58 protein-coding genes (1 of these 58 running past the window's edge) are annotated in these 56,726 nt (G+C 73.4%); 15 read left to right on the top strand and 43 right to left on the bottom strand.

Features of this window, described 5'->3' with window-relative positions; genetic code table 11:
* A protein-coding gene (locus AB1673_09935) for a hypothetical protein (GenBank protein MEW6154291.1) crosses the window boundary here: on the top strand, positions 1-260 show its 3' portion. The gene continues 874 nt to the left of window position 1, outside the view; only the last 260 of its 1,134 coding nucleotides appear in the window; its start codon lies off the left edge, out of view; the stop codon is at positions 258-260.
* A 23-nt stretch (positions 261-283) separates the two neighbouring features.
* Here the strand turns inward: AB1673_09935 and AB1673_09930 are convergent, their stop codons facing one another.
* The 6 genes from AB1673_09930 to AB1673_09905 are packed head-to-tail and all read right to left on the bottom strand — an operon-like array spanning position 284 to position 5,080.
* The gene (locus tag AB1673_09930) at positions 284-1,522 is read right to left on the bottom strand and encodes an ABC transporter substrate-binding protein (protein MEW6154290.1); all 1,239 of its coding nucleotides are present in this window, start codon (positions 1,520-1,522) and stop codon (positions 284-286) included.
* On the bottom strand, positions 1,519-2,499 hold the full coding sequence (locus AB1673_09925; protein ID MEW6154289.1) for a branched-chain amino acid ABC transporter permease: 981 nt from the start codon (positions 2,497-2,499) through the stop codon (positions 1,519-1,521). Before AB1673_09925 ends, AB1673_09930 begins: the two co-directional genes overlap by 4 nt.
* Entirely contained in the window at positions 2,496-3,368 is an 873-nt protein-coding gene (locus tag AB1673_09920; GenBank protein MEW6154288.1) for a branched-chain amino acid ABC transporter permease, read from the bottom strand. The genes AB1673_09925 and AB1673_09920 overlap by 4 nt, the downstream gene beginning before the upstream one ends.
* A complete protein-coding gene (locus AB1673_09915; GenBank protein MEW6154287.1) occupies positions 3,365-4,090 on the bottom strand; it encodes an ATP-binding cassette domain-containing protein in 726 nt (241 codons plus the stop codon). Before AB1673_09915 ends, AB1673_09920 begins: the two co-directional genes overlap by 4 nt.
* A gap of 28 nt (positions 4,091-4,118) precedes the next feature.
* Entirely contained in the window at positions 4,119-4,808 is a 690-nt protein-coding gene (locus AB1673_09910; GenBank protein ID MEW6154286.1) for an ATP-binding cassette domain-containing protein, read from the bottom strand.
* Positions 4,809-4,816: 8 nt separating this feature from the next.
* A complete protein-coding gene (locus AB1673_09905; protein MEW6154285.1) occupies positions 4,817-5,080 on the bottom strand; it encodes a hypothetical protein in 264 nt (87 codons plus the stop codon).
* Positions 5,081-5,182: 102 nt separating this feature from the next.
* Here AB1673_09905 and hrcA point away from each other — a divergent pair, with 102 nt between their 5' ends.
* The 6 genes from hrcA (at position 5,183) to AB1673_09875 (ending at position 11,882) form a co-directional block, all read left to right on the top strand.
* On the top strand, positions 5,183-6,187 hold the full coding sequence (gene hrcA / locus AB1673_09900; GenBank protein MEW6154284.1) for a heat-inducible transcriptional repressor HrcA: 1,005 nt from the start codon (positions 5,183-5,185) through the stop codon (positions 6,185-6,187).
* A 9-nt stretch (positions 6,188-6,196) separates the two neighbouring features.
* The gene (gene dnaJ, locus AB1673_09895; GenBank protein MEW6154283.1) at positions 6,197-7,342 is read left to right on the top strand and encodes a molecular chaperone DnaJ; all 1,146 of its coding nucleotides are present in this window, start codon (positions 6,197-6,199) and stop codon (positions 7,340-7,342) included.
* Positions 7,343-7,348: 6 nt separating this feature from the next.
* The gene (locus AB1673_09890) at positions 7,349-8,092 is read left to right on the top strand and encodes an RsmE family RNA methyltransferase (protein ID MEW6154282.1); all 744 of its coding nucleotides are present in this window, start codon (positions 7,349-7,351) and stop codon (positions 8,090-8,092) included.
* A gap of 102 nt (positions 8,093-8,194) precedes the next feature.
* The gene (locus AB1673_09885) at positions 8,195-8,740 is read left to right on the top strand and encodes a transcriptional regulator (GenBank protein ID MEW6154281.1); all 546 of its coding nucleotides are present in this window, start codon (positions 8,195-8,197) and stop codon (positions 8,738-8,740) included.
* Between the two features lie 65 nt (positions 8,741-8,805).
* The gene (locus tag AB1673_09880) at positions 8,806-10,053 is read left to right on the top strand and encodes an ABC transporter substrate-binding protein (GenBank protein ID MEW6154280.1); all 1,248 of its coding nucleotides are present in this window, start codon (positions 8,806-8,808) and stop codon (positions 10,051-10,053) included.
* Positions 10,050-11,882: an ATP-binding protein gene (locus AB1673_09875; protein MEW6154279.1), complete on the top strand. Its 1,833-nt coding sequence runs from the start codon at positions 10,050-10,052 to the stop codon at positions 11,880-11,882. The genes AB1673_09880 and AB1673_09875 overlap by 4 nt, the downstream gene beginning before the upstream one ends.
* 39 nt (positions 11,883-11,921) lie before the next feature.
* Here the strand turns inward: AB1673_09875 and AB1673_09870 are convergent, their stop codons facing one another.
* On the bottom strand, positions 11,922-12,752 hold the full coding sequence (locus AB1673_09870) for a response regulator transcription factor (GenBank protein MEW6154278.1): 831 nt from the start codon (positions 12,750-12,752) through the stop codon (positions 11,922-11,924).
* A gap of 221 nt (positions 12,753-12,973) precedes the next feature.
* Here AB1673_09870 and AB1673_09865 point away from each other — a divergent pair, with 221 nt between their 5' ends.
* Positions 12,974-13,492, top strand: a complete 519-nt coding sequence (locus AB1673_09865) for a hypothetical protein (protein MEW6154277.1) — start codon at positions 12,974-12,976, stop codon at positions 13,490-13,492.
* 333 nt (positions 13,493-13,825) lie between these two features.
* On the opposite strand, the gene AB1673_09860 is transcribed toward AB1673_09865, so the two are convergent.
* The 14 genes from AB1673_09860 to AB1673_09795 form a co-directional block, all read right to left on the bottom strand.
* Complete coding sequence (locus tag AB1673_09860; GenBank protein ID MEW6154276.1) at positions 13,826-14,584, bottom strand: LysM domain-containing protein; 759 nt, start codon at positions 14,582-14,584, stop codon at positions 13,826-13,828.
* Positions 14,581-16,713, bottom strand: coding sequence for a hypothetical protein (locus AB1673_09855; protein MEW6154275.1), 2,133 nt, complete (start codon positions 16,711-16,713; stop codon positions 14,581-14,583). The genes AB1673_09860 and AB1673_09855 overlap by 4 nt, the downstream gene beginning before the upstream one ends.
* A gap of 55 nt (positions 16,714-16,768) precedes the next feature.
* Complete coding sequence (locus AB1673_09850) at positions 16,769-17,920, bottom strand: hypothetical protein (protein MEW6154274.1); 1,152 nt, start codon at positions 17,918-17,920, stop codon at positions 16,769-16,771.
* 115 nt (positions 17,921-18,035) lie between these two features.
* On the bottom strand, positions 18,036-18,443 hold the full coding sequence (locus AB1673_09845) for a hypothetical protein (GenBank protein ID MEW6154273.1): 408 nt from the start codon (positions 18,441-18,443) through the stop codon (positions 18,036-18,038).
* A gap of 32 nt (positions 18,444-18,475) precedes the next feature.
* Positions 18,476-18,718, bottom strand: coding sequence for an AbrB/MazE/SpoVT family DNA-binding domain-containing protein (locus AB1673_09840; GenBank protein ID MEW6154272.1), 243 nt, complete (start codon positions 18,716-18,718; stop codon positions 18,476-18,478).
* Between the two features lie 222 nt (positions 18,719-18,940).
* Positions 18,941-19,396 carry a hypothetical protein gene (locus AB1673_09835; GenBank protein MEW6154271.1) on the bottom strand — a complete coding sequence of 152 codons (456 nt, stop codon included), beginning with the start codon at positions 19,394-19,396 and terminating at the stop codon, positions 18,941-18,943.
* Positions 19,396-19,959 carry a hypothetical protein gene (locus tag AB1673_09830; protein MEW6154270.1) on the bottom strand — a complete coding sequence of 188 codons (564 nt, stop codon included), beginning with the start codon at positions 19,957-19,959 and terminating at the stop codon, positions 19,396-19,398. Before AB1673_09830 ends, AB1673_09835 begins: the two co-directional genes overlap by 1 nt.
* A complete protein-coding gene (locus tag AB1673_09825) occupies positions 19,956-20,372 on the bottom strand; it encodes a hypothetical protein (GenBank protein ID MEW6154269.1) in 417 nt (138 codons plus the stop codon). The genes AB1673_09830 and AB1673_09825 overlap by 4 nt, the downstream gene beginning before the upstream one ends.
* Before the next feature lie 3 nt (positions 20,373-20,375).
* The gene (locus AB1673_09820; GenBank protein ID MEW6154268.1) at positions 20,376-20,585 is read right to left on the bottom strand and encodes a DUF6133 family protein; all 210 of its coding nucleotides are present in this window, start codon (positions 20,583-20,585) and stop codon (positions 20,376-20,378) included.
* 38 nt (positions 20,586-20,623) lie between these two features.
* Positions 20,624-21,529, bottom strand: coding sequence for a type II secretion system F family protein (locus tag AB1673_09815; GenBank protein MEW6154267.1), 906 nt, complete (start codon positions 21,527-21,529; stop codon positions 20,624-20,626).
* Complete coding sequence (locus tag AB1673_09810; GenBank protein MEW6154266.1) at positions 21,526-22,407, bottom strand: hypothetical protein; 882 nt, start codon at positions 22,405-22,407, stop codon at positions 21,526-21,528. The genes AB1673_09815 and AB1673_09810 overlap by 4 nt, the downstream gene beginning before the upstream one ends.
* Entirely contained in the window at positions 22,404-23,756 is a 1,353-nt protein-coding gene (locus AB1673_09805; GenBank protein MEW6154265.1) for an ATPase, T2SS/T4P/T4SS family, read from the bottom strand. The genes AB1673_09810 and AB1673_09805 overlap by 4 nt, the downstream gene beginning before the upstream one ends.
* Positions 23,753-25,063 carry a hypothetical protein gene (locus AB1673_09800; protein MEW6154264.1) on the bottom strand — a complete coding sequence of 437 codons (1,311 nt, stop codon included), beginning with the start codon at positions 25,061-25,063 and terminating at the stop codon, positions 23,753-23,755. The genes AB1673_09805 and AB1673_09800 overlap by 4 nt, the downstream gene beginning before the upstream one ends.
* Positions 25,063-25,881, bottom strand: a complete 819-nt coding sequence (locus AB1673_09795; GenBank protein MEW6154263.1) for an SAF domain-containing protein — start codon at positions 25,879-25,881, stop codon at positions 25,063-25,065. The genes AB1673_09800 and AB1673_09795 overlap by 1 nt, the downstream gene beginning before the upstream one ends.
* Positions 25,882-26,055: 174 nt before the next feature.
* On the opposite strand from AB1673_09795, the gene AB1673_09790 reads away from it, so the two are divergent.
* Positions 26,056-26,916 (top strand): hypothetical protein, encoded by an 861-nt coding sequence (locus AB1673_09790; protein MEW6154262.1) that lies wholly within the window; start codon positions 26,056-26,058, stop codon positions 26,914-26,916.
* Positions 26,917-27,050: 134 nt separating this feature from the next.
* On the opposite strand, the gene rsfS is transcribed toward AB1673_09790, so the two are convergent.
* Together rsfS and nadD are read right to left on the bottom strand one after the other, a co-directional pair.
* Positions 27,051-27,398 carry a ribosome silencing factor gene (gene rsfS / locus AB1673_09785; protein MEW6154261.1) on the bottom strand — a complete coding sequence of 116 codons (348 nt, stop codon included), beginning with the start codon at positions 27,396-27,398 and terminating at the stop codon, positions 27,051-27,053.
* A gap of 134 nt (positions 27,399-27,532) precedes the next feature.
* Positions 27,533-28,129 (bottom strand): nicotinate-nucleotide adenylyltransferase, encoded by a 597-nt coding sequence (gene nadD / locus AB1673_09780; protein MEW6154260.1) that lies wholly within the window; start codon positions 28,127-28,129, stop codon positions 27,533-27,535.
* Between the two features lie 66 nt (positions 28,130-28,195).
* Between nadD and AB1673_09775 the strand changes: the two genes are divergently transcribed.
* Both AB1673_09775 and AB1673_09770 read left to right on the top strand, forming a co-directional pair.
* On the top strand, positions 28,196-29,566 hold the full coding sequence (locus AB1673_09775) for a class II 3-deoxy-7-phosphoheptulonate synthase (protein MEW6154259.1): 1,371 nt from the start codon (positions 28,196-28,198) through the stop codon (positions 29,564-29,566).
* Between the two features lie 213 nt (positions 29,567-29,779).
* On the top strand, positions 29,780-31,609 hold the full coding sequence (locus AB1673_09770) for a hypothetical protein (GenBank protein MEW6154258.1): 1,830 nt from the start codon (positions 29,780-29,782) through the stop codon (positions 31,607-31,609).
* Positions 31,610-32,399: 790 nt separating this feature from the next.
* Here AB1673_09770 and AB1673_09765 read toward each other — a convergent pair.
* From AB1673_09765 to AB1673_09755, 3 genes are read right to left on the bottom strand one after another with little or no spacing between them, the layout of a single operon-like run.
* Positions 32,400-32,939 (bottom strand): hypothetical protein, encoded by a 540-nt coding sequence (locus tag AB1673_09765; GenBank protein MEW6154257.1) that lies wholly within the window; start codon positions 32,937-32,939, stop codon positions 32,400-32,402.
* Position 32,940: 1 nt separating this feature from the next.
* The gene (locus AB1673_09760) at positions 32,941-34,188 is read right to left on the bottom strand and encodes a glutamate-5-semialdehyde dehydrogenase (GenBank protein ID MEW6154256.1); all 1,248 of its coding nucleotides are present in this window, start codon (positions 34,186-34,188) and stop codon (positions 32,941-32,943) included.
* Positions 34,185-34,988, bottom strand: coding sequence for a GNAT family N-acetyltransferase (locus tag AB1673_09755; protein MEW6154255.1), 804 nt, complete (start codon positions 34,986-34,988; stop codon positions 34,185-34,187). Before AB1673_09755 ends, AB1673_09760 begins: the two co-directional genes overlap by 4 nt.
* Positions 34,989-35,058: 70 nt before the next feature.
* Here AB1673_09755 and AB1673_09750 point away from each other — a divergent pair, with 70 nt between their 5' ends.
* A complete protein-coding gene (locus AB1673_09750; protein MEW6154254.1) occupies positions 35,059-36,264 on the top strand; it encodes an MFS transporter in 1,206 nt (401 codons plus the stop codon).
* 77 nt (positions 36,265-36,341) lie between these two features.
* Positions 36,342-37,052: a hypothetical protein gene (locus AB1673_09745; GenBank protein ID MEW6154253.1), complete on the top strand. Its 711-nt coding sequence runs from the start codon at positions 36,342-36,344 to the stop codon at positions 37,050-37,052.
* 35 nt (positions 37,053-37,087) lie between these two features.
* On the opposite strand, the gene AB1673_09740 is transcribed toward AB1673_09745, so the two are convergent.
* Complete coding sequence (locus AB1673_09740) at positions 37,088-38,281, bottom strand: glutamate--cysteine ligase (GenBank protein ID MEW6154252.1); 1,194 nt, start codon at positions 38,279-38,281, stop codon at positions 37,088-37,090.
* Positions 38,282-38,288: 7 nt separating this feature from the next.
* Between AB1673_09740 and AB1673_09735 the strand changes: the two genes are divergently transcribed.
* Entirely contained in the window at positions 38,289-39,095 is an 807-nt protein-coding gene (locus AB1673_09735) for a PspA/IM30 family protein (protein MEW6154251.1), read from the top strand.
* An 80-nt stretch (positions 39,096-39,175) separates the two neighbouring features.
* Here the strand turns inward: AB1673_09735 and proB are convergent, their stop codons facing one another.
* From proB to rplU, 4 genes are read right to left on the bottom strand one after another with little or no spacing between them, the layout of a single operon-like run.
* Complete coding sequence (proB, locus tag AB1673_09730; GenBank protein MEW6154250.1) at positions 39,176-40,267, bottom strand: glutamate 5-kinase; 1,092 nt, start codon at positions 40,265-40,267, stop codon at positions 39,176-39,178.
* Positions 40,264-41,508, bottom strand: a complete 1,245-nt coding sequence (gene obgE, locus AB1673_09725; protein MEW6154249.1) for a GTPase ObgE — start codon at positions 41,506-41,508, stop codon at positions 40,264-40,266. The genes proB and obgE overlap by 4 nt, the downstream gene beginning before the upstream one ends.
* Before the next feature lie 53 nt (positions 41,509-41,561).
* Positions 41,562-41,813 (bottom strand): 50S ribosomal protein L27, encoded by a 252-nt coding sequence (rpmA, locus tag AB1673_09720; protein MEW6154248.1) that lies wholly within the window; start codon positions 41,811-41,813, stop codon positions 41,562-41,564.
* Between the two features lie 2 nt (positions 41,814-41,815).
* Positions 41,816-42,163, bottom strand: coding sequence for a 50S ribosomal protein L21 (gene rplU, locus AB1673_09715; GenBank protein MEW6154247.1), 348 nt, complete (start codon positions 42,161-42,163; stop codon positions 41,816-41,818).
* A gap of 114 nt (positions 42,164-42,277) precedes the next feature.
* Here rplU and AB1673_09710 point away from each other — a divergent pair, with 114 nt between their 5' ends.
* Positions 42,278-42,760 carry a hypothetical protein gene (locus tag AB1673_09710; protein ID MEW6154246.1) on the top strand — a complete coding sequence of 161 codons (483 nt, stop codon included), beginning with the start codon at positions 42,278-42,280 and terminating at the stop codon, positions 42,758-42,760.
* A gap of 73 nt (positions 42,761-42,833) precedes the next feature.
* Here AB1673_09710 and AB1673_09705 read toward each other — a convergent pair whose 3' ends face one another.
* The 12 genes from AB1673_09705 to clpX form a co-directional block, all read right to left on the bottom strand.
* On the bottom strand, positions 42,834-44,609 hold the full coding sequence (locus AB1673_09705) for an Rne/Rng family ribonuclease (GenBank protein MEW6154245.1): 1,776 nt from the start codon (positions 44,607-44,609) through the stop codon (positions 42,834-42,836).
* A 1,096-nt stretch (positions 44,610-45,705) separates the two neighbouring features.
* Positions 45,706-46,425 (bottom strand): SOS response-associated peptidase, encoded by a 720-nt coding sequence (locus tag AB1673_09700; protein MEW6154244.1) that lies wholly within the window; start codon positions 46,423-46,425, stop codon positions 45,706-45,708.
* Positions 46,425-47,579 (bottom strand): rod shape-determining protein RodA, encoded by a 1,155-nt coding sequence (gene rodA, locus AB1673_09695; protein MEW6154243.1) that lies wholly within the window; start codon positions 47,577-47,579, stop codon positions 46,425-46,427. The genes AB1673_09700 and rodA overlap by 1 nt, the downstream gene beginning before the upstream one ends.
* 2 nt (positions 47,580-47,581) lie before the next feature.
* A complete protein-coding gene (gene mrdA / locus AB1673_09690; GenBank protein ID MEW6154242.1) occupies positions 47,582-49,486 on the bottom strand; it encodes a penicillin-binding protein 2 in 1,905 nt (634 codons plus the stop codon).
* An 8-nt stretch (positions 49,487-49,494) separates the two neighbouring features.
* Entirely contained in the window at positions 49,495-50,007 is a 513-nt protein-coding gene (mreD, locus tag AB1673_09685; protein ID MEW6154241.1) for a rod shape-determining protein MreD, read from the bottom strand.
* A gap of 19 nt (positions 50,008-50,026) precedes the next feature.
* A complete protein-coding gene (gene mreC / locus AB1673_09680) occupies positions 50,027-50,863 on the bottom strand; it encodes a rod shape-determining protein MreC (GenBank protein MEW6154240.1) in 837 nt (278 codons plus the stop codon).
* Between the two features lie 73 nt (positions 50,864-50,936).
* On the bottom strand, positions 50,937-51,974 hold the full coding sequence (locus AB1673_09675; GenBank protein ID MEW6154239.1) for a rod shape-determining protein: 1,038 nt from the start codon (positions 51,972-51,974) through the stop codon (positions 50,937-50,939).
* Positions 51,975-52,080: 106 nt separating this feature from the next.
* Complete coding sequence (gene ndk / locus AB1673_09670; protein ID MEW6154238.1) at positions 52,081-52,491, bottom strand: nucleoside-diphosphate kinase; 411 nt, start codon at positions 52,489-52,491, stop codon at positions 52,081-52,083.
* 225 nt (positions 52,492-52,716) lie between these two features.
* Positions 52,717-54,027, bottom strand: coding sequence for a Mur ligase family protein (locus tag AB1673_09665; GenBank protein ID MEW6154237.1), 1,311 nt, complete (start codon positions 54,025-54,027; stop codon positions 52,717-52,719).
* 95 nt (positions 54,028-54,122) lie between these two features.
* Positions 54,123-54,653, bottom strand: coding sequence for a hypothetical protein (locus tag AB1673_09660; protein MEW6154236.1), 531 nt, complete (start codon positions 54,651-54,653; stop codon positions 54,123-54,125).
* Between the two features lie 204 nt (positions 54,654-54,857).
* Positions 54,858-55,736 (bottom strand): hypothetical protein, encoded by an 879-nt coding sequence (locus AB1673_09655; GenBank protein MEW6154235.1) that lies wholly within the window; start codon positions 55,734-55,736, stop codon positions 54,858-54,860.
* 171 nt (positions 55,737-55,907) lie between these two features.
* The coding region (gene clpX / locus AB1673_09650; protein MEW6154234.1) for an ATP-dependent Clp protease ATP-binding subunit ClpX at positions 55,908-56,726 on the bottom strand (819 nt) is incomplete at its 5' end.

Below are 56,726 nucleotides of genomic sequence, written 5' to 3'. Positions count from 1 at the left end.
CGGCCAACCAGATGCGTTCGTTGATGGGGACGTCCGAGCTCGTGCTGGCCACCACGCCGGCGGGCGTGTGGGCAGCCGACACCGTCTCACGGGCCCAGGTGCTGGCCGTGCGCGACTGCATCGACGCGGCCACCACCGGCCTGCAGGTGGACGAGGCCCTGGCCTGGCTGCGCCAGAGCGGCGAGGACGCCGAGCTGGCCGCCCGGGCACACCGCCGCCGGGCCATCATCGAGCAGGTGGCCGCGCCCGACCACCCCTGACGGCACTCGCTCGGGCCCGCGGCCTACGGGAACGGGTAGGCCGCGGCTGTGCGGGTCTCGAGGTTGACGACCAGCGCAGCCAGGCCCAGCGGGCGGGTGGGGTCGACGGAGAAGATCGTGCTGGCCCGGGGGGGCACCCGCTCGGTGGCCGGGCCGTACACGTAGTCGCCCGACAGGCCCTCGAAGCGCAGGACGTCGACCGCCTCCATGGCCGACACGATGCCGGCCCGGGACAGGTCACCACGCTCGGCCGCCAGTTCGAGGACCTGGGCCGCGGCCCAGGCCTGGTAGTACCCGAACACGAAGTAGTAGTCGGGCGCCTGTGACGGGCGGTAGCGGGCCAGGCGTTGGAGCATCTCGGCCTGGCCCTTGACGGACCGGTCTCCCCACTCGGTGCCCTCCCCCATGACCCACACCGACCGGGCCATGACCGCGCCGAGCGGACCGGTGGCCAGCGAGGGGTCCCAACCGGTGGCCTGCACGGCGAACTGCGGGCGGAACTCCAGGGCCTCGGCCTCGCCCACGATGCGCGACGTGTCTCCCGCGAAGGTGGCCATGAACACGGCGTCGCAACCCGCGTCGCGCAGCTGGGTTACCGGCCCGGTGAACGACGTGTCCCCGGCGTTGTAGCGGGCGCGAGCGGCCACTGTTACCCCCAGCTCGGCGGCCGCCGCCTCCAGGCCTTGCAGGCCGGCGTCCCCATAAGGCGAGGCCACTCCCGCGAAGCACGCCTTCTGGCCCCGGCCCCCGGCCTCGTTCACCCAGTAGTCCAAGGTGTTGGCGAACTGCACCTGGTAGGGCGCGCCCAGGGCCAGGAGGTGGCGCTCGCGGGCCCATTCGGCGTCGAGGGAGGCGGGTGAGGCGACGATCCCGTCCCGGTTGAACTGGGGCAGGAGCGCCTTGACGATGGGCGTCCCCAGGACCTGTTCGAACATGACCACGCTGTTCTTGATCTTCTGGTACTTGGCGATGGCCGTGTCGGCGTTGTAGCCCGTGTCCTCCACGACCAGCTCGACCCGGTAGCGCCCGGCGATGCCGCCCCGCTCGGCGTTCAGCCACTCGAAGTAGAGCTCGCCCCCGGCCGTCAGGGGGCGACCGATGGCGGCCACCGGGCCCTGCAGCGGCGTCAGCACCCCGAGGCGGATGGTCTGGCCGTCGAACCCGGGGGCGGCGGCCACCGCGTCGCGCCCACACCCGGAGAGGCCGAGGGCCACGAGGGCGAGGGCGAGCAGCGGTTGTAGAACGCGTCGAGGCAGTTTCACCCCGTGTTGACCTCCGGGGCCGCGGGCCCCGTTACATGAGGACCAGCGGGCCCGCTCAGAACTGCGGCCCGAGGGCGGCGCCGGGCCCGCACGAGCACGACGGCCACGATCGACACCCCGAACAGCAACTGGGTGACCTGGGCCTCGGTGACCAAGGCGGAAGGACCGGCGTCGAGCACCGCGTCCACGGCGTGGGGCAGGGCGGTCACGAACAACGCACCCAGCACCGGGCCCCGCAGCGTCCCCAGGCCGCCGATCAGGACCATGGCCAGGTACTGCACCGAGACCAGCAGGCCCCACTCCTGCGGCCCGACATAACCCCGGTAGGAGCCGTACAGGGCACCCGCGGCCCCCGCCAGAGCACCGGACGCTACGAAGGCCGCCACCTTGGTGCGGGCCACGTCCACCCCCATCACCGCGGCCGCCCGCTCGCTGGTGCGTACCGCGGCCATGGCCCGGCCCGAGCGCGAGCGCATGACATTGGCCACCAGCCAGGCCACCACCGCCACCAGGGCCCAGGCCAGCCAGAACCAACCCTGGTCGTGGGTGCCGGGCAGGGCCGGCGACGGCAGGTCGGAGCGGCCGGCGTTGCCGCCCGTGAACCACGTCCATCGCCGGAACACGTGCTGGCCCACGAACACCAGGGCCAGGGTGACGATGGCCACCGTGTGGCCCTTGACCCGCACGGCCAGCGGGCCGGCGGCCAGCCCGACCAGCGCGCCCACGAGGGCCGCCGCCCCCAGCCATACCGGCAGCGGCCCGCCCACGACCGCGGCCGTGTAGGCGCCCGCCCCCAGGAAGGCGGCGTGGCCCAGCGAGAGCTGCCCGCAGGTGCCCGTGAGCAGGTTGAGCCCGTAGGCGCCGACGGCGGCGATGGCCGCCAGGTTGAGCACCGACAGCCAATGGTCGGACACCCGCAGGGGAAGCACGACATAGATGACCGCCGCGGCCAGCACCAGGGCGCGGTTGCGGGTCACAGGCGCCGGGCCTCACGAGCGGTGAACAGGCCGTCGGGACGGGCCAGCAGCACAGCCAGCATCACGAGATAGGGGACGACCAGCTCCTGGCCGGGCGCGTAGCCGGCGGTCAGCACCTCCACGACCCCGATGATCACCCCTCCGGCCAGCGCCCCGGCCAGGGACGTGAACCCCCCCAGCAGCACGGCCGGGAAGGCCCGCAGGGCGTGCTCGCCGAGGTTGGGGACAGCCGCGGCCGGGCCCGAGGCCAGCAGTACCCCGGCTACGGTGGCCACCACCGCGGCCATGGCCCACGCCACCCGCGACACCAGCCGGGGGCTGATCCCCAGGGCGGCCGCGGCCTCCGCATCGGCCGCCGCGGCCCGCAGGGCCAGGCCCAGCCGGGTGCGGAGGAAGAAGGCCGACAGGCCCCCGACGAGGGTGGCCACGATCACCAGCGTGGCCACGTCGACCTGCGACAGGACCAGCCCCGCGAACCGCACACTGCCGGCCCCCCAAGGGTCGCCGATGTGGTGGGGCCGGAACCCCCACACCACCGTGATGAGCTGCTCGACGACTATGGCCACCCCCAGCGTGGCCAGCACCACCGAGATGGCGGGCTGGCCGGCCAGCGGCCGCACCACCACCCGCTCGACGGCCAGGGCCAGCACGACCGCACCCGCGGTGGCCGCGGCGACCGCCACCGGGAAAGGCAGGCCCCACAACACCGAGGTCGTGTAGGTGAGGTAGGCGCCCACGGCCAGCAACGAACCCTGGGCGAAGTTCACCACCCCGGTGGCCTTGAACACGACCACGAAGCCCAGGGCCACCAGGGCGTACACCCCACCCAGGGCCACCCCCTTGACCACGAACTGGGCGAGATCGGTCACCGGGCCAACTCGCTGCCCTGCAGTCCGGTCCGGCCCCCGTCGAGGGTCACCAACCGGTCGGCCAGGGCCGAGACGGTGCCCAAGGCGTGGTCGACGACCACCGCGGCTGCCCGTCCCGGGCCGGTGGCCGCCTCGATGGCAGCCACCATCAGCTCGACGTCGCCCGGCCCGGCCCCGGCGAAGGGCTCGTCCAGCAGCAACAGCACGGCGTCGCCGGCCAGCACCCGGCCCAGCTCCAGCCGCTTGCGCGCCCCGGCATCGAGGGACCGGACGGGGGCCCGCGGTTCGAGACCGAGCGTCCGGGCCACCTGCTGGCAACGTTCCCGGTGGGTTGACTCCTCGGCCCGGGCACTGCGCAGGCGCAGGGCGCCGGCCACCAGCCCCGACCTCATGAGGTGGTGGCGCCCGAGCAGGAGGTTGGCGGTCACGTCCAGGCCCTCGACCAGGCCCAGGCCCTGGAGGGAGCGCGACACCCCGAGGGCAACCCGCGGGGCCGGCCCCAGCCCGGCCAGGTCCCGCCCGGCCAGCACCACCCGGCCGGCGTCGGGACGCTCGTCGCCGCTGATGCAGTTGAGCACGGTGGTCTTGCCGGCCCCGTTGGGCCCCACCAGGGCGACCCGCTCACCCGCCCCCACCGAGAAGCTGGCCCCGTCGAGAGCGGCCACCCCCCCGAACCGCCGCACCAGCCCCTCGACGGCCAGCAACGGCCCAGGCGCGCTCACGTCCCCACAACCGGTGTGGGGAGCCCGATCATGCCGGGGCCGGGGCCGGGGCCGGGACCCCGGCCCGGCGGCCCCGGTCGAGACGCACCACGTCCGAGGACGGCATCAGGCGGAGCTCCTGTTCGGCCACCACCACCGCGCCCCCGGCGGCCGCCACCTCGGCGACGGCCGCGGCCACCAGCTCCACCGAGGCGTCGGCCAGGCCGACGGTGGGTTCGTCGAGAAGGAGCAGGCGGGGCTCGGCCACCATGGCCCGGGCGATGACCAGGAGCTGCTGCTCGCCGCCCGAGAGGTGTCCGGCGGGAGTCGAACACCGGGCGGCCAGGGCCGGGAACCGGTCCAACGCCCAGCCCACCCGCTGGGCCGCCCGGCCCGCGGTCAGCACGAACCCCCCGGCCGCCAGGTTGTCCCCCACCGACAGGTCGCGGAACACCCGCCGTCCCTCCAGGGCGTGGCCGACACCCCGCCTGACGGCCGCCGCCGGGTCGTCGGGGTCGATGGCAACGCCGTCCACCTCGGCCGAGCCACCCACCACCCGGCCGCCGGCCAAGCCCAGCAGCCCGGACACGGCCCGCAGCAGCGAGGACTTGCCGGCCCCGTTGGGACCAGTCACGGTCAGCACCTGGCCGGCCCCGAGAGCGAGATCGAGCCCTTCGAGAGCCACGGCCGACCGGTAGACCACCCGCAGGCCGGCCACTCGCAGCCGCGCCGGGGCCACGGCCCCAGTCAGCGGGCCTTCTTGGCCGCCGCCTTGCTCGCCGCCGCCTTGCTCGCCGCCGCCTTGCCGGCGGCCGCCTTGGCCGTCCGGGGCGCGGGAGCCACCTCCCGGCGGAACAGCACGACGGTCGCGAACCCGTTGTGGATAGCCGTCATGTTCACCGGCTCCCACCCTTCGGCCGCGATGGCGTTGAGCTCGTCGTGGTCGTAGTCGGAGAACCCCTCGAGGCCAACACCGAAAACGGCGGTCCAATACTCGAACTTGGCGGCCACTGTGCGCCTCCTGGCGGACGTCTCGGCGAGGGGCGTACCTTACCGGGCCGGCCCGCGGCCACCGGGGTTGGTGCCCGCCAGTCGGTATCATCGGGTGCCACGATGCTGGACGAACGCAAGGCCGCCATCCTCAAGGCGGTCGTCGAGGAGTACATCCAGACGGCGCAGCCAGTGGGCTCGGCCTCGGTCGTGAGGGCGACCAGCCTGCCCGTTTCGACCGCGACCGTCCGCAACGAGCTGTCGGTTCTCGAGCGCGACGGCTTCCTCGACCATCCCCACACCAGCGCTGGGCGGGTCCCGACCGACAAGGGCTACCGGTTCTTCGTCGACCACCTCACACCTGCCTTGCCGTCGACGCAGCGCCAGCAGGTCAAGGACTTCTTCGCCCGTGCCCACGGTGAGATCGAGAAGATGCTCGACGACACCACCCGGTTGCTCTCCGACCTCACGAACTACGCGGCGGTCGTGGTCGCCCCCCAACGCGAGGCGGCCACCGTACGGTCGGTCCAGATCGTGAGCCTCGGCGCCCATGTGGCGCTGGTCGTGGCCGTCCTGTCCGACGGTTCGGTGAAAAAGGCCGTCCTCGACATCGGCTCGCGCACAGGCGACGACCGCCTAGCGGTGGCCGGCGCCCACCTGGCCGCCCACCTCGGGGGCCATCCCCTCGAAGCCGAGGTGACCATCCCGCCCACAGGCGACGACGTGACCGACCGGGCTGCCGCTCTGGCCCACGCCGCCCTGGGGCGTACGGTCTCGGGCGCGGGTGGGGGTGAGCAGCTGTTCGTGGGTGGCGCGGCCCAGATGGCCAGCACGTTCGACGCCATCGACACCGTCCGCCGGGTCTTGGCCATGCTCGAGCAGCAGTACCTGCTCGTCACCCTGCTGCGCGAGGCCATCCACGACGACGGCCTCACGGTGTCCATCGGCACCGAGCACGGGGTCGAACCGCTGGCCCAGTGCTCGATCGTCGTCGCCCCCTACGAGGTCGACGGCACCACCGTGGGCACCATCGGGGTGCTCGGGCCCACCCGTATGAACTACCCCCAGGCCATGGCGGCCGTGGGGGTCGTCAGCCAGCGCCTCGGCAAGGCCCTGCGCGAGGGCTGACCGCACCCCGTGGACGACGACTTCTACGGCCTGCTGGGGGTGGGCCGCACCGCCACCGAGGACGAGCTCAAGCGCGCCTACCGGCGCCTGGCCCGCGAGCTGCACCCTGACACCAACAGCGACCCCGAGGCCGAGGAACGCTTCAAGAAGGTGACCGTCGCCTACGAGACCCTGCGCGACCCCGAGCGGCGCCGGCGCTATGACATGTTCGGGCCCGAGGCCGTCCGCGGGGCGGGCGGGGGCGGCGGGGGCGCGGGCGGGTTCGGCGCCGACTCGTTCGCGGCCAACCTCGGCGACCTCTTCGAGACCGTCTTCGGCGGCAACCCCTTCGGTGGGGGCGGCGGGGGGGGCCGGCGGCGGGCAGGGCCCACTCCCGGGCCCGACATCGAAGTCGCCCTGGAGCTCGGGTTCCGAGACGCCGTGTTCGGCGGCACCCGGGAGGTCAAGGCCCGCGTCGCCCTGCCCTGCGAGACGTGTGAGGCCACCGGGGCCAAGCCGGGCACCCGGCCCGAGACATGCCCCACATGCAGCGGGACGGGCCAGGTGCGCCAGGTGCGCCAGTCGATCCTGGGCCAGATGATGACGACCACCCGCTGCAACCGGTGCTCGGGCCTGGGCGAGGTCGTCGCCGACCCCTGCGCCGACTGCCGGGGAGAGGGACGGCGCACGGCCGAGCAGGTCTACCCCGTCGAGGTCCCGGCCGGGGTCGACCACGGCAACGTGCTTCGGGTCCCGGGCCGGGGCGGGGCCGGGCCCCGAGGCGGTCCCCGGGGCGACCTCTACGTCCACCTGCGGGTCCGGCCCGACGACCGGTTCACCCGCCAAGGCGCCGACCTCGTGCACAACCTGACCGTGCCCATGACCCAGGCCGCCCTGGGCGCCCACCTGCGCTTCGAGACCCTCGACGGCACCGAGGACCTGGTGATACCCAGGGGCACCCAGACCGGGCGGGTCTTCCACCTCCGGGGCCGGGGTGTGCCCCATGTCGACGGCCGGGGCCGGGGCGACCTGCTCGTGCAGGTCACGGTGGAGACGCCCGACAAGCTCAGCAAGGAGCAGGACAACCTCCTGCGCCTGCTGGCCGCCGAGCGGGGCGAAGAAGTTGCCCCTGCTGGCACCGGCTTCTTCGACAAGATCCGCTCGGCCTTCAAGTAGCCGCTCGTGCCGGCGCCGGGGCCGGGGCCGGCCACCGATGCCCGGGCCCTCGTTTTCGTGGAGGACCTCGACGGCCCCCGGCTGTCGGCCGCCGACGACCACCACCTGCGCCGGGTCCTGCGCCTGCACCCCGGTGACCTGGTGGCCGCCTCGGACGGGGCCGGGCGCTGGCGGCCGTGCCGGTTCGGCCCCGGGCCCGGTCTGGCCCTCGACGGCGAGGTCCTCACCGTGGCCCGGCCCGCGCCCGCGGTCACCGTGGCCTTCGCCCTGACCAAGGGCGAGCGCCCGGAGTGGGCCGTGCAGAAGCTGTGCGAACTAGGCGTCGACCGCATCGTGGCCTTCGCGGCCGAGCGATCGGTCGTGCGCTGGGACAACCGGCGGGCCGAGGCGGCCGTAGAACGGTGGCGGCGCATCGCCCGGGAGGCGGCCGCGCAGTCGAGGCGGGTGTGGCTGCCGGTCGTGGACGAAGTGTCCACCTTCGCGGCGGTGGCCGCCGGGGCACCGCCCCCGCTGATCGCGGTACCCGGGGGCCCCCCGCTCCCGGCGGGGGCCAGCGCCGTCCTCATAGGCCCCGAAGGGGGGTGGTCGGCGGCCGAGTTGGACCTGGCGGCCGGCCGCGGCCTAGGTCGGGTGGGCCTCGGGCCGCACGTGCTGCGGGCCGAGACGGCCGCCCTGGCCGCCGGGGCCCTGCTGTGTGGGCTGCGGGCCGGCCTCGTCTCCCCCACCGGTGGGGCCGGCGGGCCCCCCTGAGCGTCCGGGCCCGGCTAAGAAACCCCCATTTCGTCACTTTCCGTCGTTGTCGCGGCCCTCACCGCGGCGGTAGTCTGTAGAAGGCACAAAAAAGGGGACTGGGTGAGCGATGAAGGTGGGGGCGTAACCCCCAGCCCCCTGCAGACGTATGCCCAGAAGGTGGGCCAGCGGTTGCGGGGGATCCGGCGTCAGAAGGGCCTTTCACTCCAGGACGTGGAGGCCGCGTCCGGCCACGAGTTCAAGGCGTCGGTCCTGGGCGCCTACGAGCGGGGCGAGCGCATAATCTCGGTGCCCCGCCTCCAGCGGTTGGCCAGCTACTACAGCGTCCCCGTCGACCAGTTGCTGCCGCCCACCGGCGAGCTCGACCGTGCCCTGGCCTCTCCCCAGGGCGACGGCGGCGGCCGGGCGCGGAGCGGGGCCAGCGAGAAGATCACCTTCGACCTCGCTCGCTTCCGCGACGTCGAAGACCCCGAGCTGGAGATGGTCCGCCAGTACCTGAACAGCATCCAGGTCATGCGCCAGGACTTCAACGGGCGGATGCTGACCATCCGGCGCGACGACATCCGGGCCATCGCCGGGATGTTCGGCACCGAACCGGGCGCCCTGGTCGAGCGCCTCGAGGACCTGGAGCTCAGGCTCAGCCACTGACCCCCATACGGCCGGGAGGTTAGGGCTGGGCAGCCGGCGTCGACCGCTCGTACTATGTACGGCCGATGAGGCGGTTCCTGCCGGTCCTGGTTGTGGCAGCCGCCGTCTCGGCTGCCTGCGGCGGGGAGACGGGGGCCCGGGCCGGACCGACGACGGTCCTCAGGGTGGTCATGACCGACGACTGGGTAACGGCCCCCTTCACCGACGCCGTCCGGGAGTTCGAGCGCACCCACCCGCGGGTGCGGGTGGACATCGACCGGGGCCCGATCGGCAGGATGGCCGACGTCGTCCGGGCCGGCATCGCCGGCGGCTCCCCGCCCGACGTGATCCAGGGCCACGCTCACACGGGAGCCGGCCAGGACCTGGCCGAACCGCTCGACGACCTGTGGGACCACCACGGCCTCACGGCCGACGAGTTCTTGCCCGGCGCGGTGGCCGACGTCACCTGGGCCGGCCGCCGCTACGGCGTGCCCCTCGACAGCAACGCCATGGCCGTGCTCTACAACACCACCCGCTTCCGGGAACTGGGCCTGTCCCCGCCCACCGGGCCGCTGTCGTTCGTGGACTTCGAGCGCCTGGCCGGCCAGCTCACGAGCCCCGACGGGGCCCGGCGGGGGCTGGTCGTGCCGGTCGACACCTGGGTCACGTTCGGCTGGGTACGGGCCAACGGCGGGGACCTGCTCCGGGTCGAGCCCGGGGGGACGCCGGTGTTCACCTTCGACAGCCCGGCCGTGGTGGGCACGCTCGACTACCTGGGCAGGCTGATCGACTCGGGCGTGGCCTTCGGTCCCCTCGGGCCCGATGCCCGCTCCACCGACGCCTACGCCCTCTTCCGCTCCGGCCAGGTGGCCATGTACACCAGCGGCTCGTGGGACCTGGTCAGGGTGACCAGGGAGGTGCCCGACGGCGACTTCGGGGTGGCCCTCATGCCCCGGGGCCTGACCGGGGCCACCGCCGGGTCGTCGATGGGCGGCAGCAGCCTGTGGGTGCCCAAGGGTTCGCCCAACCGCGAGCTGGCCTTCGAGTTCATGCTGCTGCTCACGTCCGACCCCTACGCCCTGCGGTTCGCCAAGGAGGAAGGCCGCCTGCCGGTCCGCCCCCGGGTGCTGTCCGACCCTCACTTCGCCGATCCCCAGCTCAGGGTCTTCGTCGAACAGCTGGCCACCGCTCACCCCCCGATCCTGGGGGCGCTGCACGAGGCGTCCCAGGCCTTCGGCGACGCCCTGTCCCGCGTCCTCAGGGAGCGGGCCGACGCCCGCACCGCCCTGGCCGAGGCCCAGTCCCGGGCCGTGTCCTCGCTGGCCCCGCCGTGAGCCGCGGGCCTGCGGGCGGTGGTGTGGCCGGGCCTGGGGGCGGGGGTGGCCGTGAGCCAGGCGACCAGTGCCTTCTGTCGCGGGCCACCCCCCGGCCCCTGCGGTCCTCGGTCCTGGGTAAGGTCCTGGCGGCGCTGGTGCTGGTCCTGGTGGTGTCCACCGCGGTCACGGCCGTGGTCGACGCCCGCCTGACACGGGCCGCGGTGGCCGGCCAGACGCGCGACGTGGCCGACAGCAACCTGCGGGTCCTCCAGGAGGCGTTCACCGAACGTCAGCGGGAGCTGGTGCTGGCCCTTCGCAACCTCGGCAGCCGCCTGGACAGCGACGGCCTCACCGACCCCGCCCGCCGCCCGGAACTGATCGCCCGGCTGGGCGTGGAGGTCACCAACCTCGAGCTCGACCAGCTCGACGTCGTCGACGGCACGGGCGCGGCCCTCGACCCGCCGGTCAGCGTGGGCGCCCTGTCGCCCGTCCTCCCCTTCGGGCGGGGCGCGGGTTTCACCACCGAACCGACCAGCCGGCTGGTGGCCACGGTGAACGGCGTGTTCGTCCAGGCCGTCCCGGTCACCGTGGGGACCGGGCCAGACGCCCTGGTCCTGGTCGGGGGCCGGGAGTTCGGCGACAACCTGGCCTTCCGCCTGCGGCGCCAGCTGGGCGGCCTGGCCGGGGTCATCCTGGTCGTGGGCGACGCCGTGGCCGGCAGCACCCTGAGCCACCCGGTGACCGAGCCCCCGGGGCGCGACGACCGCACGGGCGAGCTGCCTGACCGGCCCCGGGTGACCCGGCTGGCGGGCGAGGACAGCCTCGTGGCCTACGTGCCCGTGGGGCGGTCCGCGGCCAGCCCCGTGGGTGGCGCCCTGGGGATCGCCCTGCCCGACCCGGCCGCCGACCTGGCCCGGGCGCTGGCCGTGCGCCGGGTGGTGGCCGGGTCGGTGATGGCCGCGCTGGCGGTGGCCCTGGGCTGGCTGCTGTTCAGGGCCATGGTCAGGCCGCTGGTCGAGCTGGCGGGCACGGCCGAGCGCATCGCCTCCGGAGAGCGGGGCCGGCCCTTCGTGGCCCGCAGCAGCGACGAGATCGGGCGGCTGGCCGTCGCCCTGGACCGCATGCGGACCGAGCTGGAGGCCAAGCTGGCTCTCGTCGAACGCCAAGCCGCCCAGTTACGCGAGAGCTCCCAGCGGGTGGTCACGGCCCAGGACGAGGAACGGCGCCGCCTGGCCCGCGACCTGCACGACGGGATCCAGCAGCAACTGTTGGTGCTGCGCATGACGGTCAACCTGGGCATCGAGGACGGGGCGGGGGCCGACGCTCTGGCCGCCGAGCTGGACCGGACGATCGAGCAGTTGCGGGAGGTCAGCCACAACCTCTACCCGGCCATCCTGCGGGACCGAGGCCTGACTGCCGCCCTGCGCAGCTACGCCAGCCGCCTTCCCCTTCCTAGCTCTCTCGACCTGTCGCCCGACCCCCTGCCGGCCCTGCCCGCCGACGTCGAGACGGCCGCCTACTTCCTGATGTTCGAGGCGGTCACCAACGCCCTGAAGCACTCGGGTGCCACTGAGCTGGCCTTGGCCCTGGACGTGTCCGAGGGCCGCCTGCGGGTATCGGTCACCGACGACGGCCGCGGCTTCGACGCCAAGAGCACCGGGCGGAACGGGGGCCTGCTCCACATGGAGGACAGGGCCCGCTCCTTCGGTGGGGACCTGCGCATCGAGTCCCGGCCCGGGCACGGGACGTCGGTGGTCGCCACGTTCCCGGTCCCGCCAGCCCCCGGGACCGAAACCTGCGCGGGAACCGTGGGCGAAACGCCCACGGTTCCCGCGCAGGTTTCGTGACGTGGGGCTGGGGCCGGGGCTTGGGGCCGGGGCCGGCCGTCAACTCGTCTGGCGCTGGAGGAAGATCAGCACGGCCGCCACCCGGTGGTTCATGTCCAGCTCCTCGTTGAGCCCCAGCTTGCGGAAGATGGCGTTGATGTGCTTTTCGACGGCCCGCTCGGTCAGCACCAGCGCCCGGGCGATGGCCGCGTTGGTGCGCCCGCCGGCCATGAGGGCCAGCACCTCGTGCTCGCGATCGGTCAGGCCGTGAAGCTTCGACCGGCTGCGCCGGCGCTGGGCCTCGAGCAGGCCGTCGACCACCTTGGGATCGAGGATGGAGCCTCCGGCAGCCACCTCCCGCAACGCCTCGGCCAGCTGCATGGGCGCCCCCAGGCGCTCCTTGAGCATGTAGGCCCGGCCGTTGGAGCCACCCTTGAGCAGTTCGAGGGCGTACTCGGGGTCGTCGAACTGCGAAAGGATCACCACTCCCATGGACGGCCACCGCTCCCGGATGGCATGGGCGGCGTCGATCCCCTCGGTCCGGTGCGTGGGCGGCATCCGCACGTCCAACAGCACGGCATCGGGCTGGGTGGCCTCCAGCACACCCATTAGCTCGTCGGCGTCGGCCGCCACACCCACCACCTCGACGCCCGGCACCGTCGACAGGGCGCTGCGGGCGCCCTCTCGCACCAGGTACCAGTCGTCGGCCACGACCACGCGCAGGGCCGGCCCGCCGTCTCCGGGGTGGGCGGCCGGTGAGCCACCGGCCTGGTCGGTAGTGGGTTCTGGGCCCGTCCCGCCATCGTAGGCCCCGGTGGTGCTAGCACCCCGGGCAGAAGACGCCGGCTGGCACCCTGTCGTTCGGGACGGCTCCACGACCAAGATGGCCACGGAGCGAGGCCCCGCGTGGAGGGGAACCGCTCCAGCCGGGGGGTTGGGAGTGGTGAGCAGTCCGTACGATCGGTCCGGACGCTCGTACCACCGACCCTGCACCGCATGCGCCGTCCATCCCCCGGGACGGCGCGCGCCTGCCGCCGCTGCGGGGTTGCCGGCCGGCGGGCGGGCGGGCGGGGTCTCCGACGGTAGGGTGGCCCCGAGGGAGAGGGGACGCTGTGAGATCTCGAGTTTTCGCGGTTGTCGTGGCCTGCGTGGCCCTGGTCCTGGGTGCGTGCGGCGGGGGCGACGGCGGGGGGAGCTCGTCGGGAGCTCCGGTTACCGACCCGGCAAGCCAGGGCTCGGGTACAGCGGGCGGGACGGGCGCTGGTGGTCAAGACGCCCTGAGCACGGCCCGCTGCGTGGAGATAGCCGTGGCCATGTCCCAGGCGGCGGCCGCGGCCGGGGCGGCCATCACGGGGGCGGACGCGGACTACACCCGCACGATCGCCCAGCTCGAGGCGTTCGCAGCGGCCGCGCCCAGCTCCATCCGCGGCGATCTCAACGTGGTCGTCGAGGGCTACTCCCGCGTGGCCCGGGTGTTCGCCGGCTCGGGCTACAACCCCGCATCTGGCCAGCCACCGTCGTCGGCCCTGCTGCGCGACCTCGAGCAGGCCACCTCGTCGCTCGACGAGCCCGCCTACCGGGCCGCGGCCGAGCGGGTCGAGAAGTGGTTCGAAGCCGGGTGCCGAGGCTGACGCGGGCTCGGTGGGCAGACGCGTCGCCGCCGCCCTCGTCGCAGTAGCGGCCGTCGAGGCGGCCCTCGTGCGCCTCGGACGGACCTACGGGTCCACCGCGGCGGAACGTACGGAGCCACTTCCAGGCGACGGGCTGGTCGGCCGACCGACGGGGGTAACAGGCCCTCGACGGCGGCCGGCGGTCACGGTTCCACTTCCGATCGCGCTGGTCGACTGCCCCGTGGTGGGTGACGGCGGCTGCCTGGCTTCTCATCGTGCCTGCCGACTTCGTGATGGCGCGGGACATGCTGGCCGGCGTTCGCCGCCGGGCCGAGGCGCTGGCCGCGGGTACGCCTATGGCGGCGGGACCGGCGGGAGCGTGAACACCTGGCCCGGGAAGATCAGGTCGGCGTTGGAACGGTCGGCCAGCAGGTGGCGGTTGACCTCGATGAGGTCGCGCCAGTAGGGGATGATCTCGGCGTCGCTCGGCGGCGTACCCCAGGCCTGGGCCAGCACTTCGTCGGCGATCGACCAGAAGCAGTCCCCCGGCCTTACCGTCCACGTCCGCTCCTGAGCGGCGGTGCCCGACGGGGCGGCGACCACCGGGCCGGCCGGGGCCGGGGACGGGACGGGGCCGGCCTCGGGGCCGGGCAGCAGGCGCATGGTGATCGTGGGCCCAGGGGTACCACCCGGGACCACCGTTGACGGTGGGCTGGTCGAGACCGTGACCTGGGCGGCAGCCGGCGGCGTGAGCAACATCGACGGGTTCACCCCCGAAGCGAGGCTTATCCCGGCCACTCCAACCAGCATCCTCCGCAGCGGGGCGACCGTGAACAGGTCGGCCAGGCCCACGAGACGCTCGGCCCGCAGGGCGCGCAGCACGAGGCCCACGGCTGCCGCCACCAGCAGGTACCAGACGGCCGCGAGGGCCAGTAGCCGTAGGAGGGCAACGGCGGCCACGACCGGATCGCGCCCCGCCACCCACTCCCCCCACCCTCGGGGGTCGAGCACCGGGGGAGGCGCCAGCTCGCCCGCACCCGCCCGCCGGAGCGCTGTCGCGCAGGCGCCGACAACGACCGTCCAGCCGAGCAGCGCCAGGCGGGGCCGGCTCATCGCCCGCTCCCGGGGGCCCTCAGGACGACCGGGACGGCACCCACACGCTCGACCACGATCTCGTTGCACCCGTCGGCATCGAGGTCGGCGGCCCGGATCGTGCTGGCCCCATCGACCCGGCCCAGCAGCGGCGCCACGCGGTCGTCACCTTCGGCCGCCCACCCGTCGAAGACGAAGACCTCGCCCGTGCTGGGCCGCAGGACGGCCAGAGACCTTGCCCCCGAACAGTTCCAGTCGCCCAGGGCGAGCAGGTCACCGGGAGCACCGACCACCCACCGCCGCTCACCGGACTCCACGAAACCGTCGCCCACCCTCAGAGCCTCCGGGCACCCGTCGCCGTCCACGTCGGCCGCCAGCGACCCCTGGACCGGCGGGCACCCGGCCGGCACACGCACCTGCTGACCCCCGGGGACGGCGCCCGCTTCTCCTGGCGACCGAGCTTCGCCGGCCGCCGGCCCCGGCCCGGCATGGCTGCCCGTACCACCGCTCCCGCCCACCGGCCCGGCTGCGACTGCCCCACCGTCGCCCGGAGCACCGGCTCCGGCGGCTCCCGCCCCCGGTGCGTCCCCGGCCGCTCCGTTCCGGGCGGCTCCGTTCCCGTGCCCCCCGGGCGTGCCACCGCTGGGCCCGGCGCCACCGGGCCCGGCGCCACCGCCGTCACTGGGCCGGGCTCCAGAGCCGTCTGGCCCCGGGGCGGCCGGGCCCTGGCCGTCGCGAGAGGAGGGGCCGGCGGCTGCCGCCGTGCCGAGCCCGCTCGCCGAGTTGGGGCTGGCCCCGCCGGTGGCGACCAACGCCCCGGCTCCGACACCCGCGGCCACCACCACTGCAGCGATTACCGGCAGGTGACGGCGTGACGGCGCTTTCCGGCGCGATTGCACCTGGTCGCGCCGCCACATCTCGAGCGGGCGCTGGCGCTGGCGGCGCTCCCGACGGCTCGAAGGCGGTGGCCCCGGTGGGCCGGACGGGCTGTCGCGGGGCAACCGTGCCCCGGGGACGGCGTCGTGCACGGCATCGGCCACGTCTCGGGCCGACGGACGGTCTTCGACCGGGGCGGCCATGGCCCGGTCGGCGATCCGGTGCAGAGCGTCGGCGTTCCCCCCGTGGGCCCGCCCCCCGGCCGCCAAGAGGGCCACGAGTACCCTGCCCAGCCCGACGACGTCGGCTGCCGGAGCAAGCACGTCGACCGGCTCCTCCGGTGTGCCGCTCCAGTGGTCGACGCCCCCGCCCCCAGCCGACCCGGCGTTCCCCAAGGCCGCCCCGCCCGCGCCCGGTCCGGCGGTGCCCGGTCCGGCGGTGCCCGGTCCGGCGGTGCCCGGGTAGGCGGTGCCCGGGTAGGCGATGCCCGGTCCGGCGGTGCCCGGGTAGGCGGTGCCCGGGTAGGCGGTGCCCGGGTAGGCGGTGCCCGGGGCGGCGCTCCCCGACCCGGCGTTCCCGAGCGCTGCGCCGCCCGTGCCCGTGCCCGTGCCGCCCGTTCCCGGGCCGCCTGTTCCCGAGCCGCCGGTGCCCGAGCCAGCGTTTCCCGGGCCGCCCGTTCCCGGGCCGCCTGTTCCCGAGCCGCCGGTGCCCGAGCCAGCGTTCCCCGAGCCGCCGGTGCCCGAGCCGCCTGTGCCCGGGCCGCCTGTTCCCGTGCCGCCCGTGCCCGAGCCAGCGTTCCCCGAGCCAGCGTTCCCTGGGCCGCCCGTGCCCGGGTAGGCAGTCCCCGGGGCGGCGGTGCCTTCGACCACGGCCGTTGGGCGGGGCGCGAGCCGTTCGCCGGTCAGGCCGCCGCGGCCCAGGCTGCACAGGACGGGGCGGCCGCCCTCGTCGAGCAGCACGTGATCGGGCTCGACCGCCCCGTGAACGATCCCCATGGCGTGGAGGTCGGCCAGGGTCGAGGCCAAGGCGGCCACCACCCCGGCCACCTCCTCCACTTCCAGGGGCCGTTCGTCCAGTCTCCGGCCCGCGACCCAGGCGGTGTGCATCACCGCCGGCGGCCCGTCGTCGAACTCCAAGAGCTCGACCAGAGCGGGGTGGCCGGCCACGTCGAGCAGGTCGGCCTCCCGCCGCAGACGAGCAGAGTCGTCGGCCGACTCCGCCCGCTTGACCGCCACCGGTCGGCCCCGACCGTCCACGCCATGCTCTACCTTCACAGTAGAGCCAGTATAGTGCTATTTCATGCTTCACACAACATTTTGTGCCTATCCGCTAATCGAACGGTGGGAGGTCACGGGGCGCGGGTGCCAGGCTGGCCACGATGTCGAGCAGGGCCCGGCGCTCGACCTCGCCGCTGGCCCGCACGTGGGTGCCGGCCACCTCGGCCCGGGCCTCGACCAGGCTCGACGACAGCCCGCCCGGTGTCTCGACCACCTCGATGGCCCGGCCCCGGTGTTCCACCGCCTCCCAGGCCAGGTTGTCGGCGATGGGCTCGGCCGTCTCATGGAGGCGCACCCGGGGCGCCCGTCCGTCCTCGCCCAGATGGACCATGACCGTGTCGCCCCGAGGTGGGCGGTCGGCGGCGGGAACGTAGAGCACGGCCATCGTCCACCCCCGGGGCACCAAGGCGGGGATGACGACCGTGAACGAGGCCCGCCGGGCTGCCTCCTCGACCGACAGGGGCCGGGGCCGGGCGAAGACCCCGCCGGGCGAGCGGGCGACCGAGCCGTCGGGCGCCTCGAACCGGAAGAGGCCGTCGTCCAAGGGCACGTCGAAGGCCGCTTCGACCGCCTCCCACAAGGCGAATACCTCCCCTGACGAGCGAGCCTCGCCCCGCAGGACCACCCCGGTGGCCCGGTCGACGGCCAGCGCCAGCTCGTCGGCGCCAAATGCGGGCTCGGCCACCAGCAGGCGGCCCGGCGCGGTCTCCGGCCGGCGTACGGCCCGCGCCCCCACGGCCGGTCGCCCGGCCACCTCCCGCGGACCGGTCACGGAGAACCGGTAGCCCCCCAGCAGGTACGAGGGGTCGAGCATCCAGTCCACCTCGTGGAGCCCTCCCCCACCACGCACCTCGGGCTCGTCCTCGTTGGTGATGGCCCCGCTCAGCTCGGTGTACGACCACCACAGCTCGCCCCGGGTCACATGCAGGCTGGCCCCGTGGGGACCGTCGGCCTCGGCCCTCGACCGCCGGCCGGGCTTGTCGACCCAGGCCCGCACCAACGACTCCCACACCGGGCTGTCGTCGCCGTGGCTCCGGCGGGAGCTCACCACCGTGGCGCCGGCGGCTCGAGACCGCTCAGCCGCCCGCTCCATGGCCCGCCCGGTGGCCTCGCTGTCGGTCCACCGCCTGACAGCCAGGCGAACCGTCGCCCATCGGTCGGGCGGCCCGTGCAACAGTTCGAGCAGGTCCCTGAGATCGCTCATACGTCCTCCCGTCCGGTCACCCCCACTACCACTGTGGCAAACCTCAGCACGACGCGGAGGGCGCTGATCTGCCGGCGCCACGCGCGTCCGGCGTCGGCCACCAGGGCGAGGCTGGTCATCGGGCGATCGTGCGGACTGGGACCCCGAGGGCACTGGCCGCGGATCGAAGGGGTGGGTTGTCGTCAGCCGCGGCAAGGCAGACCTCGGCCTCGAGGTGATGTGCTGCCGCGAGCGCCTCCAGCGACAGAAGGTTGAGGCGTGCTCGCTCGCCGACGAGTTGTCCCATCGGCCAGCCGAGGGTACGAAATGACAGCAGTTCGATCGTGGCCGGAAGCTCGATGACCGCGGCAACGGCCTGCGCAGCGAGATCCTCGTTGACCGCACCAAGCCGGCGCGACATCGAACCCACCACTGCTGGGCCCGTGAGCGCTCGGCACAGACGGTGGTACCAGAGGCCGGTCGTGGCGATGATGGCTCCGGCTGGCCGCAGGGTCTGAGGCTCGTCGTCGAGGAGGACCCGCAAGAGAAGGTGGTCGTCGACGAGAACCGTGACCATCAAGCGAGCTCGGGCTCGTCAGCAGCGATACGTGAAGCCAGCTCGGGATATCCCCCGGCGTCTTCGATCGCCGCTCTTAGGAGTGCCCTTAGCCCGCCCCGACCGGCGGGGACGATGACGAGGGCGGCACCCAGGTCCGCTATCTCGACATCGCCGCCTTCGGTCAGGTTCCATCGCCGACGCGCCTCGGCGGGGAGCGCCATCTGGCCTCGCTCTGAGACGCGGTAGTTCGACACGGTCATGGACAGATGCTCTCACAAGGCGAACGGGACGATGCACAAGGTCACCTTGTCACTGGGCGGGAGGGGCCCGCCGCCAGCCGCGAGCGTTGCTGCCAGCGGGCAATCCGACAGGAGGCGATGTCCGCCAGGGAGGGCACCCCATTGGCCGTTCCCCTCGGGGGGCACGCCCGGTGGCCGTTCCTGCTGCGGGAGCCCGGCCGTCGGTCGCCACTGGGGCCGGCCTCAGCACGACGCGCCCTCCTGCACGGGTCGCGAGGTCGTGGCCGCGTCGACGAGGGCGTCGTCGGGCCCGCCCGGCAGGGCGGGAGCGAACAGGTAGCGCACCCAGGCCGAGGCCTCGACCCGCAGCGACCACGTGCACCCGCCCGGGGGGCGCACGACCTCGGCCCGCACCTGCAGCGACCGGTAGCGCCCGGGGTCGAGGCTGGCCCGCACCCGGGCCTCGGCCACCCGTGCCACCTCGTCGTCGTGAAGCTCGACGGTCCCCCGCCCGTAGAACGCGTCGTCGGCCAACGCCTCGGTGGCCGCGTCGTTGGCCGCCGCGGCCACGGCAGCCGCCACCTCCCGTTCGCCCAGGAACGCGATCGACGAGTCGACGGCCACCGCGGCCAGCACGATCACGATCATCACCCCGGCGGGGAACAACAGCAGCACACTGCCCCGCTCCCGCCGGCGCATCAGCACCCGCCTCGTGGGACGCCGCTGCGGTAGGGGTCGACGATCTCGCCGTGGCGGGCCACCGCCCAAAAGCCGGTGCCGAACCGTCCCACGAACGGGATGGTCAGCGCGGGCACCGGGTAGCGGGCCTCGAAGCGGACCTGGGCGCAGCGGGAGAAGTCGGCCTCCAAGCTCACAAGCTGGAGCTTGTCCGGGTCGCGGCCCATACCCCGCACGGCTTCGCGCCCGGCGGCGTCGGCCCGGGCCCGGGGGTCCGAGCTCACGGGCGACTCGACGTAGGCGCGCGTCGCCTCCCGGGCGGCCGACGAGGCGGCTGCCTTGGCGTCGACCACCGCCCATGCGTTGGCCACCAGCAACGTGCCGGCCACGAAGACCAGCAGGGCGAAGGGCAGGGCCTCAGCCCCCGCCAGCTGGCCCGCCTCGTCCCGCCTCGGCCGCCGACGGCCGCTGCACGACGAGGCCGGCCCGGCCACGCCGGGCCGGCCCTGCCGGTTGCGAGCCCGGCCCCCGGCCCTGCGGCCCCAGAGCCCCGCCCGCCCGCCTGCGGGCCACAACCGGGTCACCGGAACCTCTCGACCCGCAGGCGGACGGTGCGGTCGATGTCCCCGAAGGGCAACTGGCCGCCGCCCATCGAAGGCAGGACCACCCTGGGCACCTGGCCCCGCACGCGCAGGACCACGTCGTCGTCGTTGCTGGCCGACCAGTCGAAGGTCACCTCCTGGCCGAAGCGCCCCAGGAGCTGGCGGGCGTGGTCCTCGGCCCCCGCGAAGTCGGCCGTGGCCCGGTCAGACCCGGCCACCATCCGGGCCGCGTCGTAGGCGACCGACGTCAGGACGGTCGTGGTGTAGAGGTTGAACAGCGCCTGGACCGTGAACAGCAGCGTGCCCAGGAAGACCACGAAGCCGATCCACGTCGAGATGGCCCCGCTACCGCGTTCCGATCGGCACGAGACTGCCCGGCGGCACCGAGCCGCCACCGGTCAGTTGCCGATCTTGGCGATCTGGTCGCTGGTCTGGCTGCTGGCGTCGCCCCACAGCTGCTGGATGCCGACCCACATGATGGCCCCCAGCGCGGCCATGATGAGCACGGCGATGGCCGCCGATATGACGCCCTCACCCCGCTCGTCGCGCACGGCCCGGCCGGCCTGGGCCCGCAGCCACACATAAGTGAACAGGACGGTGTCTGCCATTGCTCGCTCCTTGTTTGGTTGTTTGCGAGGACTTGGGGTCATGACTGGGAGTAGAGGCGCAGCGCCTCCATGAACGGGACGACCAGGAACAGCACACCGGGCACCAGGGCGGCCACCGTCACGGGGATCCAGACCTGCTGCGAGCGCCGTTCGATGGTCGCCACCAGGGCCCGGTGGGCGTCGCGGCGGATGGCCCGGGCCTCCTCGGACACCAGGCGCCCGAGGTCGCTGGCCTCGCGGTTGAGGGCGAGCACCGGCACCAGCCGGGCCAAGGCCTCCACGTCGGCCACCGCCGCCCACTCCCGCAGGGCCTCGACCTCCGTAAGGCCTTGGCGGATGCGCCCGCACACCCGGGCCAGGTCACGGGCCGCGACGCCGTTGCCGCGGGCGGCCAGGCGGTTGAGGGCCGCCCCCAGGGAGTAGCCAGCGGCCAGCAGCATGGCCATCTGCTCGGCCACCACCGGCAGTTCGAGGAAGAGCCGCCGCTTCCACGTCTCCGACGCCGCCGCCAGGCGCTGCTCGAGGACGAGAAAGGCCAGCAGCGGGCCGGCCAGCACCACGATGAGCCCGGCCGCCGGCGGCGGGCGCAGCACGAGGGCCAGCCCGGCGGCCGCCCCGAACCCGGCCAGGCTCCACCCCACCTGGCGCAGGCGGAAGGCGGTCACGTCCAGGGGGGAGTGAAGGCGCTCGAGGCGCACCGACAGTTCCTCGGTGACGCCCAGGGCGCGGGCCGCCCGCTCGCCGATCCCCCGGCACAGCGGGCCGATCACGTCCCGGAACGAGTCGACCGAGAGAACATGGCGACGGCCCACCGTCCGCTGGCCCCCGGGGACGTAGGGCCGTAGGCGGTCGGCCAGGCGGGGCCGGACGAACCAGCGCACCTGCGACAGCACAAGTGTCATCCCCGCCCACAGCGTGAGGCCCGAGGCCACGGCCAGCCTCACCCGAACACCCGCTCCTCGTCGGGCAGGCGCATGATCCGCCCCGACCACAGCCAGCAGCCGATGACCACCGACACCGCCAGCAGGGCGGCCATCTGGCCGGCCGGGCTACGGAAGGCGGCTCGGCCGTCGCCGATCGAGAGGCCGGCCAGGGCCATGCCTACGGGCACGATCAGCACGAACCGGCGGGCGAAGCGCACGCCCGCCTGCTGGGCCTGGGCGTCCTTGCGGCCTTGGATGTCGGCCGCCCGGTCGTCGACGAGCGCAGCCAGCCGCTTCTCCAGGTCGGTGCCACCGATCTCGTGAGCCACGAGGAGCGTCTCGCAGGCGGCGTCGGCGGTGGCGTCGGCCAGGCGGGCCTTGAGCACCTCGACGGTCCGCTCGAAGTCGGTCGTCAGCAGCCACTCGCGGTGGGCGGCTGCGAAGGCCGGCCGCATCTCCTGCGGGCCCCGCAGGCCCACCTCGAACAGGGCCTGGGGCACCGAACGCCCGAGAGACCCGGTCAGCAGGGCCATCTCCTCGATCATCCGGGGCCAGGCCTCGGCCGTCGCCTGGCGCCGCCGGCGCCGCCGGGCCCGGTAGGAGACCGCTGGGTAGGTGGCCGCGAAGCCCCCGATGGCCAGTGCCGGGAGTGCCCCGCCCAGCAGGGCGTAACCGAGGGCGGTGGCCACGACGAAGATGAGGACCACCGCCGCGAAGAACTGCGAGGGCCGCACCCCGTCGAGCCCGGCCTGGGCCAGCCACTGCTGGACGTCGGCCCGCCGCCGGGAGCGCCGCCCCAACCCCGGGGACACGCCCGCCCCTCGCCAGCCGAAGGCCACGGCCGTGTAGAGGAGGAAGACCCCGTAGGCGCCGGCCACGGCGAGGAGAAGTCGGGTCACGGCACGACCTTGCGGGGCCGGCGGCCGGCCCCCGCCCCAGGGGTCAGCGTTCGGGGCCGCTTGGCCTCGGTGTCGAGCAGCGCCCGGACCTCGTAGCCCGCGTCCTCCAGCAGGCGCCCGGCCCGGACCGGGAGGTACCCCGTCCACCGTAGGGGCTCGCCCTGGCGGGCCCGGGTGAACAGCTCGGTGGTCGTGAAGGCCACCGACTCCCGCCCGGTCTGGAGCTCCTCGACGGCCAGGATCTCGTGGACCTTCACCTCGGCCCCGGACCGGCTGCAGTGGACGACCAGGTCGACGGCCTCGCTCACCAGCGCGCTCAGGGCCGAGAGGGGTAGCTCGGTGGACGTGTCGGCCAGCTGGCATATGAACCGCAGGCGGGTGAGAGCCTGGCGGGCCGACCCGGCGTGGATGGTCGTGAACCCCTTGACCCCCGACGACAGGGTCAGAAGTAGGGGGAGGGCCTCTCGGTCTCGGACCTCGCCCACGATGGCCACGTCGGGGGCCATACGCAGGAACCCGGCCACCAGCCGGCGCAGGTCGACCTCCCGGCGGTCGGCCCGGGGCGGACGGGTCTGCATCGAAGCCACGTTGGGCAGGGGCACGTCGGCCTCGAAGACCTCCTCGGCCACCACCACCCGCAGCCCGGGGTCGAGCTCGGCCGCGCAGCACGACAGCAGGGTGGTCTTGCCCGCCCCGGGCGCCCCCGAGAACACCATCGACAGCCGGGCGCGCACGCACGCCCGCAGGAAGGCGGCCACGTGGCGGTCGAACATGCCCCGGGCCACGAGCTCGTCGAGGCTCCGGAAGGCCACGCCCGTGAACTTGCGGATGTTGACCAGCAGGTGGCCGTCGCGTCCCACGTCGCCGTGGACGATGTGCAACCGGGCCCCGGTGTCGAGCTGGGCGTCCTGGAGGCCCTCGGCCGGGTCGAGCTTGCGGTGCGAGACGGTGGCGTCGTCGAGGATCTTGGTGAGGGTGCGCACGACGTGCTCGTCGTCGTTGAAGACCTCGTCGTGGTAGCCGCTGGGCCCGACGTGGCGGCGCACGAAGATCAGGTCGGGGGCGTTGATCATGATCTCCCACACGTCGTCGTCGGCCAGGAGGGGTTCGAGGGGGCCGTAGCCGGCCAGGTTGCGGAAGGCCCGTTCGGCCACGACCTCGGGGTCGGCGAGGTCGAAGGTGTGCAGGCCCCGCTGGTAATCCGAAGACCAGCGTCGGACCTCGTCGTCGATCAGCGCCCGCAGCTTGGCCTTGCCGGCGTCGCCGGCCATCTCCAGGGAGATCTCCTTGGCCCGGGCCTGGACCCGGCGCTCGATCTCCTGGAGGGGGCTGGCCTCGCCGCCGTTCACGACCCCGCGGCCTCCGCCGTCCAGTGGCCCAGGGAGCCGGGCCTGACGGGCTCGGGCACGGTCTCGTCCGTCGCCGGCTGGGCGGCCCGGTCGACCACCGCCCGCACGGCCCCGGCCAGCGGGTGGCCCAGGGCCGATGGCAGGCGGGTGGCGTCGCGCATCGGTTCCTCGAGGCGCCGCTCGGGCAGGAACAGGGGGCTCGGTAGGCCCAACCCACCGGCAGCCATGACGACGGGCTCGCACAGCTCGGCCAGCGCGGCGGCCAGGCTCGCCCGGGAACGGCCGGAGCGGGGCGCCCGGTTGACCACCGGTAGGAGCCGGTCGGGCGCCACCCCGAACCCGAGAAGCCCGTCGAAAACCCGGACCATGGCGTGGAGGCCCTTCATGGTCGGCAGACCCACGACCACCACGACCTGCGCCCGCTCGGCCGCCGTGCGGGCCATCACGTGCCGCTCCTCCACGTCGAGCGACCCGCCGTCGTCCTCCCCCTCGACGTCGGGGTCGACGTCGCACACGACCACCCGGAAGGTGCGCTCCAGCGAGTCGAAGGCGGCCACGAAGGCCTGGGGCCGCAGCGTGGCCCAGTGCCGGGCCCGGCGCAGGCCGAGCAGGAGCTGGTAAGGACGCCCCGGGGGCTCGGTCAGCAGCCCTCTCACCTCGTCGGCCGCGGGCAGACCGGCCCGGTGGGCCTCGACCAGCTCCTGGACGCCGGGCCCGAGGTCGCCGACGTCGTGGAGCATGGCCAGCTCGGCGTGAAGGCGCAGGTCGGCGAGCACGACCATGCCGGCCTGGCGTACGTCGTCGCCCATGGCCTGGGCCAGGGCCATGGCCGCGGTGGAGGCCCCCGTGCCGCCAGGGCCGGTCACGGCTACCACGGTGCCCCGCCACCCGGTGGGCACGGCCCGGCCCGCCAGGTCGTCGGCCCGTGCGTGGCTGCGCTGGACCACACGGGCGTGCGACGTGAGCGCGTGGAGCAGGTCGTCGCGCCCGAAGTCGGCCGGCAGGACGCGGGCCACGCCCAGGGCCGCCCAGTCGCGGCTCACCCGGCGGTCGTCGACCACGAGCACGGCGCACCCGGCGGCCGCCGCCCGCGAGAGCAGGTCGCGGTCGACCACGGGCAGGCTGGCGTCGGCCACCAGGGCCGAGAAGGGCCGGCCCGAGGCGAGCCGGGCGCCCACCTCCTCGGCCGAGAGGCACTTGACGAACTCGGCGGGCAGTGCCCCCGAGTTGGCCCACGCCCCCACCGAACGGAACCAGTTGGCCCGGGCCGGGGCCAGGCCCAGGACGACGAACCGCTCGCCTGCCATCAGGGCCGCCCCGCCGATGTCGCCGCCGATGTCCCCGCCGATGTCCCCGCCGATGTCGCCGCCGATGTCCCCGCAGGCGGCGGTGGGGGCGCGGGTTGGCGGAAGGCCGCCCCCCCGCCGTCGACCGGGGCGGACCCCGTGGCACGGACGACCGTCAGCTTGGCCAGCTGGAGAGCGTGGGCCAGGGCCACCGCATCGGCAGCATCGTCGACGGCCACGGTGACGGCCGTGTCTGCTTGCTCGCCCACCCGGTCGCGGCCTCGGTCGAGGGCGACGACCAGCGCCTGGTGCAGCACGACGGTGGTGAAGGCGTCGGCCCCCGAACCGTAGGTGGCCAGCACGTCGACCCGCTCGCCGTGCTCGAGGGTGGGCGCCAGCGTGGAACGCGGCACCGAGAACGTCACCTCCCGGGAGGACGGACCGCTGGGCTTGGCCACCACGGAACTGGACTGCACGAGGTCGCCGGCGGCCAGCGGGGCCACCGTGGTCGCCCCTTCGAGGACTGCGGGGTCGGTGAACACCCGCTCGCTGTGGCCCGGAGGAAGCTCCATGGTCGCTCGCACCAGGTCGCCGGCGGTCAGGCGAGCGCCCGGCGGCAGATCGTGGCGGGCGACCACATAAGACGCAGTGGGGCCCTCGTCGGTGCGGGTCGAGGCGTAGAACAGCCCGACCACCGAGGCGGCCACCAGCAGGCCACCGAGAACGGCACGGCCTCCGGGCAGAGGGCGCCGGCGGTCCCCGCCCCGCCGCCGGGCGGCGCCCGCGGCCATCGCTGGCGAGCGGGCACGGCCGTTGTGCCGTTCGTTGCCCGCCCTCACCGCCGCTCCCGCCTCCGCCATCCGCTCCCGCCCCTTTCCGCCTCTCCACCGGTCCACACCCACTGTATGAGATGCCATCAGACGTGTTCAAGAGGTAACCCGTACTTTTTTCGGCGCTCGCGACTACCCGGTCCAGGGCCACGCAGGTGGGCGGCTGCGCGAAACTGGCCGCTCATGCCCCGCCTCCTGGACACCACAGCCGCCTTCGAGGCGTTCGCCCGCAAGGCCGCCATCGAGACCCCTTACATGCGTGAGGGCCTGTGGGTCGACAAGTACGAGGGGGCTCACCCCGAGGTCTTCGAGGCCTTTTACGCGACCCACGGCTCACCTTCGGGGCGGGCCGCCGTCGTGCGTGAGCTGTCACGCGTGCGCGCCCGGGCCGAGGAAGCGGCCGGCGTCGTGCGCAGGGCGGTGGCCGACACCGAGAAGATCCTGCCCGGCCTGCTCGACCGCCCCGAGGTGCCGTCACCACTGCACGTCCTCATGGTCGGCACGCTTACGACCAACGCAGCCGTGGGGCGTATCGGTGACGACATCGCCGTCTTCCACTGCCTGGAATGGTTCCAGTCGGCCGAGGGCACCCAGGTGCTGGTGGCCCACGAGACGACCCACGCCTGGCACGAGCTGGCCCTGGGCACCAGCCCGCCCGAGAACGACGCCGCCTGGATGGCCTTCTCCGAGGGCATCGCCATCGCCGCCAGCCGGGCCGTCTACCCCGGCCGGCCCGAGCTCGACTACTTCTGGTACGGCCACCCCGACGTCGAGACGTGGCTTAGCTGGTGCACCGAACACCGCCAGAGCCTGCTCGACCACTTCCGGGCCTCGATCGACGCACCCGACACGACCGAGACCTACTTCGGGGGCGGCATGATCGAAGGCCAGTGGCGGGTGGGCTTCTACCTGGCCGACGAGCTGGTCAAGGAGCTGGGCTTGTCGCTCCCCCAGCTCGTGGCCATGAACGTCACCGAGGGCCGCACCGCCATCCGGGCCGCCCTGGGCCTCGGCCCCCCCGAGCCCCGGCCCTCACCCCACTAGCCGACCGGCCTGGCCATCCCGGCCCTGGCCCACCCCGAGGCCCGGCTCGATCCTGGTCACCCGCCCGATGCCCTACCGCCGGCTCGGGAGAGGACCCCAAGAAAGGGCCTCGGGGAGGGGACGCCGCGACAGGCTCACTCGATCTCGGCGGCTGCCCCGGCCTGCTGCCACTCGATGCGGGGCGCGTCGGGCCACAACCGCTCCAGTTCGTAGTAGCGGCGGGTCTCATCGAGGAACACGTGGACGGCGAAGTCACCGAAGTCGAGCACGGCCCACTCGGCGTGCTCGCGGCCTTCGACGCGCAGGGGCGGCCCGCCGCCGGCCTCCTTCACCTTGGCCTCGACCTCCTCGGCGATGGTCTTCACCTGCCGGTGGTTGCGGCCGCTGGTCAGCACGAAGGCGTCACAGATGGCCAGGACGGGCCCGATCTCGATGACGACGGTGTCCTCCCCCCCTTTGGCGTCGGCGGCGCGGGCTGCCACGCGGGCCAGGTGGCGGACTTGTTCCAGGTCGCGTTCAGTCTGGGTGGACGTGGGATCCCTCCGGTTGGTCGCACAAGGGGACGGCTCGACCGGTCACCAGCGCCCGCAGGGGGTGCGATCGGCGACGGGGAGCTTCATCTGCCTCCAGCGTACAGACCGCGGGCCGAGATGTAGGCGATCACCGGCGCGGGCACGAGCCAGTCCAGGGGCAGGCCGGCCGCGGCTCGCCTACGCAGGTCGGACCCCGACACTTCGAGGTGGGGGATGGCCACCCGGCGCGTCCGCCACCCCGGGCCCAGGTCGGCGATGGCAGCCCCCGGCCTGTCGACCACGGCCAGCGTGGCCAGGCGCCGTACATCCTCGGGACGTTCCCAAGTGCCGAGGTCGGCGGCTACGTCGGACCCCACGACCAGGAACAGCTCGGCCCCGGGACGGGCGGTGGCCAGCGCCTCCAGCGTGTCGGCCGTGTAGGAGACGCCGCCCCGGTCGATCTCGAGGCGGCTGGCCTCCAGGCCGTCGTGGCCGGCCACCGCGGCCTCGACCATGGCGAAGCGGTCCTCGGCCGGGGTCACCCGCCGGTCGCTCTTCTGCCATGGGTCGTGGGCCACGACCATGAGCACCCGGTCGAGGCCGAGGGCATGACGGGCGTTCACGGCCGCCACCAGGTGCCCCACGTGCACCGGGTCGAACGTGCCCCCGAAGACCCCCACCCGCTCCACCAGGGCGAGCATATGGGCCGGCCACCGCTAAACCGGGCTCCGTGGGGCGGCCAGGCCGCTACCGTCTAGTGAGCACTTATGAGCACCTCCCCAACCTCGACCGTCCCGCCTGAGCCGTGGACCCCGCGCACCTGGAGGGCCAGTCCCGCCCTCCAGCAGCCGGAATGGCCCGACCCGGGCGCCCTAGAGGACGTGCTCGCCCGCCTCGGGTCCCTGCCTCCGCTGGTGTTCGCGGGCGAGATGCGCAACCTCACGGCGGCCCTCGCCCAGGTGAGCGAAGGTAAGGCCTTCGTCCTCCAGGCCGGGGACTGTGCCGAGTCGTTCGACTTCTCGGCCGACGCCATCCGCGACAAGCTCAAGGTCATCCTCCAGATGGCCGTCGTGCTCACCTACGGCGCGGGCGTGCCGGTGGTGAAGATGGGGCGCATCGCCGGCCAGTTCGCCAAGCCCCGCTCGTCGCCCACCGAGGACGTGGGCAACGGCCTCGTCCTGCCCGCCTTCCGGGGGCCCATGGTCAACGACGACGCCCCGACGGCCGAGGCCCGGGTGGCCAACCCCGAGCGCCTGCTGCAGGCCTACCACCAGTCGGCGTCGACCATGAACCTGCTACGGGCCTTCACCAAGGGCGGCTTCGCCGACCTGCGCGAAGTCCACACGTGGAACCAGCAGTTCGTGCGCTCCAGTCCCCAGGGCACCCGCTACGAGCACACGGCCGCCGACATCGACCGGGCGCTGCGCTTCATGGCCGCCTGCGGGATCGACCTGGGGACCGAGGCCATCCTGCATGAAGTCGACTTCTGGACGTGCCACGAGGCCCTTCTGCTGGGCTACGAGGAGGCCCTCACGCGCGAGGAGTCGCTAACCGGCCGGTGGTACGACTGCTCGGCCCACCTACTGTGGATCGGGGACCGGACCCGCCAGCTCGACGGGGCCCACGTGGCCTTCCTGACCGGTGTGGAGAACCCGGTGGCGGTCAAGCTCGGGCCCAGCACCACCGCCGATGAGGCCGTCGGCCTGTGTCAGCGCCTCAACCCCCACCGGGTACCGGGACGGCTCACCCTGATCGCACGCATGGGCGCGACCCGGGTGGCAGACCTCCTGCCCCCTCTGCTGCGGGCCGTGCGCGACAGCGGGCACCCGGTCGTGTGGATGTGCGACCCCATGCACGGCAACACCTACTTGTCGCCCACCGGCCGCAAGACGCGCAGCTTCGACGACGTGCTGGGCGAGGTACGCGGCTTTTTTTCAGCCTGCCGGGCCGAGGACGTCTGGCCAGGCGGGATCCACGTGGAGCTGACCGGCGAGGACGTGACCGAGTGCGTCGGCGGCTCCGACGCGGTGCTCGACAGCCAGTTGCCGGACCGCTACCTGACCACGTGCGACCCCCGGCTCAATGCCCGCCAGTCCCTCGACCTCGCCTTCGGGGTGGCGGAGCTTCTCCGCAACTAGCTAGCTCGATGACCGGCCGTCCCCCCACCGCCGGTCATTGAGTAAAAATGAACCTCTCCGGTACATTTCTGCTCAATGCCAATCAGCCCCAGTAGGCGGCTGACCTCTGAACCCTCCCTAAGCGGCCGACCGCCCCGTTGGCCGCGACCCGGCTCTACCAGGGGGCTCGTCAAGGGGAGGTCGGCCGACCTCCTGGCCCTGGCCCTCCCTGCGGTGGCCGCCACCGCGTTGGCCCTGGCTATCTCTCGACGCGGCGTCTACACGAGCCCCGACGCCCTGGCTTACCTGGGCACGGCCGCCAACCTGGCCGGCGGCGACGGCTTCACCCCGCCCCCCGGGTCTCCTCCGGTGGCCAACTTCCCGCCCCTGTTCACCCTGTTGGTCGCCGCCTTCAGCTCGCTCGGCCCCAGCCCGTTCACGGTCGTCCAGGTCCTCAACCCCGTCCTCGGAGGCCTGGTGGTACTGGCCGTGGGTGTGGGCGTCCACCGGCTGACGCGGGCCCTGGGGCTGGCCGTGGCCGCCCAGGTCCTGGTGGCGGCCGGGCTCGACTTCCTGGCCTTCACAACCTCGGGACTGAGCGAGCCCCTGTTCGTGTTGCTGGCGGTCCTGACAGCCGCCGCCCTGGCCACCGCGAGTTCCCCGGCCCGGACGGGACAGCGATCCGCCCTCCTGGCCGTGGCCGCCCTCCTGGCCGGCGCCGCCTGCCTCACCCGCTACGTGGGCATAGCCCTGGTCGCGGGCGGCGCCTTGGCCCTCATGGTCGCGCGCCACCCCGGTCGCCGTCCTAGGCCCGCGGAGCCGGCGGGGGACGAGTCGGCGGTGGGCGGGCCAGCCGATGGCGGGGCGGTGGGCGGGCCAGCCGATGGCGGGGCGGCGTCAGGGCCGGCCGATGGCGGGGCGGCGTCAGGGCCGGCCGATGGCGGGGCGGCGTCAGGGCCGGCCGATGGCGGGGCGGCGTCAGGGCCGGCCGATGGCGGGGCGGCGTCAGGAGCGGCGGAAGGTGCCGAACCAACGGCCCGGCTGACGTTGCGGGCCCGGCTACTGGGGGCGGCCGCCTTCGCGGCCATCGCCCTGGCGCCCCTGGCGGGATGGCTGGCGTGGGCTGGGGGCACCGGCGGCCAGGTCGTCAACCGGACGGCCGGCTGGCACCCGCCGGGGCTCGACTGGTTCGCGGCCGGGGCCCGGACGGCGTCCGCCTGGTTCGTGCCCGCCGAGGTCCCCGAGGTGGCCCGCCTGGCCGGGGCCGTCCTGATCGTCACCGCCCTGGCCGTCGCCGCCGTGCGGGCCGGCGTCCGGGACCGGAACGGGCCGGGACGCCCGGCGCAGGCCCCACCCCACGAAACCTGCGCGGGAACCGTGGGCGTTTCACCCACGGTTCCCGCGCAGGTTTCGGTGGTCGTGGCCCTCACGGCCGTCCTCGCCGCTGCCTACGTCGGGGTACTGGTGGCCAACCGGGCGGTGTTCGAGGTGACGGGACGGCTCGACCAGCGGTTCCTGTTCCCGGTGCACATGGCTGCCGTCGTGATGGCCGCCCTGGCCCTGAGCCGAACGGCGGGGGCCCGGCTGGCCCGGGCCGCCCTCGTAGTGGTCGTCGCCGGCCAGGTGGCCTCGGGCGCGGCCTGGTCGTGGGACGCCCTGCGCGACCCCGAGGTCCGGCCCGGCGGGTTCACGTCGCCCGCCTTCGCCTCGTCGGCCGGGACCGAGGCCGTCCGCGCCCTGTCGCTGTCCCAGCCCGTCTACACCAACCAGGTCGACGCCCTCTGGCACCACACCGGGCGGGTGGCCACCCTCCTGCCCGAGAAGTCCGACTTCTACTCGGGCCGCCCCAACCCCAGGTACGAAGCCGAGTTGGCGGCCATGGCCCAGAGGCTGCACGCCGGTGGGCTGGTCGTCTACTTCACGCGACCGCCGTCGCGGCTGGTGGCGCTCCCGACCCCGCAGGAACTGGCGGACGCTCTGGGCCTGGTGCTCGTCGACCAGGACGCGGTCGGCGCCGTCTACCGCGCGCCCACGCCGGCCAGTCGACCAGGACCAGGGGGGTGACGGCCGCCCACGCCCAGTAGTCGAGGCCCAGGAGCAACCACGTGGCCGAGTGCAACGCCACGGCCCCCACCGCGTACCCGGGGCGGAGCCGGGCCCATACCAGGGCGAGCGGGAAGGTCACCTCCAGCGCCAGCACGAGCCCGGCCACCACGACGGGCACGACGGGCAGGCCAGCCACCGCCTCGGGCAGCCACGGGAACGCGACCCGGCCGCTGCGGGCGGCCACGGCCAGCACGTTGGACAGGTTGTCGCTCACCACCCATGCCGGGCCCGACTCGACCAGCTTGTGGAACCCGGCGAAGAAGTAAGCCCCGGCCACCACGACCATCGACGTCCGCAGCGGCCAGCCGTAGCGGGTCGAGGGCCGGCGGTCGGAGGACCGGGCCACCAGCGGGGCCACGAGCAGGGGTACGGTCGCCAGCAGGAGCAAGGCGTCGTTGTGCATGACCTTGCCCCGGCTGCCCCGCAGCCCGGCCAGCACCAGCAGGCACAGCCACGCCACCACCAGCCCCGCCCGGCGGGACCGGCCCCGCCCCACGACGGCCACGACGGCCCCCACCGTGCCCACCACCTGGAGGGCCGCGATGGCCTCGACCCCGGGCATGGCGTCCAAGGCCCTGAGGAACCACACGGGCCGGAACAGGGCCGCCGGTTGACCGGCCAGCTCCCGGTAGGGACCGAGAGCGACCCGGAGGCCGATCACCACCGCCAGCGCGACTTGCACCAGGACCAGGCGGCGGGGCGTCTCTGCCCCGAACAACCATCGCTCGGCCCGCCTCACCCCTAGGCCCTACCGCACTCGGACCGGGCAGGTGAAGCGCAGCTCTCTGGACCACGGACCGGAGCCAGCCACGGGGCCCTCCACTGCGTAGACCCGCACCTCGGCGGCCTCCAGCCCGGCGGACGTGGCCGCTTCGGCCCACGCCTCGCACGTCGCCCGGCGTTCGGCCAGAGGGAGCCCTGCCAACCCGGCAGCCACGTGGGGAGCGCCCCGTAAACCCGCGCCCAGGTCCCCGAAGGGCACCGGCCGCTCAGCGCCCGCCCGGTCGACCGCGACCACCTCCCAACCATGGGCCCGGTCGGTGCGGACGTGGCTGAACAGGTGCCAACCGCTCAGCGGCCACAGGACCGTCCCCGTCAGCCCACAGAACACGAACAGGACCAGGAACGACCGCACGAACGAGCGGGCCACCCTGCCCGGCCCAACCACCGCCAACGGCCCTTCGGCACCCGCAGGCCCCACCAGCCCGGTCCCCGCCGGCCCGGTCCCCGCCGGCCCGGTCCCCGCCGGCCCGGTCCTCGCCGGTGCCGTCCCGCCCCCGCTGGCCACGTCAGGTCCTGACCTGGCCGTCCCCGGTCACCACGTACTTCACGGTGGTCAGCTCACGCAGGCCCATGGGACCGCGGGCGTGCAGCTTCTGGGTGCTGATGCCGATCTCGGCCCCGAAGCCGAACTGCTCGCCGTCGGTGAAGCGGGTGGAGGCGTTGACCATGACGGCGGCGGCGTCCACCTCGCGGGCGAAGCGGCGGGCGGCGTCGAGGTCTCGGGTGCAGATGGCCTCGGTGTGGCCCGACCCGTAGCGGTTCACGTGGTCGATGGCGGCGTCGAGCGAACCGACCACCGCCACCGACATCTTCAGGTCGAGGAACTCGGTGGCGAAGTCCTCCTCGGTCGCCCTCCCGATGGACGCCACCAGGGCCCGGGCCTGGTCGTCGCCCACCAGTTCCACGCCCTCGAGGGCGGTCGCTGCCCGGGGCAGGAACTCGGCGGCCACCGCCTCGTGCACGACCAGCGACTCGGCCGCGTTGCAGACCGACGGCCGCTGCGTCTTGGCGTTGACCACGATGGCCAGGGCCTCGTCCAGGTCGGCCGACTCGTCCACGTAGACGTGGCAGTTGCCGTCGCCGTCGATCACGTAGGGAACGGTGGCGTTGTCGAGGATGCTGGCGATCAGCGACGGGCCGCCCCGGGGGACCAGGCAGTCGACGTAGCCCCGCAGCCGCATGAACTCGACGGCCGCCTCCCGGCTGGTGTCCTCCACGAGCACCACCGAGTCCTCGGGCAGGCCCGCCTTGGCTACGCCCTCCCGCAGGACGGCGGCGATGGCGACGTTGGACGAGATGGCGCCCGACGAGCCCCGCAGCAGGGCGGCGTTGCCCGACTTGAGGCACAGGCCGAAGGCGTCGCTGGTCACGTTGGGACGGTTCTCGTAGATGATGGCGACCACCCCGAGGGGCACGCGTACCTTCTCGATGAGCAGGCCGTTGGGCCTCGTCCAGCCCCCGACGACCTCGCCCACGGGGTCGGCCAAGGCGGCCACCTGGCGGAGCCCGGCGGCCATCGACTCCACCCGGGCCGGGTTGAGCCGAAGCCGGTCGACGACCGTGGGCGACACCCCGGCCGTCTCGGCCGCCGCGATATCGGCGGCATTGGCCTCCAGGATGTCGGCCGACCGCTGGCAGAGCAGGTCGGCGGCCGCATGGAGGGCAGCGTCCTTGGCGCCCGTCGACGCCTTGGCCAGGGCGCGGGAGGCGGCTTTGGCCCGCCGCCCCAGTTCCTGCATGGGCGAGCTCGTCATGGGCTCAGGGTAGGCGCCGGCCGCCACCAGAGGGTGAAGCGCTGAAGGGCTACGAAGCCCATGCGTTCATAGACGGGCCGGCCGTCGTCGCTGGCCAGGAGCACGGCGGGCAGACCGGGAGCGCATGACGCGGCCACCTCGGTAATGGCCCGCCCGTAGCCCCGGCCCCGGGCCTCGGGCAGGACCGCCACCCACTCCACCTCGACGACCCCATGGGCCACGTTCGCCCCCGAGACAGCCACCGGGCGGGCCCCGCCCCCGGGCTGTTCCTCGTAGCCCGTCCACAGACGCACCTGGCCCCCGAGCAGGCGCGGGTCGACGATGGCACCGGCCGGGGGCATGGGGTAACCCTCGACCAGCACCCGGTCGAAGTCCTCCAGGTTCGACGCGGCGGTCACCTCGTGCACCCGCAGAGCGGGTGGCGGTGCCGGCGCCCGCGGGGGTGGGCCCAGGCGGGCCATGAACGGTGGGTGGCCCACCAGCTCCAGGCCGTGGCCCGACAGGTCGGGCGTGGGCCATGGCGAGACCAGCACCCAGGTGCGCTCGTCGGGGAAGAACCGGGACCCGCTGTCGACCACCTCGTCGATCGCGTCGCCGATGGGCGGCTGGAGCAGGGTGACGGCGTTGTCGAACACGAAGGCCGAGCCCGGGTCGGCGAAGGCGGCCGCGTCCGTGCGCTGGCGGCGCCCGCCCCGGGCGTCGGCCATAGCCTCCAGGCGGGAGGCGAAGGCGTACACGAACCGGCGCAGGAGGGTGTCGTCGATGCTCGTGGCGGGCTCCCAGCCCGTGGTCAGCCCCAAGCGCCCGTCCCTCCCACGCCCCAGAGCATCGCGCCCATCGCCAGCTGGATGCCGGGCGTAGCTTGACGACATGGGCCGGGGGGCGAGGGCGGAACGCGGGAGAGAGGCGGTCGAGAGCGGAGGGGCCATCCGGCGCCTGGCCGTGGCCCAGGCGGCCCACGCCGCCGGCGACGCGATGGTGGCCGTGGCCCTGGCCGACACCCTGTTCTTCGCGGTGCCCGTGGGCCAGGCCCGCGACAAGGTCGCCCTCTACCTGGTGCTGACCATGGCGCCCTTCGCCGTCCTGTCCCCGCTCGTGGGCCCGCTGCTCGACCGCTGGCGGGACTCCTACCGGTGGGCGATCGTGGTGGCGGGAGCGGCACGGGTCGGCCTGGCCGTGCTGCTCAGCACCCGCACGGGCGGGCTCAGCCTCTACCCGCTGGCCTTCGGCCTGCTGGTGATGTCGAGGGCGCACGGGGTCAGCCGCAGTGCCTTGGTCCCCGAGGTGTTGCCCCCCGAGCGCAGCGTGATGTGGGGCAACGCCTGGCTGGCGGTCGTCTCCGTGGCCGGAGGCGCGGCCGGGGCGGGGGTGGCGGCCGGGCTCAACGTCCTGAGCGGCGCCCGCCTCAGCCTCCTGGTCGCCGCCCTGGTCTTCGGGGCCTTGGCGGTGACGGCCGTGCGGCTGCCACCGGCGCGTCCCGACAGGGAGGTGAGCCGCGACAAGGACTACCGGGCACTGCTCAGTTCCCGGTTGCTGGCCGGCGGGGTGGCCATGGCCACCAGCCGGGGAGCCGTGGGCTTCCTCACCTTCCTGTTGGCCTTCGTCCTGCGGGCCGAAGGCGAGGGCGTGAGAAGCCTGGCCCTGGTCGTGGCGGCCGCCGGGGTGGGAGGCTTCGCGGGCTCCGTCCTGGCCCCTGCGCTACGGGCGGTGATGCGCGAGCCCGTCCTGCTGCTGACCAGCCTGGCCGCCATGGCCGTCACCGCCTGGTGGGCCGCGGGGTCCTTCAGTGTCACATCGGCGGCCGTGGTGGCCGCCACCGTGGGCGCCGGCACCGGTGCCGGGCGGCTGGCTTTCGACAGCCTCCTGCAGCGGGAGGCTCCCGGCCATGTCCGGGGCCGCACCTTCTCCCGCTACGAGACCATCTTCCAGCTGTGGTGGGTGGGTGGGGCGGCCGTGGCCACCGTCGTGCCCTTCCGGGCAGGGACGGGCCTGCGGGCCCTGGCCGCCCTGTGCGCCGCCGGCCTGGTGGTCTCGGCCCGGGGCCTGCTGCGCCGGCCCCCGAGGCAACCGGACTGAGAGCGTCCGTTGCTCTACCCTTCGACCGTGGCCCCCGACGACGACTGCCTCGTCACAACCGTGAGCGGCCGCCGCTGATGAACGACCGCACGCCGGCCGTGGCCAAGGCCGCCCTGTCCCCCGCCGGGCTGGCCGTAGCAGTCGCTGGGGGGGCGGTCGGTGTGCTGGCCGGTGGGGGCGTCCTGGGCGGCGTGCTGCTGGCTGTGATGGCGTGGGGCGGCTGGGTGGCCTTCACGTTCGCCCGCCGGCCCCGGGCGGAGCGCATCGACCCGTTCACCATCCAGGAACCCTGGCGCCAACTGGTCAACAAGGCCCAGTGGACGGCCCGGCGCTTCGCCGAGGCGGTGGGCCGGACCAAGGCCGGCCCCCTGCGGGAACGCCTGGAGGAGGTGCAGGACCGGGTCGACGCGGCCGTGCGGGAGGCCTGGGAGGTGGCCAAGCGGGGCCACTCGATCGACAAGGCGGCGCGGGCCATCGACCTTTCCTCGGTGCGGGCCCAGTTGGCGGCGGCCGAGCAGGCGGGCGCAGGCCCCGACCAGGAGGCCATCGTGCGCTCGCTGCGCAGCCAGGTCGAGTCGGCCGAACGACTGGCGGCGGTAGCCGAAGACGCACGTACCCGCCTCGAGCGGCTCAACGCCGAGCTCGACGAATCGGTGGCCCGGGCCGTCGAACTGTCGGTCTCGGGCGCCCACGACGGCGCGCTGGCGCCCCTCGGCACCGATGTGGAGGGCGTGGTCCACGAGCTCGAGGCCCTGCGCCAGGCCCTGGAGGAGACCGGCCGGCCTTGACCCGCCGGTGACCCGCGGGCGACCGGCGGGGCCCGCTATTGGTCGGACTTCAGCTCGGCCACCAGCGAGGCCACGACGTCGGTGAGGTCGCCGCCGGCGTCGACCACGGCCCGCTGGCGGGAGTAGCTGGGGCCCCGGTCGAGCACCTCGTGCAGGCCCGCCAGCTCGTCGCTGCACCCCAGCTCGGCGGCCACCGGGGCGAGCTGGTCGAGCAGTTCGGCCACGGCGTCGGGCAGGGCCACCTGGCGACCGGTCTCGTCGGCGATGACCATGGCCGCTGTCCCGTGGCGGGCCGCCCGCCACTTGTTCTGGCGCACCGTCCACTGCTTGGGCACCCACAGGGGGACACCGGCGTCGAGGCGCCGGTCGACCCAGTGGACCAGGCACTGGGCCAGAGCGGCCAGCCCGGCCACCTCTCTCAGCGTGGAAACCCCGTCGCAGATGCGAAGCTCGACGGTGCCGAAGTCGGGGTGGGGGCGGATGTCCCACCACACCTCGCGGATCGTCGAGATGGCCCCGGCGCTGATGAGCGTGGCCATGAAGTTCTCGAACTCCCCCCAGCCGGCCAGCACGTAGGGCAGGCCGGCCGTGGGCAGGTTCTCGAACACCGGGCTACGGCTCGACGCCATGCCCGTGTCCCGGCCCTCCCAGAACGGGCTGGACGCCGACAGGGCGAGGAAGTGGGGGATGTAGCCCCGCAGGACGTTGGCGATGGCGATGGCCTTCTCCCCCGAGCGCACACCCACGTGGAAGTGGACGCCGAAGATCTGCAGGCGCCGGGCCACCCACGCCATCTCGTCGACCAGGGCCTCGTAGCGGGGGTTGGGGCTGACCCGGGCGTCGTGCCAGCTGGAGAAGGGGTGGGTGCCGGCCGACAGGACGTCGACCCCCCGGCGGTCGCAGGCGGCGGTCACCTCGGCCAGGGTGGCGGCCAGGTCGGCGCGCGCCTCGCCGGCCGTCTCGCAGATGCCGGTGACGATCTCGATGCAGCACTCGAACAGCTCGTGCTTGGCCTTGGGGTGCTCCCCCTGGGGATGGGGCCCGCCCAGTTCGGCCAGGACCGCCGAGGCAACGCTGGCCAGCGCGCCCGTGGCCCGGTCCACGAGCTGGAGCTCGACCTCCACCCCCAGGGTGCACCTGGGCGACGCCTTGAACTCGATGTTCACTGTCGTGTCGTTCCCCTCGCCTGGGCCGTCGAACCGCGGCGCCGCCTCCCGACGCCGTAGCATCGCAGGCATGCTCAAGCTGATCCAGAAGTGGTGGAAGTACCTGACCGCCAAGCTCACCGGGTCGTTCAACGAGCGGGCCGACCCCAAGGTGCAGCTGGAGCAGGCGATCACCGAGGCCCAAGACCAGCACCGGCGGCTGGTCGAGCAGGCGGCCAACGTCATCGCCAACCAGAAGCAGACTGAGATGCGCCTCAACCGGGCCATGGAGGAGATGGAGAAGCTCACCGGGCTGGCCCGCCAGGCCGTGCGCATGGCCGACGACGCGGCCAAGGCGGGCGACGCCCGCAAGGCCACCGAGTACACGTCGTCGGCCGAGTCGTTCGCCAACCGGCTCATCGCCATCGAGCAGGACGTGGAGAACCTCAAGACCCTCCACCTCCAGGCCACCCAGGCGTCCGACCAGGCCAAGGCGGCCGTGCAGCAGAACTCCACCACCCTGCAGCGGCGCCTCTCCGAGCGCCAGAAGCTGCTCAGCCAGCTCGACCAGGCCAAGATGCAGGAGCAGGTCAACGCGGCCATGACCACCCTCACCCAGTCGGTCGGCCAGGATGTGCCCACCCTCGACGAGGTGCGCGAGAAGATCGAGGCCCGCTACGCCAAGGCCATGGGTTCGGCCGAGCTCACCGGCCAGTCGGTCGAGAACCGCATGCTCGAGGTCGAGCAGGCGGCCATGAGCAGCGAGGCCCAGAGCCGCCTCGACACCATCCGCGCCCAGCTCGGCATCGCCCCCGCAACCGCGCCCGCCCCCGAGCCCGCGGCCGCGGTCGACGCCGGTACCGAAGACGCCCCGGGCACGACCGGCTCCACCACCTGACGCACGACGGGTAGTGCTTGACCGTGGAGGCACTAGCAGGGCCGCCGCGCCAGCCGTGCCTGCCGCGTCGGTTATAGGGCTCAGCCGAAGGTGACGAGGTCGTCGCGATGGACGACCTCGTGGGGCATTCCGTCGGGCAGGTCGGCGGTACGGCGGCCGGCCACGGCCCGTAGCTGGTCGGAGCCGACGGCCACCATCCCCTTGGCGAAGACCTGGCCGGTGGGGTCGGCGATCTCGACGGCCGCCTCGGGGTCGAAGCGGCCGTCGACCGCCACCACCCCGGCGGCCAGCAGCGAGCGCCGGCCGTCGAGGAGGGCAGCCCGGGCCCCGGCGTCGACCGTGATCGTGCCCGAGGCCTTCACGGCGAACGCGATCCACAGCTTGCGGGCCGCCAGCCTGCGCTCCCGGGGCCGCACCACGGTGCCGACGCCCGCCTCCCCGTCGACGGCCCCGGCCAGGACCCCGGGCCGGCCGGCGGCCGCGATCACGACCCGTACGCCCGACCACGACGCCACCTTGGCGGCCGCCAGCTTGGAGGCCATGCCCCCGCTCCCCCGCACGGTCCCCGCGCCCGCCCCGACCCTCTCCATCTCCCTGTCGATCTCGACGATCTCCTCGATGAGCGAACCGTCCGAGCGCAGGCGGGGGTCGGCCGACAGCAGGCCGGGGGTGTCGGTGAGCAGCACCAGCAGGTCGGCCGAGACCAGGTTGGACACCAGGGCGGCCAGCAGGTCGTTGTCCCCGAAGCGGATCTCGTCGTTGGCCACGGCGTCGTTCTCGTTGACCACGGGCACCACGCCCAGCTGGGCCAGGCGCAGCAGCGTCTCTTGGGCGTGCACGTACTGGTCGCGGTGCACGAAGTCGAGGGGGGCCAGCAGCACCTGGCCGCCGATGAGGCCGTGGCGGGCCATCGTGTCGTCGTAGACCCGCATGAGCCGGCTCTGGCCGACAGCCGAGATGGCCTGGAGGGTGGCCACGTCGGCTGGGCGCCGGCCCGACAGGCCCAGGGCGGGCAGGCCGGCGGCGATGGCCCCCGACGTGACGATCACCACGCGGTGGCCCGACGACCGCAGGGCGGCCACCTCGGAGCACAGCTTGTCGACCGCGGCCAGCGCGATCTCGCCCCGCTCGTCGGTGATCGACGACGTGCCGATCTTGACGACGACGTTCAGAAGGCCCCCTCCTGGTAGTCGAACGAGAACGCCCCGATGCGCACGACGTCGCCGTCACGGGCGCCGGCCCGGACCAGGGCCCGGTCGACGCCCAGCCGGCGCAGGCGGGCGTGCACGTACTCCAGGGCCTGGGCGTCGGTGAGGTCACTGAGGGCCACGGCCCGCTCGGCCTCCCGGCCCAGGACCACCAGCGCCCCGGTCTGGTCGCGCTCCACCCGCACCCCCTCGGGCTCGGGCCGGTGGACCACGTGGCGGGCCCCGCCCACGAGGGGCTCGGCCGCCCTGGCCTCGTCCACCAGCCCGGCCATCCGCCCCACGAGCTCGGGCACGCCCTCCCCGGTGACGGCCGAGATGCGAAGGCCATCCCAGGGCGTGGCCCCGGCCACGTCGGCCTTGCTGCCCACCACCAGGCGGGGCCGCTCCAGCAGCTCGGCCTGGTAACGGCCCAGTTCGTCGAGCAGCACCCGCTCCTGCTCGGCCGGGGGCCGGTCGGCGGCCGGCCCGAGGTCGATGAGGACGACCAGGGCGCGGGCCCGCTCGACGTGGCGGAGGAACTGGTGGCCCAGGCCCCGGCCCTCGCTGGCCCCCTCGATCAGCCCGGGGACGTCGGCCACGACCACTTCCCCGTCACCGGCCCGCACCACGCCCAGGTGGGGGCGCAGCGTGGTGAACGGGTAGTCCCCGACCTTGGGCCGGGCCGCCGATATGCGGGAGATGAGGGTGCTCTTGCCCGCGTTGGGGAACCCCACGAGGGCCACGTCGGCCACCAGCTTCAACTCCAGCCGCAGCCAGCGCTCCTCGCCGACCTCGCCCTGCTCGGCGAACGACGGGGCCCGGCGCCGGTTGGACAGGAAGCGGGCGTTGCCCCGGCCGCCCCGGCCGCCCCGGGCCGCCATCCACTCGTCCCCCGGCGAGGCCAGGTCGGCCAGCAGGTCACCGTTGCGGTCCCTGACGACCGTGCCCACCGGCAAGGCGACCCGCAGGTCGCGGCCCGAAGCCCCGTGGCGGGCCTTGCCCTGCCCGTGGACGCCGTTGTCGGCCCGGCGGTGGGGATGGTCCTGGAAGGCCAGCAGCGAAGCCACCTGCACGTCGGCCACGAACCAGACGTCGCCCCCCCGCCCGCCGTCGCCCCCGTCGGGGCCGCCCTTGGGCACGTGGGACTCCCGGCGGAAGGACACCGAGCCCGCTCCCCCGTCGCCGCCCTTCACACAGACGAGCACGTCGTCGACGAGTTCAGCCATGGAAGAAAAGAGTCATCGGAGCCCCTGCCACCGGGGCCAGGGACGGCCGGTTGCTACTGGGGCAGGACGTCGACGACCCGGCGGCCCTTGCGGTGGGCGAAAGCCACGGTGCCGTCGGCCAGCGCGAACAGGGTGTCGTCGCCACCGCGCCCGACCTGCTCGCCGGGGTGGAAGTGGGTGCCCCGCTGGCGGACGATGATGGCCCCGGCCGTGACCCGCCCGCCGTCGTAGACCTTGACGCCGAGCCGCTGGGCGGCCGAGTCGCGGCCGTTGCGGGTGGAGCCGCCCCCCTTGGTCTTGGACATCTCTAACCCTCCTGGGCCGTCGAGGTCTGGGACGAGCCAGTCGCCGAGATGGCCGTGACCTCGATCGTCGTGTACTTCTGGCGGTGGCCCCAGCGCTTGCGCTGGTTGGACTTGTTCTTGTAGGTGAAGCCCCGGATCTTGGGGCCCTTGGCCTCTCCGACCACCCTGGCCCGCACCTCGGCGCCGGCCAGGTCGGTGGCCGCAGCCACCACCCGGGCTCCGTCGACGACCAGGACGGGCGTGAAGGTCACGTCGCCGCGGCCGCCCGCCAGCGTCAGCAACTCGACGTCGACCCGGTCGCCCTCGGCCACCCGGTACTGCTTGCCACCTGTTCGGATCACTGCGTACACAAGGGGGCAGCGTACCGCACCGGTGGGCCGGCCCATGTCCGTGCTCGGCGCCCACGGACGGTGTAGGGTCCCGGTGCTCCGATCAGGCGATTCTTCGACACAGGGGGAGGTCCGATGGCGGACCAGGTAGCTACCAAACGGCGTTCGGCCTTCGTGGCCATGCTCTTCGCCGCATCGTTGGCGGCCGGCATCGGCGTTACCGGTCTCGGCGCGGGCGCCGTGCCCGAGCCCCCCGGCTGCACCACGCTGCAGGCGGCCTATGTAGAGGCCACCGACCCGGCGGTCATCGCCACCCTCGAGGCCCAGATGATCGGCCGTGGCTGCACCGTGCCCGAGACGACCACGTCGACGGCCCCCACCACGTCCACCTCCACCTCGTCCACCTCGACCTCGACCTCCACCTCGTCGACGTCGACTTCCACTTCGACGTCCACGTCGACCACCTCGACGAGCACGACGACGACCACCACGCCCAGCACCCGCTGTGCCGCCCTCCTGTCGCACTACAACAGTGCCAGCAGCCCGGAGGTGGCCGCCGCCATCGCCCAGATCATGGTGAGCTCGGGCTGCTCGTCGCCCAACGGCAGCCCCACGTAGACCTTGTAGGCGTCAACCCGATCCGACCACAGGCCCGCCACCCGGCGGGCCTGTGGTCTTTCTGGGGGCGCTCTCAGAGCAAGGTGTCGTCGAGAACGATGCCCCGGCCTGCACAAGTGGGGCACGTGGCCGAGAACGACTCGACAAGGCCTTCGGAGACCCGCTTGCGGGTCATCTCGACCAGGCCCAGCTCCGACATCTCGAAGACCTGGGTGCGGGTCTTGTCCCGGCTGAGGGCGTCCTTGAAAGACCGCACCACCTCTTCGCGGTTGCGGCGGACCTCCATGTCGATGAAGTCGATGACGATGATGCCGCCGACGTCGCGCAGCCGGAGCTGGCGGGCGATCTCCTCGGCCGCCTCCAGGTTGTTGACGAACACGGTGTCCTCGAGGTTGGACGAGCCGACGTTCTTGCCGGTGTTCACGTCGATGACCGTGAGGGCTTCGGTGCGCTCGATGATTATCGAACCGCCCGACGGCAGCCACACCTTGCGGTCGAGGGCCTTGTGGAGCTGCTCGTGGACGTGCTGGCGCTCGAAGATAGGCAACGTGGGGTCGTCGTAGAGCTCGACCCGGTCAGCCAGCTCGGGGATCAAGGCCTCGATGTAGTCCTTGACCTCCTGGTAGAGGACCGGGTCGTCGAGGATCACCCCCCGGTAGTCCTTGTTGAACTCCTCGCGGATGACCCGGACGGCCAGGGTGGGCTCGCGATAGAGCAGCGAGGGCGCCCGCGACTTGGCGGCCAGGGCCTCGATCTGCTGCCACTGGCGCTGCAGCCGCTCGATGTCACGCCGTAGCTCCTCGGCCGTCGCCCCCTCGGCCGCGGTACGGACGATGAGCCCGTGGCCCTTGGGCCTCACCTCGTCGAGGATGCGCCGCAGCCGCTTGCGCTCGTCGTCGGCCAAGCGCTTGGAGATCCCGTAGGTCGTGCTCCGGGGGATCAGGACGACGAACCGGCCGGCCAGGGAGACCTCCTGGGTGAGCCGGGCGCCCTTGTGCCCTATCGGGTTCTTGGTGACCTGGCAAAGGACACCCTGGCCGGGGCGCAGGAGCTGTTCGATCCGAGCGGCCGCCGGGGCCGCGCCCTTCTCCTCGACGTCCTCGGGGTCGTACTGCACGTCGCCCCGGTAGAGCACGGCATTCTTCGGGGTCCCGATGTCGACGAAGGCGGCCTCCATGCCCGGCAGGACGTTCTGCACCCGGCCCAGGTAGATGTTGCCGTGGATCTGGGCGGCGTCGTCGGCCGGACGCGACACGTAGTGCTCGATGAGGCTGCGGCCCTCGAGGACCGCGATCTGGGTGGCATGGGGACGGGAGTGGACGCACATGAGGTAGCGCCCGATGGGCTTGCCCTTGCGCTCCCGGCCTCGCCGGCGCTCCAAGGTCTCCTCGTCGAGCACGACCGGAGAACCGCCGTCGGCCCCCGGCGTTCCGTCGACGAACTGGGGGCCGCGGTCTCCCCGGCCACCCCGGGAGCCTCGCCGTCTCCGGCGCCGTCCGCCCCCGCCATCCTCGCTGTCGCCCTCGGCCACCCGCCCGCTCTTGGGCCCGGCCGGAGCCGGGGCCGGGGCCGGCCGGGTGTCGCCGATCCTGGGCTTGCGGACCAGGGCCCGCTCGGCCGCCTCGGCCGAGGGACGACCTTCCCCGGGTGGGTCGGGTAGCTCGTCGGGGTTGCGGCTGGCCCCGGGGGCACGGGCTTCGCCTCCTGTCCCGGCCGACCGGCGGGACCGCCCCGCTCCCCGCGAGCGCGAACCGGAGGGTGAACGAGCGGGACCGCCCGCACCCCCGGTCGCCGAGCCTTGGCCGTCACCCTCGCCCCGGTCGCCGGCCGTACCGGCCGCCCCGGCCACTGCTGCGCCGGGGGCCGAGCCCGCCCGCCGCCGGTTGCCACCCCCGTCCCCGGGGCCGGGCCGGGGGGCGTTGGCTCCCCCAGGGCGGGTCCCCCGGTCGCGGGCATCGCTGTCATGGGCATCGCTGTCGCGGGCATCGCTGGCGCGGGCATCGTCGTCAGTGGCATCGCCGTCACTATCGCCGTCGGCCGGACCGGCGCCGGCCGGGCCGGCGGGCCGGCGGTTACGCCCGCCCCGCTTTCCTCGCCTCCGGCGACGGGGACCGGGGCCGGCGTCGGGCGGCCCACCCGATTCCCCGCCAGCTCGCTCCGACGGACCGGCGGGCCCTTGAGCGCCGCCGCCTACACCGCCGCCTACGCCCTCGCCGGCATGGGCCTCAGGTGTGGGTAGGGGGGCCGGCCGGGTGGCCGGAGGGGGCCCCGAAGAGCCTGGAGAGACTGGAGCGGCCGCCGGTGCCGGCGCGGGCGGAGCCGCAGCCGGGTCGCGAGGCAGGGGGGCCGGTGTGGGGTCGGACATGGGATGCGTCCCTTCTGAAGGGGCACGCGCCGGGGCGTGCGGCGCGCCCGTCGCCGGCCCCCGGGGGCGAGCCCGGGGGCGCGCCGGCGCGCCATGTCGAGGGGGTAAACCGGAGGGGGCGACTGCAACCGGGGAGGTTGCCCGTGGGGGGTGCCCCGTCCGGCGTTGTGCGATGTTGCTGAGCAGGGGTGGGTGCCGGGGCCCGACGAAGGACGTGGCAGACCGCGGAAAGGGTCGGAAGGTGAGGTCCGGCAAGGCGGGACGCTGCGACCGGCAGGAGTCGGTAACCGGCCACCCGGGCGACGCTCACACTTCGCGGCGTCGACCCGCGCGCTCCGTCACCACCCCGTGCCCACCGGCCGAGTGCCTGCACCTTGGCCAGGACCGGCAGGGCCCGAGACCAGAGGAGCTTCATCAAGACGGGCTGAGTATACCGGCCGGGGCCGGCCGGAAGTGGCCCACGGGCGCGAGAAGCTCGGCCCGGGGGCTCTCCACTGGGAGCCGACCGGCCGAGTGGCACCTATAGCCGGCCCCAATCTCGTGCCGAGCCGGCCGCTCTCCCCTGCGCCAAGCTCCGGGGTCAGCCGAAGAGGCGGAGGGGCTCCGGGCCGTCGGGCTCGTCGTAGGGCTCGACGAGGCCAGGGCCGTCGTTACGGGCGTCCCCCACCCGGGGGCTCACGCGGTGGCTGACGAGCGTGCCCGCGGGTGCCGGGCGGACGAGGGCCGACAGCTCGGCGGGGCCCAGCACCCCCGCCGACAGCCACTCGTCCAGCTCGGCCGGCCCCAGCACCGCCGGCATCCGGTCATGGACGCCCTCGATGTCCGGCCCGGCGCCCGTGGTGACAACCGTGGCCGCCCGCGGGGGACCGGTCCGGCCGGCAGTGGCGGCCGCCGAGGCCGCCGGTACCTCGCCCCGCCACGGCTCCCACAGGCCGGCCAGGGCCAGGGGCCCGCCGTCGGCCCGCCGGAACAGAAAGGGGCGGCGCCCGCCGTCGACCTTCTCCCATTCGTAGAAGCCGTCGGCGACGACCGCCAGCCGCCGCTGGCGCAGGGCGGGCGCGAAGATCCCGTTGGACGCGATGGTCTCGGCCCGGGCGTTGAAGAACCGGCCCCGCAACCCCCACACGTAGTAGTCCAGCTCCCGGCCGTCCGGGTCGGTGGCCGCCACCCCCACTACCGGGCAGGTCGGCGCGATGTTCCAGCTCGGGGCGTAGGAGCCGGCCAGCACGGGGCTAGCCGCCGCGTCGAACAGCTCGGCCAGGGCGTCCAGGGGACGGGCGAGCGTGACCCGGCCGCACATCAGGTGAACCGCCGCATGTGGACGTTGAGCACAAGGCCGATGGCCGCGAACATGGCCAGGAGGGACGAGCCCCCGTAGGAGACGAACGGCAACGGGATGCCGGCGATGGGGGTGATGCCCATGGTCATGCCGATGTTCTCGAATATCTGGAACAGGAGCACGGCCAGCACACCGACGCACAGGAGCGTCCCGAAGTCGTCCTTGGCCAGGCAGGCTGCTCGCCACGTCCGCCACATGACCAGCCCGAACAGGGCCAGCAGGGTGGCCGCCCCCAGGAAGCCGAGCTCCTCGCCCACCGCCGTGAAGATGAAGTCGGTGTGCTGCTCGGGCACGAACGACAGGTTTGTCTGGGTCCCCTGGAACACGCCTTTGCCGGTCAGGCCACCGGCGGCGATGGCGATCTGGGACTGGCGCAGGTTGTAGGCCGACCGCTGGGGGTCGCCGGCAGGGTCGAGGAAGGCCGTGAGCCGGTCGAGCTGGTACTCCTGGAGCATCCCCAGTTGGAACACGGCCACCACCCCCACGAGCCCCACGGCGGTGAGGGCGCCGATGTGGCGGGGGCGGGCGCCGGCCACCAGGAGCAGGCCCATGAGCATGGCCACGAAGACCATGTTGGTGCCCATGTCGGGCTGCATGGCGATGAGGCCCATGGGGACGGCGGCCAGCGCCAGGGCGGTCAAGACCTGCGGGCCTTCGAGGCGGCCGCGGTGCACCGACAGGTAGGCGGCCAGCACGATGATCAGCCCTACCTTGGCCGCCTCGGACGGCTGGAAGTCGAGCGGCCCGACCTGGAACCAGGCGTGGGCGCCCCGGGCAGCACTGCCCAGGGGGGTGAGCACGGCCAGGAGGGCCACCACGATCACGACCCAGATCACGGGCGCCACGTCGCGCATGGCCCGGTAGTCGATGAACATCACGACGACCATCACCACCAGCCCGATCGCCGCGAAGGTGGCCTGGCGCTTCAGGAAGTTTTGGGGGTCGAGGCCGGCAGCCGCCTGCTGGGAGCGGGTGGACGAGTAGATCATCAGCAGGCCGATGGCGGTCAGGCACAGCACCGATACCAACAGGACGATGTCTAGGTGGCGCTGGGGAGCACCCGCGTCCCGCCCTCCCCGGGCCGTACCCGCGGAATAGCGCGTGGTCACGGCCATCGTCAGTCCCGCCCCGCCACCCGGGCCACCGGCCCCGGCGGGTTACCCACGAGGCCGTCGAAGATCCTCCGGGCCACGGGCGCGGCCGCCGAGGAACCGAACCCTGATTCCTCCATGACCACAGCCACGGCGTAGCGGGGGTCCTCGATGGGACCGAACCCGACGTACAGGGCCGTGTCCTGCTTGCCGGCGACCTCGGCCGTTCCTGTCTTGCCGGCCAGGGAGAACCGTGAGAGGGGGAAACCGGCGAAGGCGGCCGACGCCGTGCCCTCCTCGTCGGAGACCACCCGGCGCAGGCCGGCCATCACGGCGTCGCGGTGGCCGTTCTCCATGGCCGCTTTGGAGTGCTGGCGGCCCTCGATGGCTCGGCTCGTCCCGTGGACGACGTCGCGGACGGCCCCCCCCACCCGGGGCACCCATACGGTCCCCCCGTTGGCGAACGCCGAGTAGGCGTTGATTAGCTGCAAGGGAGTGACCACCAGGTCACCCTGGCCAATCGACAGGTTGATGTTGTCGCCCGTGAACCACTCCCCGTACGGGAAGGCCTCGGGGTTGGCCTCGTGCAGCTTCTGCTTGGACTCGGGGTCGGGCACCCGGCCCTCGGCCTCGAACGGCAGCTCGACGTCGGTGATGCGCCCCATGCCGAACGACCGGGCCGTCTCCTGGATGGGGTAGGGCTTGCGGGGGTTGTCGAGCTTGGCCCCGAGCTCGTAGAAGTAGACGTCGCTCGACAGGCTGATGGCCCGGGCCATGTCGACCCGCCCGTGGGCCGTTCCGAAGGCGTTGCGGAAGACCGTGGGCGGGTCACCCACGGCGATGCTGCCGTTGTCGATGATGGTGGTGTTGGCCGCGATGGCCTGGTTGCTCAGGGCCGCGATCGCCGTCACCAGCTTGAACGTCGACGCCGGGGCGTACAGGCCCTGGAGCGCCCGGTTGTTCAGCGGGTAGTGGTTGGCCGGGTCCTGCAGGAACTGGAAGTGGCTGGTGCTTATCCCGTTGGCGAACGTCGTGGGGTCGTAGGTCGGGTACGAGGCCATGGCCAAGATGGCCCCGTCGCGGGGGTCCTGGACGACGACCGAGCCGGCCGGGGCCAGGAACCGCTTGAGCTGGTCAGGGTCCCACGTCTGGCGGGCCGTCTCCAGGCCCTGGCGCAGCGACTCCTCGGCCAGCGCCTGGACGTCGATGTCGATGGTCAGCACGACGTCGTGACCGGGCACCGAGGGCTGCTTGCCCAGCGAGCGCAGCACCCGGTCGCGGGAGTCGACCTGGAGCTTCTCGACCTCGGGCTGGCCCCGCAGGGCCTGCTCGTAGGCCAGCTCCACCCCCGACTTGCCGATGGAGTCGCCCGGCCGGTAGCCCTGGTTGCGGCGGGGCTCCAGCTCACGATCGTTGATCGCGCCCACGTAACCCAGCACGTGAGCGGCCAGCTCGCCGTGGGGGTAGTGGCGCTGGGTGAGCTGCACGACGTCGACCCCGGGGAACTCGGCCTGGTGCTCACGCAGGTAGACGACCTGCTCCTTGCGGACATCGTCGGCCACCGGGGCGGGCCGGTACTGGCTGAAGCGCAGGTCGTCGACGCGGCGCTGGAGCTCGGCCGGGTCCTTGCCCAGGTAGGCGCCCAGGCGGGGCAGGAGGTCGGGGTCGCGGGCCACGGCCACCCGGTCGACGACCACCGTGGGCACGATCCGGTTCTCCACGAGGACGTCGCCGTTGCGGTCCAAGATGCGTCCCCTGGGAGCTTCGGTGTAGACCAGCCGGACGCTGTTGGCCTGGGCCTCGACCTGGAAGTCGGGGGCGACCAGCACCTGGAGGTACCACAGGCGGGCCAGCAGGGTGGCGAACAGCGAGAGCACGACTACGCCCAGGATCCCCAGGCGCAGCCGGGACGAGTCCCTCGTCGAGGACATGACCCGGTTCATTCGACGTAGGCCCGTCCCGGGGAAAGGCCGGCGGCCGCCCACCGCACGAGGCGCACCACGGGCGCAGCCAGCAGGGCGTTGAGGACAGCCACGACCAGCATGATCGTGGGCAGGCGGCCCGTGAGCAGGCCCCGCTCCCCGATCATCGACCCGATGAGGGCGTAGGCGGCCACCCCCAGGGAGCTGGCCACGAAGGCCACCACCCCCGGGAACCACCACGCCGACAGGAGCAGGCCTCCCTTGGCGATACCCACCGCGTAACCGGTGAGGGTGAACACCAGGGCGGACAGGCCCAGGGGCGTGGGCAGGACGAGATCGGCCAGCACCCCCGAGGCGAAGCCCACGGCCGCCCCGAGGCCGGGGCCGGCGGTGAGGCCGGCGGCGATAGCGACGAGCAGCATGAGGTCGGGCATCACCCCCGCGATGCGCAGGCTCGGGAAGACCGTGGTGTGGACGACCAAGGCGAGCAGGAGGACCAAAGGTACCCGGAAGCGGACGTCGGCCAGCATCACCTCGCGCCCGCACGGGTCACGGGCCCTGGCCCCACAAGAGGACCTTCACGAACTCGAGGCGGCCCAGGTCGACGGCCGGGTCGACTCGGATCTCCTGTTGCACGGCACCGGGCGGCCTGTCGGTCGAGCGCACCGTGCCCACCGGGATCTCGGGCGGGTAGGGACTGCCCTCCAGCCCGCTGGTGACGACTGCCTCACCCGGGGCGACCGTGGCTGTGGCCGCCACGAAGTCGACCTTGAGGGCCTCGGTGGCCCCCGACCCCGTGGCCACGCCCACCTCGCCCGAGCCGGTCATGCGCACCCCGACGCTGGCCGAACGGTCGGTGATGAGCTGGATGGTCGCCCGGGTGCGCGACGTCTCGAGCACCCGCCCTACCAGCCCACCCCCGGTCACCACCGGCATACCGACAGCCAGCCGGTTGTCCGACCCCCGGTCGATGACGATCGTGTTCTGGAAGTTCGACGGTGACACCGAGATGACCCGGGCCGCCACCCCCGGCACCGCGGCCGCGACGTCGAGCCGCAGCAGCTCGAGCAGGGCCTGGCGCTCCCTCTCGGCCCCCTCGTTGGCGAGCTGGCTGCCCCGGAGGGCGTCGAGGTCGGCCCGCAACCGGGCGTTCTCCTGTTGCAGGGACCGGTAGCGACCGATGCCGCCGAAGAAGTTGCCCACCGGTTCGAGCACCCGGGAGGCGGCCGCCTGGACGGGGGCCAGGGCGTCCCGGGCCGCTCCCCGCACCGAGTCGAGGCTCCCCCCGTCGACCCCCCGGTAATCGAGCGTGATGGCCGTCACCGAGGTAAGGACGAGCAGCACCAGCAGGAACCGGTGGCGTCGGGAACGCCGGTAGACGGCCACCAGGCGTTACCGGGCCGGATCTGGGTGGTTCGGAGCGGAAGCGGCCCGCTGGCGGGGCGCGGCGGGTAGAGGTCTACCGCTCGCCTGAGTTCGCCAGCACCTGCCGAAGGACATTGAACTCCTCGAGGCATTGTCCCGATCCGATGGCCACGGAGTGGAGGGGGTTGTTGGCCACCACGATAGGCATGCCTGTCTCCTGGGAGAGACGCACGTCGAGGCCCGTGAGCAGGGCACCGCCGCCCGTGAGCACGATCCCCTGCTCCATGATGTCGGCCGCCAGCTCGGGCGGGGTCTTGTCGAGGGTCACCTTGACGGCGTCGACGATGGACGCCACCGGTTCCTCCAGGGCCTTTCGCACTTCCTCGGTGGAGATCACGATCGTCTTGGGGAGCCCGGTCACCAAGTCGCGGCCCCGGATCTCGGCGTAGACCTCCTGCTCGAGGGGGTAGGCCGAACCCAGGGCGATCTTGATCTCCTCGGCCGTGCGCTCCCCCAGCGCCAGGCTGTACTCCTTCTTCACGTACTGGATAACCGCCTCGTCGAGCTCGTCGCCCCCGATGCGCTCTGACTTGGAGACGACGATGCCCCCCAGGGAGATGACCGCCACCTCGGTGGTGCCGCCGCCGATGTCGACGACCATGTTGCCGGTGGGCTCGTGGACGGGCAGGCCAGCCCCGATGGCCGCGGCCATCGGCTCTTCGATGATGAACGGTGTCTTGCGGGCCCCGGCGTACTCCGCCGCCTCCTGCACGGCCCGCTTCTCCACCCCGGTCACGCCCGAGGGGACGCAGATCACCATGCGGGGCTTGGCCCAACGGCGCTGGTGCACCCGCTGGATGAAGTAGCGCAGCATCTTCTCGGTGATCTCGAAGTTGTTGATCACCCCGTCCTTGAGGGGGCGGACGGCCTGGATGTGGTTGGGCGTCCGCCCGATCATGCGCTTGGCCTCGAGGCCCACGGCCAGGGGCCGGCCGTCGCGCACGTTGACGGCCACCACCGACGGTTCGTTGAGCACGATCCCCCGGCCCCGCACGTAGACCAGCGTGTTGGCGGTACCGAGGTCGACAGCCATGTCACGGCCGAGGAATGCGGAGAAGAAGTTGTCCGTCATGCGAGATGGGGCTCCCGGCACTGTGGGCCCGGCGCGGGCCTTCCCAGAGGCTAGGCCCATCGGGCCCAAAGCTCAACCCCTGGGACGGGACTGCCCCCGGGGGCGGTCAGGGCAGGCCCGGGAAGAACAGCTCGATCTCGCGCGCCGCCGACTCGGGGCTGTCGCTGGCGTGCACCAGGTTCTCGGTGCGCTCCACCGCCAGGTCGCCGCGAATGGTCCCCGGCGCGGCCTCGCGGGGGTTGGTGGCCCCGACCATCAGGCGCACGACCTTGTAGGTGTCCTCCGGGCCTTCGACCACCGCCACCAGGGCCGGGCCTCGGGTTATGAAGGCCACCAGGTCGTCGTAGAACGGCTTGCCGGCGTGCTCGGCATAGTGGGTGGCAGCCGTGGCCGCGTCGATGGTGCGCAGCTCGGCCGCCACCAGGGCCAGGCCCTTGGCCTCGAACCGGCGCACGATCTCACCGACGAGGCGGCGTTCGACGGCGTCGGGCTTGCAGATGACAAGGGTGCGGTCCACGGGGGCCGCAGGCTAGCGCCTCAGTAGCGGCCCCTCGAACGGCCGTCCGATCGGCCCACGGGTCACTGACGCCTACCTCGCCGCCCTGGGCCGCCACCGCGGCGGTCTGCTGGCGACCTTCGACACCGGGCTCGTGGCCCTCCACCCCGACGTTGCGACCGCCGTCCCCGTGGCTCCCGTCACCTCAGGGCCGCCAGTGGGCCGGACGCGAAAGGCACGAGCCTCCTAGCCCAGAAGCCAGGAACGGGCCGCGCCGACCACGTAGAGCGAGCCGGTGATCAGCACGAGGTCGTCGGTGGTCGCCTCCGAGAGCGCCATCTCGACCGCCTCCTCCACCCCGGTGGCGACGCGGCTGGCGGTACCCAACGACTCGGCCGCGGCCGCCACCTGCTCGGGAGCCAGGGCCCGGGGTGAGGGTGGCGGGCAGGCCACGACCAGCCGCGCCCGGCCCGCGCCCATGGCTTCGAGCATCTCGACGGGGTCCCGGCCGGCGACCATGCCCACGACCAGGACCCGGGGCTGGGACGTGCCGAAGGCCTCGTCGATGGCCTCGGCCGCAGCCGCCGCCCCCGCTGGGTTGTGGGCCCCGTCGAGGATGCGCAGCGGTCCGTGGCCGACGACCTCGAGCCGCCCCGGGACCTTCGCCCCGTACAGCGCAGCGTCAACGGTCTCGTGGGCCAGCGGGACCCCGAAGAAGGCGTTGACGGCCGCCACCGCCGTCGCCGCGTTGTCCCCCTGGAAGCGGCCGTGGGCGGGCAGGAAGACGCCCCGGTAGGTCGCCCCCGGAGAGAACAGGTCGAGCGCCCGGCCCCCGACGGCCAGGCGGTTGGCTGTCCACCCGAAGTCACGGCCCCTGCGCCACACCGCGGCACCCACGTCGGCCGCCGCGGCTTCGAAGACGGCTGCCAGGTCGTCCACCGTCTCGCCCAGCACGAGTGTGCAGCCAGCCTTGATTATCCCCGCCTTCTCGCGGGCGATGTCGGCCAAAGCGGGCCCGATGGTCTCGGCGTGGTCGAGGGCCACGTTCGTGACGACCGCCACCTGGCCGTCGGCCACGTTGGTGGCGTCCCACCGACCGCCTAGGCCGACCTCGAGCACCGCCACGTCGGCGGCCACGTCGGCGAACCACCGCAAGGCGGCTGCCGTGAGGATCTCGAAGTGGGTCAGCCGGCCCTCGTCCGGCTCCACCAGCGGCTCCAGGGCGGCCACCGAGGCCAGCGCTTCGGCCAGGGCATCGTCGGCGATGGGCTGGCCGTCCCACGCCATGCGCTCGTTCACGCGCTGGAGGTGGGGGCTGGTGTATGTGCCCACCGACAGGCCCTGGGCACGCAGAAGGGCCGTGACCATGCGGGCCGTGGAGCCCTTGCCGTTGGTCCCGGTTATGTGGACGACCGGGTAGGCCGACTGGGGGTCGCCCATGAGGGCCGTCAGCCGCCGCATGCGGTCGAGGCGGCGGGCGGCCGCCAGCCCCGAGCGGTCGGCCTCGAAGTTGACGTGGTCGGCCAGCCAGGCCAGGGCGGAGGAGATGTCGGTCACGGGCGCGCACACTCAACCACCGATGAGGGCCGGCGCGAAAAACCGGCGGCCCCCCACGCTCATCGGAGCAGGGAGACCGCCGGTCGAAACCGGGTTCAGGACGCCCGGCGCTGCTGGGCCAGCTCGAAGGCGTGGTGGGCACGCTGGCGGGCGACCTCGGCCGCGTGCTCGACCTGGGGGCGGTGGGCCTCGGCGAAGCCAACGGCAGCCACCTGAGCCCGCCGGGCAGCCTTCTCGACCTTGGGCCGGGCCGACTTGCCGGCCGCCTTGGCCGCCGCCCGGGAGGCCTTGGCCGCCTTGTGGGCCGCCTTGCTAGCCGCCTTCTGGGTCTTCTTGGCCTTGCGCCCGATCACGGGACCGGCCGCCTTGGCCGCCTCCATGACGGCCGCCGCCTTGAGGGCCTTGGCCAGCTTGCGGCTCTTGCGGCTGAGCCGGCGCGACGCCCGGCGGTCGAGCAGAAGGCCGGTCAGCCCCCCCACGGCCGCCGCCCCGACGGCGGTGGTCGCCGCCTTCTTCACGATGCTCTCGGTGCCCGGTTCCTCGTCGGTGCGCCGCATCGACTTCACGACGACCACGGCTCCCCCGGCAGTCCCGGCTAACAGTGCGTACTTCACGGCCTTGCCCATGAGCTCCTCCTGCGTCGCGTGGTTGAACCGCGGGCGCGAGCGCGCGTCAATACTTATCCCCCTGGGCCAGCGCGGGAAACCGCGATCCGCGAGGGGTGGGCGGGCCGTGACCTCGCGTCGGGCTTCCCCCGAACTGAACAGAGTGTCGATCGAGAGGCCCGAACAAGCGGCCTTCACCGTCTTCCCAGAGCCTGGACGGGTTGCTCACGGTCCCGCTCTCGTGATTGCCGCCTTGAGCAAGGCGACGTCGTCGCTGCGCCGTAGCAGGGCGGCCTCGACTTCGGCCCCGACGAGCGGCCACGCAACAGCGTGGAGCTGGGACCTCTCCTCACATCCTCGGAACAACTGGTACATCGCGTGCTCGTCGCGTGAAACACCGGAGAGATCGTCGAGGTCGGCCGCCATCGCCTTGGCCTCGATCAGCCTGTACGCCTCCCCCGGGTTCGCGACGCGGTGACCTGCGTCGGCCGCGCAGCGCACCCATCGGGCGAGGGCGGAAGTGACCTGGGGCGCAGCGAAGACCGCAGCGATCGAATCCTCGCGGACGACACTCGTGAGGAACTGGATCCTCAGTGCCGTAGCCAGGTCGCCGTAGACCTCGACGAGGGCGTGGGCATCGCAGCCGTCGATCCCGACGGAGATCTCCGGGCGCTCTCCGAACGACTCCCGCCGGCCACCGTGACCATCCACAGCGGCATACCAGGCATTCCGGTAGGCCGGATCCTGCGTGGCAAGAAAGGCTGCGCTCGGGTTGCTGATCGCCTGGCGGTACTCCGCCTCAGTTGCGGCGAGGCCGAAGTTGCCCGTCGTGGCTGCACCCGGCGCCAGGCCGAAGGTGAGGTTGCGTTCCCGAGCGGCTCGTGCCAGGCCGACCGTGTCCGCAGGAGCCAGGTCGAATCGGAATCCTCGCTCGACCATGCAGTCCCGTGTGCGCTCGTTCTGGACCGCGTGGAGGCGTTCGATGGCGTCGGTGCCCCCGAATGCATCAAGGACCCCGAATGGGTCACTGTTGGCGAACTCGAGGGGAGGCCCTGCCTTGGCGCCCGGGCCCTCGCCGCCACACGCAGCGCCGAGGGCCACCATCGCAATGGCAACCCACGATACCCCTCTACGTGCTCTCGCGGGAATGGTCAGGTCGCGCCGGTCCCGGGCCGGGAGGGCGAACCAACCGCAGCCGCCCCTTCATGCACTTCCCTGCGTTCTCGCCGGTGCCAGCTCGCCATGGTCTGCGGCAGGTCGAAGGCCGCGGCGCGATCAGGAAGCGGCGCGGCGGGGGCGGGGGGTGGAGGTGCGGTCGGACTCGCCTCGGGGCACGAGGGTCGGGTTGACCTTCTTGAGCACCACGGAACGGTCGATCACGCACTTGCCGATGTCGGACCGGCTGGGCAGGTCGTACATCACGTTGAGCAGGACCTCTTCGAGGATGGCCCGTAGGCCACGGGCGCCCGTGCCTCGCAGCAGGGCCTGCTCGGCCACCGTCTCCAGGGCGTCCTGGGTGAGCTCCAGCTCCACCCCGTCGAACTCGAAGAACTTGCGGTACTGCTTGATCAGGGCGTTCTTGGGCTCCATGAGGATCCGCACGAGCGCCTCTTTGTCGAGGTTGGACACCGCCCCGATGACCGGCAGCCGGCCCACGAACTCGGGGATCAGGCCGAACTTGAGCAGGTCCTCGGGCAGCACCTGGGCCAGGATGGCCCCCAGGTCCTTGTCGTTGGCCCGGCGCAGCTCGGCCCCGAAGCCCACGCCCTTGTGACCGATGCGGCTCTCGATGATGCGCTCCAGGCCGGCGAACGCCCCACCGCAGATGAACAGGATGTTGGTCGTGTCGATCTGGATGAACTCCTGGTGGGGGTGCTTGCGTCCCCCCTGAGGGGGTACCGAGGCGGTGGTCCCCTCCAGGATCTTGAGCAGGGCCTGCTGCACGCCCTCACCCGACACGTCACGGGTGATCGACGGGTTCTCGCTCTTGCGGGCGATCTTGTCGATCTCGTCGATGTAGATGATGCCGGTCTCGGCCTTCTTGACGTCGTAGTCGGCGGCCTGGATCAGCTTGAGCAGGATGTTCTCGACGTC

The organism is Actinomycetota bacterium (genome assembly GCA_040754375.1).
Lineage (GTDB): Bacteria > Actinomycetota > Acidimicrobiia > Acidimicrobiales > AC-14 > JBFMCT01.
This window is presented reverse-complemented; position numbering and strand designations above follow the sequence as displayed.

What these genes read in the sequence shown, in the direction of transcription:
- AB1673_09860 (MEW6154276.1), bottom strand. Translation starts at nt 14,584, where the DNA reads ATGAGCCGGCCCCGCCTGGCGCTGCTCGGCTGGACGGTCGTTGTCGGC.
- rpmA (MEW6154248.1), bottom strand. Translation starts at nt 41,813, where the DNA reads ATGTCCAAGACCAAGGGGGGCGGCTCCACCCGCAACGGCCGCGACTCG.
- AB1673_09710 (MEW6154246.1), top strand. Translation starts at nt 42,278, where the DNA reads ATGGCGGACCAGGTAGCTACCAAACGGCGTTCGGCCTTCGTGGCCATG.
- AB1673_09850 (MEW6154274.1), bottom strand. Translation starts at nt 17,920, where the DNA reads ATGAGCGATCTCAGGGACCTGCTCGAACTGTTGCACGGGCCGCCCGAC.
- AB1673_09760 (MEW6154256.1), bottom strand. Translation starts at nt 34,188, where the DNA reads ATGACGAGCTCGCCCATGCAGGAACTGGGGCGGCGGGCCAAAGCCGCC.
- AB1673_09800 (MEW6154264.1), bottom strand. Translation starts at nt 25,063, where the DNA reads ATGGCAGGCGAGCGGTTCGTCGTCCTGGGCCTGGCCCCGGCCCGGGCC.
- AB1673_09750 (MEW6154254.1), top strand. Translation starts at nt 35,059, where the DNA reads ATGGGCCGGGGGGCGAGGGCGGAACGCGGGAGAGAGGCGGTCGAGAGC.
- AB1673_09775 (MEW6154259.1), top strand. Translation starts at nt 28,196, where the DNA reads ATGAGCACCTCCCCAACCTCGACCGTCCCGCCTGAGCCGTGGACCCCG.
- AB1673_09820 (MEW6154268.1), bottom strand. Translation starts at nt 20,585, where the DNA reads ATGGCAGACACCGTCCTGTTCACTTATGTGTGGCTGCGGGCCCAGGCC.
- nadD (MEW6154260.1), bottom strand. Translation starts at nt 28,129, where the DNA reads ATGCTCGCCCTGGTGGAGCGGGTGGGGGTCTTCGGGGGCACGTTCGAC.
- AB1673_09790 (MEW6154262.1), top strand. Translation starts at nt 26,056, where the DNA reads ATGCCCCGCCTCCTGGACACCACAGCCGCCTTCGAGGCGTTCGCCCGC.
- obgE (MEW6154249.1), bottom strand. Translation starts at nt 41,508, where the DNA reads ATGGCTGAACTCGTCGACGACGTGCTCGTCTGTGTGAAGGGCGGCGAC.
- AB1673_09880 (MEW6154280.1), top strand. Translation starts at nt 8,806, where the DNA reads ATGAGGCGGTTCCTGCCGGTCCTGGTTGTGGCAGCCGCCGTCTCGGCT.
- AB1673_09675 (MEW6154239.1), bottom strand. Translation starts at nt 51,974, where the DNA reads ATGACGGACAACTTCTTCTCCGCATTCCTCGGCCGTGACATGGCTGTC.
- AB1673_09835 (MEW6154271.1), bottom strand. Translation starts at nt 19,396, where the DNA reads ATGCGCCGGCGGGAGCGGGGCAGTGTGCTGCTGTTGTTCCCCGCCGGG.
- AB1673_09840 (MEW6154272.1), bottom strand. Translation starts at nt 18,718, where the DNA reads ATGACCGTGTCGAACTACCGCGTCTCAGAGCGAGGCCAGATGGCGCTC.
- hrcA (MEW6154284.1), top strand. Translation starts at nt 5,183, where the DNA reads ATGCTGGACGAACGCAAGGCCGCCATCCTCAAGGCGGTCGTCGAGGAG.
- mreD (MEW6154241.1), bottom strand. Translation starts at nt 50,007, where the DNA reads ATGCTGGCCGACGTCCGCTTCCGGGTACCTTTGGTCCTCCTGCTCGCC.
- AB1673_09655 (MEW6154235.1), bottom strand. Translation starts at nt 55,736, where the DNA reads ATGGTGGCCCTCGGCGCTGCGTGTGGCGGCGAGGGCCCGGGCGCCAAG.
- AB1673_09660 (MEW6154236.1), bottom strand. Translation starts at nt 54,653, where the DNA reads ATGGGCAAGGCCGTGAAGTACGCACTGTTAGCCGGGACTGCCGGGGGA.
- mrdA (MEW6154242.1), bottom strand. Translation starts at nt 49,486, where the DNA reads ATGTCCTCGACGAGGGACTCGTCCCGGCTGCGCCTGGGGATCCTGGGC.
- AB1673_09700 (MEW6154244.1), bottom strand. Translation starts at nt 46,425, where the DNA reads ATGTGCGGCCGGGTCACGCTCGCCCGTCCCCTGGACGCCCTGGCCGAG.
- AB1673_09740 (MEW6154252.1), bottom strand. Translation starts at nt 38,281, where the DNA reads ATGCTACGGCGTCGGGAGGCGGCGCCGCGGTTCGACGGCCCAGGCGAG.
- AB1673_09735 (MEW6154251.1), top strand. Translation starts at nt 38,289, where the DNA reads ATGCTCAAGCTGATCCAGAAGTGGTGGAAGTACCTGACCGCCAAGCTC.
- AB1673_09745 (MEW6154253.1), top strand. Translation starts at nt 36,342, where the DNA reads ATGAACGACCGCACGCCGGCCGTGGCCAAGGCCGCCCTGTCCCCCGCC.
- rodA (MEW6154243.1), bottom strand. Translation starts at nt 47,579, where the DNA reads ATGGCCGTGACCACGCGCTATTCCGCGGGTACGGCCCGGGGAGGGCGG.